We start from the raw sequence: 56,565 nt of genomic DNA, 5'->3' as shown, positions 1-56,565 counted from the left end.
ACTGCTGCGCATCTTCGTCAGCGTGGTGCGCCACCAGGGCTTTGCCAACGCCCAGCGTGATCTGAACCTGTCGACTTCGGCCATCAGCACCTACATGAGCCAGCTGGAGGGCGCCTTGGGTATCGTGCTGTGCCACCGTGGCCGGGGTGGTTTCAGCCTGACCAGCAAGGGCGAGCTGTTCCACCAGGAAACCCTGCGCCTGCTGGCCGAGCTGGACGGTTTCGAGCAGTACGCCGCCGCCCTCAAGGGCGAACTGCGTGGCACCCTCAACCTCGGGGTGATCGACTCCACCGTCGGTGACCGCGCTTTGCCGCTGGCCGAAGCCATCGGCGCCTACAGCCAGGAGCACCCGGCGGTGCACCTGCACCTGTCGGTTTCCAGCCCGTACGAGCTGCAACTGGGTGTGCAGGACAACCGTCTGGACCTGGCCATCGGCGCCTTTTCCTCGCGCATGAGCGGTCTGCTCTACCAGCCGTTGTACCGTGAACAGCACTGGCTGTACTGCAGCAGCCGCCACCCGTTGTATGCCGAGCGCCGCATCCCCGAGCAGGTGGTGACCCAGCAGCGCATGGTCGGGCGCGGCTACTGGAGCCAGGCAGAACTGGCACGGCATGGTTTCAAGCACAGTGCGGCGACGGTAGAGAGCATGGAGGCGCAGTTGATCTTGATCCTTTCCGGCGCTTATATCGGCTACCTGCCCGAGCACTATGCCCAGGCCTGGGTCGACAAGGGCGATTTGCGTGTGCTGTCGCCGTCGACCTTTGGTTACCAAGCCCCGTTCTCGCTGATCATCCGCCGTGGGCGTAGCCGGGAACCCTTGATCCAGACCTTCCGCGACTTGCTGAAAAGCCAGTTGAACGTGAGCTGAAAAGCGACGTGTTCGTGCATTCCGTCGGGAGGCTCTAAATTCCGGCAAAAGCTGACCGCTAACCTGATAGCGCTCTGCTACATATCAACTTGCGCTGATGATTTTCCCTCATTTCATCCTGCAAGGATCGCCCAAGATGCGCATGAATTTGCCCGTCACTGAGCACGAAAGAACCTTCTCCAGCGAACAACGCCTGATCTCCACCACGGACCTCAACAGCCGCATCACCTATTGCAACGACGCCTTCGTGGCCATCAGCGGGTTTACCTACGACGAGCTGGTCGGCCAACCCCACAACCTGGTGCGCCACCCGGATATGCCGCCTGCGGTGTTCGGGCATATGTGGGAGACCATCAAGCAGGGCAAACCGTGGATGGGGGTGGTCAAGAACCGGTCCAAGAACGGCGACTACTATTGGGTAAGCGCCTATGTGACAGCGATTTACGAACAAGGCCGCATCAGTGGTTACGAATCGGTGCGCTCGGTGCCGACGCGTGAGCAGATCCGCCGCGCCGAGGCGCTGTATGCACGCCTGCGGGGCGGTAGAGCGGCTGTGCCTTGGGCGGCTCGGCTGGGGCATGGCTTGGGCCATGGTTGGCCGTTGATTGGCGCAGGCCTGTTGTCGGCGGCCGGTTACCTGTGGTTGCCGCCCTATGCCGCGCTCGGGGTGCTGATGGCCAGTTTGCTGCTGGCCTGGTACCTGGTCGAGCACCGGCAGAACCAGGCCATCCGCCGCACCTTGGCTGAGCATCCCAAGGCTTTCACCAGCCCGTTGGTGGCGCTGACCTACAGCGACAACCCTGGCCTGCAAGGCCAGCTTGACCTGGCCATTCTCAGTGAGGAAGCGCGCTTGCAAACGGCGCTCACCCGCTTGGTCGACGCCGGGGTCGGGGTGAAGTCGCGGGCGGCGCAGTCGTCTGATTTGTCTGACGCCCAAGCGCAGATGCTCGACCGCCAGCGCAGTGAAACCGACCAGTCGGCCACGGCCATTGCGCAGATGGCGGCGACCATCCAGCAGGTCACCCACAACGTGCAAAGCACGGCCCATGCGGCGGGCGATGCCGACCAGCTGGCGCAGCAGGGCAGCGAGCTGGCGCTGCAGAGCCTCAAGGCCATGGGCAGCATGAGCGACGCGGTTAACGATATCGGCCAGGCGGTCAATGCCTTGGCCGAGCAAACCCAATCGATCGGCAGCGTGGTCGATGTGATTACCTCGATTGCCGAGCAGACCAACCTGTTGGCATTGAACGCGGCCATTGAGGCGGCGCGCGCTGGCGAGCAGGGGCGGGGGTTTGCCGTGGTGGCCGATGAAGTGCGTTCGCTGGCCCAGCGTACCCGCGCATCCACCGATGAGATTCACCACATCATCGCCTCGTTGCGCGCGGGGGCAGAGCGGGCGGTGAGCACCGCCAGCCGGGGCGAGCAGATCTCGCGGGACAGCGTGCACAGCGTCGAGGCCGTGCAGGCAGCCTTGAGCGGGATTGCCCAGGCCGTCAGCCGCATCACTGGCATGAGTCAGCAGATGGCGACGGCGTCGGAGCAGCAAAGCCATGTGGCCGAAGATATCAACCAACAGATCGTGAGAATTGCCCAGCTGTGCGATCAGAGTGCCGGGCAAGCCAGGCAAGGGGCGGAAATCAGCCAGGACCTGGAGCGCATGGCGGAGTACCTGCACAGCCTGGCAGAGCGTTTCAATCGTTGAGATCGCTGGGCCCGCAAAGCGGGCCCCGATTCTGTGGCAAACTGTCTCCGCCAAGGAGAACCCCATGCCCAGACCCCGCTGCGAGCGCTGCCAGCGCCCGCTTGACCATTGCCTCTGCCCCCTGATCCCCGCGCTCGACAGCCGCACCCGCGTTATCCTGCTGCAGCACCCCAGTGAAACTGCTCATGCCCTGAACACCGCGCGCTTGGCCGCCCTTGGCCTTGGTAATGCCGAGCTGCGCATAGGTGAGGTATTCGATGACTTGGGCATCTTGCTGGCAACGCCTGGTTACCGGCCGGCGCTGCTATTTCCTGGTGACGACGCGCAAGTGCTCTCGGCGTACAGCGAAACCGAAGACGAACCCTTGCTGCTGATCGTGCCCGACGGCACCTGGCGCAAGGCGCGCAAGCTGCTGTACATGAACCCGTTACTGGAAGCGTTGCCGCGTGTGACGCTGGGGCCAGTCGCACCTTCACGTTATCGGCTGCGCAAGGCGCCGGAAGCGGGGGCGTTGTCGACGATCGAGGCGGTGGTGGGGGCGTTGAATGCGCTGGAACAGCCAGCCTGCTTCGATGCGTTGCTGGCGCCGTTCGAGGCGTTGATCGAGGGGCAGATCAGAGCGATGGGGGTGGAGACGTTCCAGCGTAACCATGGGACCGAGTAAAGGCTGGGGCTGCTTTGCAGCCCATCGCGACACAAGGCCGCTCCTACAGGGGATCGCGTACTCGTGTAGGAGCGGCCTTGTGTCGCGATGGGCCGCAAAGCGGCCCCGGCAATATCAAACGGATCAACGCATCTCGGGCAAACGCGCCTCGGTACGCACCTCGGTAGTGGCCAGCGCCTCTGGCGGCAGCGAAATATGCTGCTTGCTCAGCAATTCACCCATGGTCGCCAGCACGCGGTAGCGCGAGAACTCTTCGGTATAGCGCACTTCGGTGTAGCGGCGGTCGGCGTTGTACAGCTCGTTCTCACTGTCCAGCACGTCCAGCAGGGTACGCTGGCCCAGGCCAAACTGGTCCTGATAGGCGGCACGCACGCGCTTGGTGGTCTCGGCGTATTCACGCGCGGTCGGCAGCTGCTTGCTGGCGTTGTTCATGGCGTTCCACGCCAGGCTCAGGTTCTCGGTCAGCTCACGCAGGGCGTTGTTGCGGATGTCCAGGGCCTGGTTGATCTTGTGCGCGTCGGACTGCAGGCGAGCCTTGTCGCTGCCGCCGCGGAACAGGTTGTAGTTCATCTCCACGCCAGCTTGCCAGTCGTTGTTGTTATGGCCTTTCTCGCCACCCGTGTTGTTGTTGGCACCGGTTGCCAGGATGGCGTCGAAGCGCGGGTAGAAGGTCGACTTGCCGACTTCGTACTGCTGCTCGGCCGCGTTGACGTCAGCCTGGGCAGATTTGATGTAGGGGTTGTTCTGGCGCATGCTGTCGCGCGCGCCGTCGAGGGTATCAGGCACCTCGGCCTTGATGGTCTGCGGGCTTTCCAGCTCGTCCGGCATGCGGCCGATAACGCTGAAGAAGTTGGCCTCGGCATCGGCCAGGTCGACTTCGGCGGTATCCAGGTTGTTTTCTGCCAGGGCACGACGTGCGCGGGACTGGTCAAGGTCAGCGGTGCTGCCGACACCGCGCTCGTTACGCAGGCCGATCTGGTCGTTGACGCGCAGGTGGGCTTGCAGGTTGTTCTTGGCCAGGGTTACCAGCTCACGGCGCTTGAGTACTTCCAGGTACACCTCGGTCGCACGCAGGGCAACATCCTGGGCAACTGCCTGGGTGTAATAGGCGCGGGAGGTGGAAACCGCTTCAGTACGGCCCACTTCATTCGAGGTGTTGAAGCCGTCGAAGATCATCTGCCGCAGGCGCAGCTCGGACTGGGTGTAGTTGAGGGTTTCCTTGTTGTGGTTACCTTCAGCACGGGTGGTGGTGTTGTCCGAGCGTTGGCGGCCATAGCCAGCGACCAGGTCCACGGAAGGGTAGTAGCCACCACGCGCGAACTTCACATCTTCATCGGCCGACAGCTTGCTGTTCCGGTTGGAGCTGACTTGTGGGTGGTAGTCCACGGCGCTCTGGACGGCCTCGGTGATCGACATCGCCTGTACGTTGGCACTCGCCAGGGCCAACAGTAATGCACTGGTGATGGGGTTCAAAACGCGCATGGTACATCTCCCTGATCCTGGAATTGATCCTGCTATTCGCCAAAAAAATGACGATAAAGTTATCGCGTATAGTGTTGCAGGTTTTTAACAACACAGCTAAGTACATTCAACGCGATAGATAAGAAGATTTATTCATATCAAAGTGCCATATAAGACGTATATTGTCTAACAAGGTTGGCAAGAAGCGAGGGTAACGAGTGTGTGCTTAGCCTCGAAAGCCCCTGACTATAGGGCTTTTGTGCGGTTCCAGAATTATTTCAGATAAAGAAATGGCCAGTTAGGCGAAAGTGATATTTGGCGACAAAAAAATGTCACTTGGGCCTGTGCAGTGTCTTCTGTCTGACGATGTACAGGCTGACCAGCACGGCGCTGGTCAACATGAATGCGCGCGCCCAGAACAGCGGGACCAGGTAGCACGATAGACCAATGCTGGCCCACATCAGGCCGATGGCGTAGACCTTGCCCTTGAGGGGGATGCCTTCACCACTGAGGTAGTCGCGGATCCACGGCCCGAGCTTGGGGTGGTGGACCAGCCAGTGGTGGAAGCGCGGCGAGCTGCGGGCAAAGCAGGCTGCCGCCAATAGCAGAAACGGGGTGGTGGGCAATACCGGCAGGAATATCCCCAACACCCCCAGCGCAACGCTGAGCCAGCCGATGGCCAGCAACAGGTAGCGCACAGACGACTTAGTGGTGGCGTGGCTTGAGCAGCGCCGGTTTTTCGTCAGGGGCGTGCAGCAGCAGGAACAGCGCGGTCAGCGCTTCGGGGATCTGTACGATCATGTCGTCCTGCAGGTTGGCGTTGCTGGCGATGTCGGCGAATTCTGGCTGTTCGTCGAACAGGCCCGAACCGACCATGATCGGCAGCAGCATTTCGCTGACTTCTTCTTCGGCGTTCTCGAACCAGGCTTCTTCACGCAGGAACACGCCTTCCATGAAGCCGATGCACCAGCCGCGCAGGTCGGAATCGTCCGGTTCGTCGGTCAGGTCCAGGTCGCACGGCAGCTCGAATTCGTCGTCACTGGCCAGTTGGCGGGCGATGTGCGCCTTCAGTGCTACCAGGGTAGCCTCGATTTCGGTGCGCTGGGCATCGCTGCTGTAGTGCGGCTCTTCGGCGAACAGGGCATCGATCCACTCGCGTTCGGGCACGTCTTCGGCGTTGATCGACAGGGCGGTGAGGTAGCCGTGTGCGGCGACATAGTCCAGCGCTTCTTCGTGCAGCTCGTCGGCGTCGAGGAAGGCTTGCAGGCGGGTCAGTTGCTCGGCGAAGGACATTACAGGGCTACCTTGGGGAATAAACGATAACGAATTCTAGCACCTTGCAGCGGCAGCAGGGTAAAGGGAACGTCTATCGCCATGGTCCACTGCGCAGGGCGGTGCTGCGGTATACTCCGCGGTTTTTCATCCAGGGGCGGGTCTTGCCGGCTGCCTGGCAAAAACCGCTTACGCTTTTGGCGTGTGCGGGGCGGGTTTTTCGTCCAGCCTGTATCCAGGATGGTACGGCGATTTGTGGAGTTGCACATGCTCGAACAGGCTCAGCGCGTTCTCAAGGACATCTTCGGCTACGACAGTTTCCGAGGGCGCCAGGCTGCAATCATCGAATGCGTGGCCAATGGCGGCGATGCCCTGGTGCTGATGCCCACCGGCGGCGGCAAGTCGCTGTGCTTCCAGGTGCCGGGGCTGTTGCGTCCGGGCCTGACGGTGGTGGTCTCGCCATTGATTGCGCTGATGGACGACCAGGTCGCCACACTGGACGAACTGGGCGTGTCGGCCGCCGCGTTGAACTCTACCCTGACGGCAGAGCAGCAGCGTGAACTGGCCGGGCGCCTGCGCCGTGGCGAAGTGAAGATGCTGTACCTGGCGCCGGAGCGCCTGGTGCAGCCGCGCATGCTCGACTTCCTGCGTGACCTGGACATCTCGCTGTTCGCCATCGACGAGGCCCACTGTGTGTCGCAATGGGGGCACGACTTCCGCCCCGAATACCTGCAACTGGGCCAGCTGGCCGAGCTGTTCCCGCATGTGCCTCGCATTGCGCTGACCGCCACCGCCGACATGCGTACCCGCGAAGAGATCGTCCAGCGCCTGCACCTGCAAGGCGCCGAGCGCTTCCTGTCGAGCTTCGACCGGCCCAACATCTTCTACCGCATCGTGCCCAAGGAAGCGCCGCGCAAGCAGCTGATGGCTTTCCTCGGCGAGCGCCGCGGCAACGCCGGCATCGTCTACTGCCTGTCGCGCAAGAAGGTCGATGAAACCGCCGCCTTCCTCTGTGATCAAGGCTTCCCGGCACTGCCGTATCACGCCGGCTTGGCCGCTGAAACGCGTGCATCCAACCAGCACCGCTTCCTCAACGAGGAAGGGCTGATCATGGTCGCCACCATTGCCTTCGGCATGGGTATCGACAAGCCCAACGTGCGCTTTGTTGCCCACCTCGACCTGCCCAAGTCGCTTGAGGCCTATTACCAGGAAACCGGCCGTGCCGGCCGTGACGGCCTGCCCTCCGATGCCTGGATGGCCTACGGGCTGCAGGACATGGTGATGCTCAAGCAGATGCTGCAAAACTCCGAAGGTGACGAGCGCCACAAACGCATCGAGCAGCACAAGCTCGACGCCATGCTGGCGTTGTGCGAAGAAACCCGCTGCCGTCGCCAGTCACTGTTGGCCTATTTCGACGAAACCCTCGAACAGCCGTGCGGGCACTGCGACAACTGTGTCGACAAGATTCAGACCTGGGACGCCACCGAGCCGGCCCGCCAGGCGCTGTCGGCGGTGTTCCGCACAGGCCAGCGCTATGGCGTCGGCCACCTGGTCGATGTGCTGTTGGGCAAGGACAACGAGAAGGTGCGCAATTTCGGCCACGAGAAGCTGTCGGTGTTCGGCGTCGGCAAGGGCCTGGCCGAAGTCGAGTGGCGTTCGCTGTTCCGCCAGCTGGTGGCGCGCGGCCTGGTCGACATCGACCTTGAAGGGTACGGCGGCCTGCGCCTCTCCGACAGCTGTCGGCCGCTGCTGCGCGGCGAGGTGACCTTGCAACTGCGCCGCGACCTCAAGCCACAGACCACGGCCAAGGCTTCGTCTTCCAGCGGTGGCAGCCCGGCCAGCCAGCTGGTGCGAGCCGAGGAGCGCGAGCTGTGGGAAGCGCTGCGTACCCTGCGGCGCAAGCTGGCGGAGGAGCACAGTGTGCCACCGTATGTCATCTTCCCCGACTCGACGCTGCTGGAAATGCTGCGCAGCCAGCCGGTCAGCCTCAGTGACATGGCCCAGGTCAGCGGTGTGGGGGCGCGCAAGCTGGAGCGCTATGGGCAGGCGTTCCTCGAAGTGCTGAACAACAGCGGTGGCACCGAGGAGGCGCCGAAAGTAGTACTCGACCTGCGCCACGAGCTGGTCAGCCTGGCCCGCGCCGGCATGACCCCGGCGCAGATCGCCGGGCAGCTCAACTGCAGCGAGAAGAACGTTTATAGCCTGCTGGCTGAAGCGCTGGGACGCCAGGAGTTGAGCCTGGACCAGGCCCTCGACCTGCCGGAAGACTTGATGATGGAAGTGCAAGACGCCTTCCTCGATGGCGAGGGTGAGCTGCCGCCGGTATCGACCATTGCGCCACTGTTTGGGGCGCGAGTGCCGGAGGGGGTGTTGTATTGCGTGCGTGCGGCGCTGGCAGCCGAGTTCGAGTTGTAATGGTCGACCGGATCGAGGGCAGAACCGCCATCTGCTGATCTTTGTCATCCTTTTTGACGATTATCGAACATTCAAGGGTGCACGAGCCTTGCCTCGTGGGGCGGGCCATGATTAGCTGCCTAATAATTAGATCTATTCAATGAGTTACTTATGCCCCTGACCGACAACCAACACCGTTTCGGCATGCAGCTGGCCCAGATGTCCCGGGGTTGGCGTGCCGAACTGGACCGCCGCCTGGCCGGGCTCAACCTGTCTCAGGCGCGCTGGCTGGTGTTGTTGCACCTGGCCCGCTTCGAAGAGGCCCCGACCCAGCGCGAGCTGGCCCAGAGCGTGGGCGTCGAAGGGCCGACGCTGGCGCGCCTGCTCGACAGCCTCGAGGCGCAGGGGCTGGTGCGTCGGCAGGCGGTGCTGGAAGACCGGCGGGCGAAGAAGATTGTGCTGTGCCCGCCGGCCAAGCCGCTGATCGACCAGATCGAAACCATCGCCAATCAACTGCGGATCGAGCTGTTTACCGGCGTGGATGAGGCAGAATTGCAGGTGTGCATGCGGGTGCATGCCAAGATCCTGGCCAACCTGGAAAAATCCTGAAGGCAATTGGGGCTGCTTTGCAGCCCTTCGCGGGCAAGCCCGCTCCCACAGGTGCAGTGTGACCCTGAAGTCTGCGCAATACCTGTGGGAGCGGGCTTGCCCGCGAAGGGCCGCAAGGCGGCCCCAATGTTCAGAAGGTATGCCCAAGGTTCAGGTACACCGCCTGTTCATGCGCGCTGTTGGTGCCGTAGCTCAGGTTCAGCGGCCCCAACGGCGTCTCCAGCCCCAGGAAGACACTCGCCGCATTGATGTACCCGCTGTCGAATTCATTGTCGTTGTTCCACGCCCGCCCACGCTCCAGCGACCCGCCAATGTACAGCGGGAAGTCCAGCGGCACATAGGCCCGTGGCGTCAGCCGGCGATAGTAGACCATGCGCATCAGGCTCACGTTCTGCCCTGATACCGAGTCCTGGCGGAAGCCCGATAGCTCTCGTGCGCCGCCCATCACAAAGCTCGATGTCACCACTTCGGTATCATCCAGCGTCCGCCCGTAGCGCCCGCCCAGCACGAAGGTGTTCGGCCCGCTGCTGAGGGCCTTGTCCAGGCTGAACAGCCACTGCCGGTAATCCTGGTCCGAATCCAGCGACTTGTCGTACTTGCGCAAGGTCAGGCCGATGTCCTCGCCACGGTGCGGGAAGTACACGTTGTCGAGGGTGTCGAACGAGTACTTCAGCTCGTAGAAACCTTCGTTGAAGCTGACTTTGGGCAGGTCCTGGTCGCCGATGCGCACCTCGGCCTCACCCCAGGCCTTGCCCACGCCCAGGCGTACTTCACCGTTGGTGCCAATCTGCCGCCCCACGTTAAGGCCAAAGCCGTAGCGCTCCAGGCGATACTCGGCGATGGGGTCGTTGTCCAGGGTGGCTTCGATGTTCTGCGAGCCGAAGTCCAGGTACGGTGCGATGAAGTAGCGCGAGCCCACGTCCAGCGGCTGGTAGAACTCGCTGTACAGCTCTTGCTGGTCGCCGATCTGGCCACGCGTCAGCCATTCGGCACCCAGGCTGTTGATGCCGTTGACCCGGTAGCTGGCGCCCAGGTTGAAGGCGCTGTCGCCGCGCAGGTCGTCCGACAGGTTCAGGCCCAGGCGCAGGTAATCGGTGCCGCCGCGTCGACCGCGGGCGTTGATCACCAGGGTGTTGTCGTTGCCCTTGTGTACCACGCGGTACTGGACTCGGTCGAAGTAGTCCAGGCCGTACAGCGTGCCCATATCGGTTTGCAGGCGGTCCAGTTCCAGCGGGGCATCGATCGGCTGGCGAATATACGAACGGATGACGTCGTCGCTGACCTTGGAGTCGTTCTCGATCCGGATTGCGGTAATCACCGGCGTGCGCTGGCGCGGTGAGCGGGCCACAGCCAGGCTGCTGTCCTCGGGCTGGCGCAGGTTGGCCAGGCGCGGGTCGAGCAGCCGGGTGGCGCGGTAGCCGGCGTCGATCATTTCCCGGGCACGCCCGAAGTCGGTTACGCCAAACGCGGTCAGTGACGGCTGGATGAGGATGTCGTCGCGGTGCAGGCTGGCCAGTTGTTCCTCCGAATTACGCCGGGTCATCAAGGTGATCGACTGGTTGAGCACGTCGACCACCGTGGCCAGTTGCTTGCGGTCACGCAGTGGGGTGCCGATGTCGACCACGATGGCCAGGTCCACGCCCATGTCCCGGGCCACGTCGAGCGGGATGTTGTCGACCATGCCGCCGTCCACCAGCAGGCGGCCATCCAGTTCGACCGGGGCGAATACGGCGGGGATCGACATGCTGGCGCGGATCACCTGGGGCAGGTGGCCGCGGCGGAACACCACCTTCTCGCCACTGGCGATATCGGTAGCCACTGCGCGGAAGGGGATGGGCAGCTTGTCGAAGTCACGGGTGTCGGCGGTGTGCGCCAGCTTGCTTTCCAGCAGCAGCGCCAGGTTCTGACCCTGGATCACCCCCAGCGGCAGGCCCAGGCTGCCGTCGTCGCGAAAGCTGAGCTTCTGCTTGACCAGGAAGTCGCGGTCGTCCTGCTTGCGCCGAAACGGCACGTCCTTGCGCGGCGGGGCGTCGGACAGTGCTTGTTGCCAGTCGAGGGTGGTGGCGAGCTTTTCCAGCTCTTCGACACTGTAGCCTGACGCATACAGCCCGCCGACCACAGCGCCCATGCTGGTGCCGGCAATGGCGTCAATGCGCACGCCCTGTTCTTCCAGGGCCTTGAGCACACCGATGTGGGCCAGGCCACGGGCCGCACCGCCAGACAACACCAGGCCGACCTTGGGCCTGGCCGGTTCGGCAGCGACTGCCGACAGGCAGGTAAGGGTGAGCAGAAAGCAGAACAGCAAACGGCGCATCGTGAGTCTCAAACCGTGGGCTAAAGACCGCTAGTATAAGCGGCCCCTTACCTGGAGATGCTTCACCATGGCAGACAGCAAGCCGGAAATCGTCATCACTTATTGCACCCAGTGCCAATGGCTGCTGCGTGCTGCCTGGCTAGCCCAGGAGCTGCTCAGCACCTTCGCCGACGACCTTGGCCGGGTGGCGCTGGAGCCTGGCACCGGCGGTATCTTCCGCATCACCTGCAATGGCGTGCAAATCTGGGAGCGCAAGGCTGACGGTGGCTTCCCCGAGGCCAAGGTGCTGAAGCAGCGGGTACGCGACCAGATCGACCCACAGCGTGACCTTGGCCATAACGATCGTTGATCAGGCACCCTCGGCCAGTGGCTGCTTGGGCGGCTGCTCGGCGGCCAGGCGGCTGGAGAGCACGATGGCGAAGATGATCAGCGCGCCGCCCAGCAGCATGCGCAGGGTGGGCGTTTCGGCAAACACCACCCAGGCCACGGCAATCCCGTAGACCGGCTCCATGCCGAACACCACGGCGGCGGTGCGCGCCTTGATCACCGCCAGGCTGGCCACGAACAGGCTGTGTGCCACACCGGTGCAGAAGATGCCAAGCAGGGCGATCCACAGCCAGTCCATGGCGGCTACGTCGGTAAGGCCCGGGGCTGCGAACGGCAGCAGGCACAGGCCTACCACCAGGTTCTGCCACAGCGCTGCCTGTACCGCAGGCAAGCGCCCGGAGCCGGCGCGATTGGTGAGTGACAGCAGCGAGAACAGCAGCCCCGACAGCAGTGCCCACAGCAGGCCGCCGGTGGCTTCGCTGGCCAGGTCGAAAGCCGGCGTGACCAGCATCAGGCCGATGCTGACCAGCAGTACCAGTACGGCCTCGTTGCGGCGGATGCGTTCGCGGAACAGCAGGCCTTCGAGGATGACGGTGAAGGCCGGGAAGCTGGCGAAACCGAGGGTGGCGATGGCCACGCCGCCGACCTTGACGGCGATGAAGAAACTGACCCAGTGGCCGGCCAGCAATACCCCGCCGAGCAGCAGACGGCGAATGTCCTGACTGCTCAGGCGTTGCCAGCCAGGGCCGGCGAGGCTGGCGAACAAGGCCAGGGCAAGCACCGCGAAGGCGGCGCGGCCGAACACGATGATTGACGGGCTGGCGCTGGCGGCCAGCTTGCCGAAGACGCCGGTCAGGCCGAAGAACAGCGCGCCAATGTGCAGGGCGCCGAGGGCGGTGCGGTGGTTCATGGTGGTCCTTGCTCGAGATCTCTATTGGCTGTGCCCGCGAAAGGGCCGGTACAGGCAAAGTGTATAGGTTCAGGCAAACCCGTTCTGTCGCAAGACTGCTGTCAGTTATCGCCAGGCTCTCGCCGCAGCGCCAACGGCGTACAGCCAAACGCCCGTAACATCGCCGCCGAAAACGCACTCTGCGAGCTGTACCCCACCTGCGCGGCAATCTCACCCATCGGCAACAAGGTCTGCGTCACCAGCCGCCGCGCCTTGAGCAGTCGCCGCTGGCGGATGTAGTCCATCGGTGTCATCCCGCATTCGGCTGTAAAGCGCGCATGCAATCGCGCACTGGACAGCCCGGCGAGGCGTGCCAGGTCTGAGACCTGCAGCGGGTAGGCAGCATGTTGCTCGATGTGCGTATCGAACGCGGCATAGGGCAGGCGCCGGCTGGCGGCAACGCTGGCAGCCGCCGTGGGGTTAAGGCTGGCAAGCAGCAGCGCCGCACCTTGCCGGGCAATCAGAGGGTCTTCCATGGGGCTGGCCGCCAACCAGTCCACAAGCTGCTGCTGGCGGTCGTTCAGGGCCAGGGCGGCTGGGCTGTCGAGCAGGCGGCGGCTGGCATCGGCGTGTTCGCCCAGTTGTTCGTGCAGCCAATGTTCCCCAGGCACATCAAGCACCAGGCAATCACTGCCGGCATTGCTGGCGCAGGTGTGATGAGCACCCGACGGTACGACGATCAGCCCCTGTCGATCGATCCCGGCACCTTGCCCCTGCACTTCAAACTCCAGGCGGCCACGCAGGCCGAACACCAGTTGCGGGTGTTCGTGGCTGTGGGCGATCAGGCTGTCGCGGTAATGGCGCAGCGAGAGGATCGGGCCGGCGGTCATGGGCGGTCCTCGCAGGGCAGAAGCCCATTGTGCCTCATTCCCTGCACGCCATCACTCGTCACCGTTCTGCCATGGCGCTGTCATGCGCGCCTGCCAGTCTCCAGCAAACTGCGCCGGAGCCTGCCCATGACCCATGCCGAACTGTCCCGTCCCTCGCGCAAGCAACGTGTGCGCACGCTGTGGATCTCCGACGTACACCTGGGCACTCGCGACTGTCAGGCCGAACACCTGTCGCAGTTTCTCAAGGGCTACCAGGCCGACCGGGTGTACTTGGTCGGCGACATCATCGATGGCTGGAAGCTGCGCAGCGGCATCTACTGGCCGCAAGCCCACACCAACGTGATCCGCCGGTTGCTGACCATGAGCAAGCGTGGCACAGAGGTGATTTACGTCACCGGCAACCACGACGAATTCCTGCGTCGCTACTCCAAGCTCATCCTGGGGAATATCCAGCTGGTGGACGAGGCCGAACACCTGACCGCTGATGGTCGACGCCTGCTGGTGATCCACGGTGACCAGTTCGACGTGATTACCCGTTACCACCGCTGGCTGGCGTTCCTCGGTGACCGCGCCTACGAGTTCACCCTGGTGCTCAACCGTTGGCTCAATCGCTGGCGTGCGCGGTACGGCTATGGCTACTGGTCATTGTCGGCGTACCTCAAGCACAAGGTGAAAGGCGCGGTGAATTTCATCAGCGACTTCGAGGATGCCATTGCCCACGAGTGCACCCGACGTGGTTTTCACGGTGTCGTGTGTGGGCACATTCACCACGCCGAAATCCGCAAAGTAGGGGAGGTGGAGTACCTCAATTGCGGGGATTGGGTGGAGTCGTGCACGGCACTGATCGAGCATTGGGATGGCACCATCGAGCTGTACCGTTTGGCTGATGCCCAGGCCCGGGAAGCGCAGGTAGCTGCGGCGATGCGAGAGCCGGCATAGAGGGCTGCTTTGCAGCCCCGATGCTTACAGGCTGATCTTGCCCAACAGGATATCCCTGAACATCACGAAATCCCCTATCAGGCTGTACAGTGGGTAGGTAAAGGTCGCCGGCCGGTTCTTTTCGAAAAAGAAATGCCCAACCCAGGCAAAACCGTAGCCAAACAGCGGCACGGCCAGCAACAGCAACCATTTGCCGCTGCCGATGGTATAGGCCAGCAGGGCAATTACCAGGCTGGTGCCGACAAAGTGCAGGCGGCGGCAGGTGGGGTTGCTGTGTTCCCCCAGGTAGTACGGATAGAACTCGGCAAAACTGCGAAACTGCGCTGTGCGGTTCATGGCAGTGCTCCGGGATTAATACTTCTGGACAAGATGCACGGCGTGGAGCCTGATTCGAGTCTAGAGTGACTGACGGGGCCTATCAGTGACAATAGGCGCCAAATGAGTATCCTTGGGGTTCACCGCAGGAGCGGTCGGTAAAAAGAAGCCTGTCATGAGCGAAAGAACCACGTCAGCCAGTTGGGCATCAGGGATTGTGAAGGCACTCGAACTGGAAGGGCTGGACTGCCAGGCCATGTTCAAGCAGCTGGGGCTGGACTTCGCGGCCCTCGACGACCCTGACGCCCGCTTCCCGCAAGACTCGATGACCCGGCTCTGGCAGCTGGCGGTGGAGCTGTCGGGTAACGAGGCCATCGGCTTGAACATGGCACGGGTGGTACGCCCGGCGTCGTTCCATGTGGTGGGCTATGCGTTGATGTCCAGCCGCACGCTGGCTGAGGGTTTCGAGCGCCTGGTGCGTTACCAGCGCATTATCGCCGAAAGCTCGGACTTGAGCTTCAAGCTTTGCCCTGAGGGCTATTCCCTGATCCTGACCGTGCACGGCGACCACCTGCCGCCAACGCGGCACAGTGCCGAGGCCTCGCTGGCCTGCGCGCTGGCGCTGTGCAAATGGCTCAGTGGCCGCCCGGTGCAGCCAAGGCGGGTGCTGGTGCAGGGGCCTCAGCCGAAGAATATCGAACCGTACAAGGTGGCGTTCCACTCGCCACTGGTGTTCGGCGCGCCGCACGATGCGCTGGTGTTCGAACGGGCCGACATGGAGGCGCCGTTGCCGACTGCCAACGAAGCCATGGCCGTGTTGCATGACCGCTTTGCCGGGGAGTATCTGGCCCGCTTTTCCGAAAGCAGGGTCACCCACCGCGTGCGCCAGGTGCTGTGTCGCATCCTGCCGCAGGGCGAGCCCAAGCGCGAGACCCTGGCCCAGGCCCTGCACCTGTCGCAGCGCACCTTGCAGCGGCGGCTGCAGGAGGAGGGCACCAGCTTCCAGACCTTGCTCGACGACACCCGTCGCGAGTTGGCCGAGCAGTACCTGGCCCAGCCGGGCATGACCCTGCTGGAAGCCGCCTACTTGCTGGGCTTTGCCGACCCCAGCAACTTCTACCGGGCATTCCGCCGCTGGTTCGATGCCACGCCCAGTGAGTACCGCGCGCGCCTGGGCGCGGAAGCCGAAGGCGTCAGTGACGCCAGAACGCCGGCATACACAGCACCAGCACCGTAATGATTTCAAGCCGACCCAGCAGCATGCCGGCAGCCAGAATCCACTTGGCTGCGTCCGGCAGCGTGGCATAGTTACCCGATGGGCCAATCACTTCGCCCAGGCCCGGGCCCACACCCGACACCGTGCCGGCGGCACCGGTCAACGCAGTCATCCAGTCCACGCCCAGCAACGACAGCAGCAGGGCCATGACGCAGATGGTGATGGCGAAGAAGAACGAGAACGTCAGGATCGAACGCACGATGTCTTCATCGAGGCGGTGGCCGTTGTATTTCTGCTTGATCACCGCGCGCGGGTGGATCAGCTGGTTAAGGCTGGCCTTGAGCAGGATGTAGGCTACCTGGAAGCGGAAAATCTTGATGCCGCCTGCGGTCGAGCCTGAGCAGCCACCCACGAAGCCCAGGTAGAAGAACAGCATCAGCGAGAAGTTGCCCCACAGGCTGTAGTCGCCCAGGGCGAAGCCGGTGGTGGTGACCACCGAGGTCACGTTCAGCGCCACATGGCGCAGGGCGTCGAGCCAGTGAAGGTTGGTGCTGTACCAGTACCAGGTGCCCAGCACCAGCCAGGTGACCAGCAGCATGCCCAGCAACCCTTGCACCTGCTGGTCACGGATCAGCGCCTTGCGGTTGCCGCGCAGGGTCGCTACATAAAGGGTGAACGGCAGGCTGCCCATGATCATGACGACCACGGCGACCCAGTGCACGGCCGGGATGTCCCATTTCGCCAACGACTGGTCAGAGGTGGAGAAACCGCCGGTGGAGATCGCCGACATGGCGTGGTTGATCGCATCGAACGGGCTCATGCCCGCCCACCAGAAGGCCAGCGAGCCAAGGATCGAGAAGCCGACATACACCCCCACGATCGACTTGGCGACCATGTGCGAGCGCGGCATGACCTTTTCCGAACGATCGGACGATTCGGTCTGGAACAGGCGCATGCCACCGATGCGCAGCAACGGCAGGATCGCCACCGCCATGGCGATGAAGCCGATGCCGCCGAGCCAGTGCAGCATCGAGCGCCACATGAGGATGCCAGGTGACATGGTATCGAGCCCGCTGAGCACGGTGGCTCCGGTCGCAGTGATGCCGGACATGCTTTCGAAGAAGGCATCGGTGTAGCTGATGTGCTGGGTCAGCAGGAACGGCAGGGCGGCGAATACGCACACCACCAGCCAGCTGCTGACCGTCAGCAGGTACATGTCGCGTGGGCGCAGGTGCACATGCTCGGGGCGCCCCTGCACCACCAGGGCCAGGCCGGCAATGAACGTGATCAGGCTCGACCAGAGGAACGACGGCATGTCACTGGTGCGTTCGAAGATTACCAGGGTCGTCATGGGCACGGCCATGCTGACGGCGAGGGTAATCAGGAAGATGCCGATGATGAAACCAATGATCCTTAAGGTCGGCAACGCCATGTGATCTGCTCTGACTCGATTCGGAAGGGCGCCATTCTACCTATGGGTCTGGTGATGTAAACGCTAGAATGCCCGCACATTCAACTGCCAGGAGGGTAGCCGATGGAGGCTCTCGACGCATTGCTCAACCGTGTTTCCGTGCCACGTCTGACCGACCCGGCGCCCAATGCCGCCCAGCGCGAGGCGCTGTTCCAGGCCGCCTTGCGCGCCCCGGACCATGGCCAGCTGCGCCCATGGCGCTTCCTGACCATCGAAGGCCAGGGCCGCGAGAGGCTGGGCGAGCTGTTCGCTGAAGCCGTGCAGAGCAAGGGCGATGCCAGCCAGGCAGCGCTGGACAAGGCCCGCGCCATGCCGTTGCGGGCACCGTTGCTGATTGTAGTGGTGGCCAAGCTGCAGGATCACTTCAAGGTGCCCAAGTCCGAACAGCGCCTGGCGGCGGGCTGTGCGGCGCATGGCATCCTGATTGCCGCGCATGCGCAGGGTATCGGCGCGGTGTGGCGTACCGGGGACATGGCCTTCGATGCCCATGTGCACAAGGGGCTGGGGTTGACCGAGAACGAGGAGTTGATCGGGTACCTGTATGTCGGTACGCCGCTGACCGAGCCGCGTACGGCGCCGATTCTGGAAACTGCTGAGTTTGTCACTGCCTGGGGCGAATAAACTGTTTTCAGGCTGATTGATCTATCAAGGCATCCGGCCTCTTCGCGGGTGAACCCGCTCCCACAGGGATGTTGCAAGCTTCGAAACTTGCGCCGTACCTGTGGGAGCGGGCTTGCCCGCGAATGGGCCAGTGGCCTTTACATCACCTCAACTGCCAGTAGCCTCAGCCACAGGCAACTCCAGCCGAGCTACAAATCCACCCTGTGGATGATTGTCCAGCACCAGGCTCCCGCCATGGCGCTCCGCCGCCTTGCGTGCAATCGCCAGTCCCAGCCCATGTCCCGGCGCTTCCTGCCCCGGTGCACGGAAGAACGGTTCCCCCAGTTGCACCAGATGTTCTGCTGCCGCCCCCGGTCCATGGTCACGCACGCTTATCACTATGCGGTCCTGCTCACGCAATGCACTCACTTCTACTGGCTGCCCGACCGGGTTGAAGCGCAAGGCATTGCGCAGCAGGTTGTCCACGGCACGTTCGATCAGCGTTGGCCAACCCTGCAAGGTCAGCCCTGGCTGTGCTTCCAGGCGCACATCCTGGTCGGGCGCGCTGAGTAGGGCATCCTTGCGCACGCTGCCCAGCAGGACGTTGAGGTCGACCGGTTCCGCATGGGCCTGTTCGGCATCCACCCGGGCCAGGGCGAGGATTTCGCTGATCAGGTCTTCCAGGCGGTCGCACTCGCGGGTCAGGCGTGGCCACAGCGTCTCGCGTTGTTCGGGCCCGGCACGCTCGGCCAGGGCGAGGGCGATACGCAGCCGGGCCAGTGGGGAGCGCAATTCATGGGACACATCGCGCAGCAACTGGCGCTGGCTGCCGATGGTGCTTTGCAGGCGTGCGCCCATCTTGTTGAAGTCCTTGGCCAGCACGCCAAACTCGTCGCGCCGCGCAGCCAGCCGCGCCAGGCTGTTCTGCTGGTAGGTGGTCTGGCCCAGGTCATGCACCGCGCTGCGCAGGCGGCTTAGCGGCCGGGTAATGGACAGCGTCACCAGCAGGCTGAACAGGGTCAGCACCACCAGCGCAATCCCCAAGGCACTGAGCGGCCACATCAGGCTTTCGCGGTGCCAGGCATCCAGCGCCGGGTGCGGTATGCGGTAGATCAGCAGGTAGGTTTCGCCAGTGTTGGGGCTGGTGTACTCCTCGGTCAGCCTGCGCCACGGCAGGCGCCGTTGATCATTGTGCTGGCGCGCCTCGAACGCCGCCGCACGGCGCGGGAAGGTGCCGGGTACGACCGCCTCGCCACTGTCGTCGAGCACCTGCACGTCGATCTTGTAGCGGTCTTTGCGCCGTTCCAGGAAGTGCTGTGCCGAATCCAGGCCTTCCTGCTCGTAATGCGTTGTCCACTTGCTGGCGAGGGTGTTCAGGCCGGGGTGGCGGCTAAGGATCCAGGCGTCCTGGTTGAGCATGTGGCCCAGCAGGATCGACAGGCCTGCGACCAGGGTGATGGCCAGCCAGAAACTGGCCAGGATGCGCCAGAACAATGAACGCAAGTGCACCTCCTAAACGGGAAAAGCCCGGCACGCAGTGATGCGGGCCGGGCATTGGGCGGACAGCTTACTGGGCCTTGTTGCCTTTTTCAGCTTTCCAGGCCTGGAACTCCTGCCATTCGGCTTTCTTGGCCGCACGTTCCTTTTGCAACTCGTCGAACTTCTTCTGCTGCTCAGGCTTGAGCAGGTTGCGCACCGCGCTGTCGGTCTTGTCGCGGCTGGCTTTCAGCTCGTCCTTCATGGCCTTCTGGTCGGCGGCCGGCAGCTTGGACAGGTAGCGCTCGGTGATGTCGCGGCGCTGCTGCATCTGCTCGCCCATCAGCTTGCCGATCTGCTGGCGCTGGTCGCGGCTCAGGTCCAGTTGGTGGAAAGGCGCATCACCGCGATGATGCGGGCCGTCGTGACGCTGGCCGCCTTCAGGCATGGCCATGGCCACGGTCGGCAGGGCGGCGGCGAACATCAGGGCGATAAGGGTCTTGCGCATGGTGTCTCTCCTTTCATAGGCCGGTGGTTACCGGATGAGCACAGTCTAGGGAGATCACCGTCAAGCGCAGTCAGGGGATGGTAAAGGCTCGGTAAAGATGAATCGGGGCGCGAAGCGGCCCCGGCGATGTCACAGGCAGTAGTAATAGCCACGGCTGCGCAATGCCACAATGCGTGGCCGGCCATCAGCATGCGGGCCAATTTTCTTGCGCAGGTTGCTGACATGCATGTCCAGGCTGCGGTCGTACAGGGTCAGTTTGCGGCCCAGGCCGATCTGCGCCAGTTCCTGCTTGTCCAGCGGCTCGCCAGGCTGGCGCAGCAGGGCTTCGAGGATGCGGCTTTCGGACAGGGTCAGGGTCATTTCGCGGCCATCGATACTGGCCACGCCACGCGCAGGGCTGTACACCAGGTCGCCCAGCTCCACCTGGCTGGTGGTCGCGGTGGGGTGGCTGCGGCGCAGTACGGCGCGCAGGCGGGCGGTGAGCTCACGTGGGTCGCAGGGTTTGGCCAGGTAGTCGTCGGCACCCAGCTCTAGGCCGAGGATGCGGTCCAGCGGCTCGCCACGGGCGGAGAGCATCAATACCGGCAGTTCGGTATGTTCGCTGCGCAACTGCTTGAGCAGTTCCAGGCCGCTGCCGTCGGGCAGCATCACGTCCAGCACCACGGCTGCCGGGGCGTGTTCGGCAAGGGCTTGACGCGCGCTCTGGCCATCGTGACAGGCACGCACGGTGAACCCTTCCTGGGTCAGCCAGCTGCCGAGCAGCTCGCACAGCTCCTGGTCATCATCAATCAGTAACAGCTCGCTCATGACTCACTCAATTCAACCATTGACGGCGGCTATTCGGCCCGCCAGTGGCAAAGATACCGCAGACTGATGGCAACTGTGTAACTGCCTCTACCGTGTCGCCTTCTTCGCGGGCTTGCCCGCGAAGAAGGCGACACGGTCTCAGGTCATGGCAGTACTTGCTTGAACGGCTTGACCACGACCTTGTCGTACACACCCGCAGCAATATACGGGTCGGCATCGGCCCAGGACTGTGCCGCCGCCAGGGAGTCGAACTCGGCAACGATCAGGCTACCGCTGAAGCCTGCTTCGCCCGGGTCGTTGCTGTCGATGGCCGGGTGTGGGCCGGCCAGCACCACGCGGCCTTCGGCCTTGAGCTGCTGCAGGCGTTCGATATGTGCCGGGCGGGCAGCCAGGCGCTTTTCCAGGGAGTTCGCGACGTCGCTGGCGATGATGGCGTAGAGCATGTCAATCCTTGGGTTTGGAGGTAGAGGGGTCGTCGTGCAGGTGGCGCGACAGGTACACGCCTTGCGCCACCAGGAAGATCACGGTCATGCCCAGGCTGCCGAACACCTTGAAGTCCACCCAGAAGTCCTGGAAGGTGAAGGCGACGAACAGGTTAGCCGCGCCACAGAACAGGAAGAAGGCGATCCAGGCAATGTTCAGGCGTGCCCAGATGGCATCGGGCAAGGTCAGCGCGTGGCCCATGATGCGCTTGATCAGCACCCGGTCACCGATGAAGTGGCTGCCGGCAAAGCCCAGGGCGAACAGCCAGTTCACCACTGGGGCCTTCCACTTCAGGAAGGTTTCGCTATGGAACGTCAGGGTCAGGCCGCCGAACACCAGGCAGGCCACCAGCGTCAGCCACTGGCCCTTTTCCAGCCTGCGCTGGCGCAGGAACAGCGCGCCATACACCACCAGCGAGCTGATGATCAGCATGGCCGTGGCACTGTAGATGCCGCCGAACTCGAAGCTGTGGCCGGCGACTTCCAGGGGGCGCGGGTCCAGCTTGTAGACGATGAAGAACAGCAGCAGCGGGATGAAATCGATGAATTGTTTCACAATGGCAGCCAGAATCGGGATGTGACGGCATAATAACAAACATCGATTCCAGCGAAAGCGCTCCTCCATGAATGTTGATCTGCACTGTCACAGCACGGCCTCCGACGGCGCCCTGTCGCCTTCGGTACTGGTTGCCCGGGCCCATGAGCACGGGGTGCAAACGCTGGCACTGACCGACCATGACACCATCGAAGGCCTGCCTGAAGCGCGCCAGGCCTGCATCGAGCGGGGCATGCGCTGGGTCAGCGGGGTGGAAATGTCGTGCACCTGGGGTGGCGCGACCATCCATGTACTGGGCTATGACTTCCCGCTCGACGCACCACCTTTGCTGGCGGCAATTGAAGCGCTGCACCGTGGTCGCTGGCTGCGCGCCGAAGAAATCGACAAACGGCTGGCGGCCAAGGGCATGCCGGGCACGCTCGAAGGTGCCCGTGCCGTGCAGCACGAACTGGGCGACAGCGGCAACGCCCCGGCGCGCCCGCATTTTGCCGAGTATCTGGTGCGCGCCGGGCACGTCAAGGACCGTGGCGAGGCGTTTCGCAAGTGGCTGGGTGCCGGCAAGCTGGGCGACGTCAAGCAGCACTGGCCAACCCTCGACGAAACTGTCGCGACCCTGCGCCAGTCCAAAGCGTGGGTGAGCCTGGCGCACCCCATGCATTACGACCTGACCCGCAGCAAGCGCAGAAGGCTGATTGCCGACTATATTCAGGCAGGCGGGCAGGCACTTGAAGTGGTCAACGGGATGATGCCGGCCGAGCAGGTGGGCACGATGTCCATCCTTACGCGTGAGTTCGGCCTGCTGGCAAGCGCTGGCAGTGACTTCCACGGCCCCGGCACCTGGGGCGAGATTGGTGCCTACCGGCCTTTGCCCGAGGACCTGCCACCTCTGTGGCGTCGATTCAGCCATGAACAGCCTTTGGCGCTATGAACAGGACGACTACGTGAGCCAATTTTTCCAGATTCATCCGGAGAACCCACAGGCGCGCCTGATAAAACAGGCCGTCGAGATCATCCGTAAGGGTGGTGTGGTGGTGTATCCGACCGACTCGGCCTATGCGCTGGGTTGCCAGATGGGTGACAAGGGCGCAATCGAGCGTGTGCGCACCTTGCGCAAGCTGGACAAGCAACACAACTTCACCCTGTTGTGCTGCGACCTGTCGCAAATGGGGCTGTTTGCCAAGATCGATACTTCTACGTTCCGCCTGCTCAAGGCGCACGTTCCCGGGCCTTACACCTTCATTCTCAATGCCACCCGCGAAGTACCGCGGCTGCTGATGCACGAGAAGCGGCGGACCATTGGATTGCGCGTGCCATCCAACCCGATCGTGCTGGCGCTGCTAGCAGAGCTGGGCGAGCCGTTGATGAGCGTGAGCCTGATCTTGCCGCCCGAAACAGAGCCGATGACCGACCCCTACGAGATCCGGCAGAGCCTGGAGCACCATGTCGACCTGATCATCGATGGCGGTTATGGCGACCTCAAGGCGTCGACCATCATTGACCTCACAGGCGATGAGCCTGCGCTGATCCGCGAAGGCTGCGGCGACCCGACGCCGTTCCTGGTCAGCGCGTGAGCCAGGTGGAAACGCCCGAGGCGCCGGCTGAACAGGCCGACTCGCCTCGGCAGCTGCAACTGGCCCTGGTCTACGGCGAAGCCCTGACCGAAATGCCGCTGGATCTGTACATCCCCCCGGATGCCCTGGAAGTCATCCTCGAAGCCTTCGAAGGGCCGCTGGACCTGTTGCTGTACCTGATTCGCAAGCAGAACATCGACATCCTCGACATCCCGGTGGCGGAAATCACCCGCCAGTACATGGGCTATGTGGAGCTGATGAAAAGCGTGCGCCTGGAGCTGGCCGCCGAGTACCTGGTGATGGCCGCCATGCTCGCCGAGATCAAGTCGCGCATGCTGCTGCCGCGCTCGGCCGAAGCCGAGGAGGAGGAGGGGGACCCGCGCGCCGAACTGATCCGCCGCCTGCAGGAGTACGAGCGCTTCAAGGCAGCGGCCGAGGGCATCGACGAACTGCCACGGGTGGGGCGCGAGGTTGTGGTGCCACGCCTGGAAGCACCGCAGGCCAAGGTGCGCAAACTGTTGCCGCAGGTCAGCCTGGAAGAGCTGCTGATGTCCATGGCCGAGGTGATGCGCCGTAACGACCTGTTCGAAAGCCACCAGATCACGCGTGAAACACTGTCTACCCGTGAGCGCATGAGTCAGGTGCTGGCGCGCCTCAAGGGCGGCGCGTTCGTGCCGTTCGTCGAGCTGTTTGCCGCCGAAGAGGGCAAGCTGGGCGTGGTAGTGACCTTCATGGCCATTCTCGAACTCGTTAAGGAATCGCTGATCGAACTGGTGCAAAATGAGCCTTTTGCCGCCATTCATGTGCGGCTCCGCCCGGCGCTTGTTGAAGACCCTGATGAACCTGAATGAACCCCGCGACCTGGCGTCGCTGATCGAAGCTTTCTTGCTGGCGTCGGGCAAGCCGCAGTCCCTGGAGCGCCTGTACGAGTTGTTCGAAGAGGCCGAGCGCCCTGAGCCCAAGGTGTTCAAGCAGGCCCTGGACGTGCTCGGCAAGTCGTGCAGTGGCCGAGCGTTCGAGCTCAAGGAAGTGGCCAGCGGCTACCGCCTGCAGATCCGCGAGGACTATGCGCCCTGGGTCGGACGCCTGTGGGAAGAGCGCCCGCAACGCTATTCACGTGCGCTGCTCGAAACGCTGGCGCTGATTGCCTACCGCCAGCCCATCACCCGTGGCGAGATCGAGGACGTGCGGGGCGTGGCGGTGAACAGCAACATCATCAAGACCATGATGGAGCGCGAGTGGATTCGCGTGGTCGGTTACCGCGAAGTGCCCGGGCGGCCGGCGATGTTCGCCACCACCAAGGCGTTTCTTGACCACTTCAACCTCAAGAGCCTGGATGAGCTGCCGGCCTTGGCCGAGTTGCGTGAAATGGAGCCGGAGCCGCTGCTCGACCCGGACGATGCGCCAGTGCCAGCGCACTTGCAGGCGTTGGCAGATGCCAGCCTTGGGGAGGAAGAAGAGGGTGTTGAGCCGAAGGAGGAAACCAGCTTCCGTAGCTTGCTGGTGGAGCTGGATGCCATGGAAGAAGGGTTGAAAACCGACTTTGATGATTTGCGCGAGGAAGAGCCAGAGGCTTCGGTGGAAGAAGAGGGCAAGTTACAGCCCTGATCTGCTGTTGCCTGTACCGGCCTATTCGCGGGTGAACCCGCTCCCACAGGGATATCACAGGATCTGAATGTGGTGCAGTACCTGTGGGAGCGGGTTTACCCGCGAATAGGCCGGCACTGCCACTGGACCACCATTAGGCAGAAACCCCTGCCAAAGCCCACAAAACCCTCTACGCTCCAGTGCGTTCCCCCGCCAAACCGCGTATGATGCGCGGCCTTTTGGCGCGTTCGTCGCCAAGAACCTGTTTTCATTCCTACACCGGGAGGTGCCCAGATGAGTGAGCAAGACCTGCAAGATACCGAAATCACCCCGCCATCCGGCGAAAAGCTGCAGAAAGTGCTGGCGCGCATTGGCGTGGGCTCGCGCCGTGACGTCGAGGCCTGGATCAGCCAGGGCCGCATCAAGGTCAACGGCGTTGCAGCCACCCTCGGTCAGCGCGTCGACCTGCACGACGCCATCGCCGTAGACGGCAAGCTGATCAAGCGCGAAGAGGCCGCCGAGGCCACCCGCCGGGTGATCATGTACAACAAGCCCGATGGCGAAATCTGCACCCGTGACGACCCGGAAGGCCGTCCGACCGTGTTCGACCGCCTGCCACGGCCGAAAGAGGGCCGCTGGATCAACATCGGCCGTCTCGACATCAACACCACTGGCTTGCTGCTGTTCACCACCGACGGTGAACTGGCCAACCGCCTGATGCACCCGTCCTACGAGATGGACCGTGAGTACGCGGTACGTGTACGTGGTGAAGTCGACGACGAGATGATCGAGCGCCTGAAAGCCGGCGTGATGCTGGAAGACGGCCCGGCGAAGTTCACCGATATCCAGAAGGCACCGGGTGGCGAAGGCTTCAACCACTGGTACCACTGCGTGGTGATGGAAGGCCGTAACCGTGAGGTGCGTCGCCTGTGGGAATCCCAGGGCATGGTGGTCAGCCGCCTGAAACGCGTGCGTTTCGGCCCAGTGTTCCTCAACTCCGACCTGCCGATGGGCCGCTGGCGTGAAATGAGTCAGGGCGAAATCGACATCCTGGCCGCCGAAGTGGGCCTGCAGCCATTGGCGCTGCCTGCCATGAAGCTCAAGGCCAAGGACAAGATGGAGCGCCTGCAGCGCAAGTCGACCCGCCCGCTGGGCCGTGGCGAGCGCGTGCGCAACCTGCGTCCGGCTCACGAAGGTGCCGCTACCGGTGAGCGCCCGGCGCGTCAGCCGCGTGAAGAGGCCCCGCGTAAAAACACCCGTGGCAGCACGGTGGCCGAACGCCCAAGCGAAATGCGCAAGCGCCCGAGCAAGCCTGAAGGTGACAAGCCGGCAGGCCGTGGCCGCGGCAAGCCGCGTGGCTGATAAGCCGGTGTGGTAATCAGGAAACCAGCCTTCGGGCTGGTTTTTTTATGGGCGCGAGATTTTGGGGCGCGCAAAACGGCCCCAAGATATTGAACAAAAAGAATTTTTCGGACGACTGGCAAGTTTCTGAACCGGGTTGTAAAGAAATTTATACAAATGTGGGCGGTTTCAGCCCTGATTTCAGATTTTGCCGGATCGTGTAAACAAACCTTGCCGTCGCCGATGTGCCAAACCCGCCATCCCCGCTTCACCCACCCTTGCCCAAACCCCCGTCCCCACGGTGTTATAGCCGCCATTGCCGTGTGCAAGAGCCCGTCCACAGAGCCGTGCTGACAAAACAACAAATGGAGGCGCCATGTACGCCGATCACTCCGCCTTTCAAGGCCCATACCACAGGATCGCTGCGTTTTTTCCCGATGGAAGGACGCAACGCGTTGACGCCTGCGCGCTTGCAGGGGTATACAGTGCGCCGCGTTTTACCTGTGACCCCTTTGCGTACCGCGCACTCTTGATCCCCCCTGGTTGACCCGCCCCGGCGGCACCTGAGGTCAAGAAACCCAAGGTAACCACCTTGCCCATTCCGCTGCGCCACGAGCGCGGTGGGTCCGATTCCGTCACAGATAAAAACAATGCAGGTGACTTCGTTCATGAGTGGACAAAACATGCATTCAGGCGAGCTCAAGCGGGGCCTGAAGAACCGTCACATCCAGTTGATTGCCCTTGGTGGTGCGATTGGTACCGGCCTGTTCCTCGGTTCGGCAGGCGTGATGAAATCCGCCGGCCCGTCGATGATCCTTGGCTACGCCATCTGCGGTTTCATCGCCTTCATGATCATGCGCCAGCTGGGCGAAATGATCGTCGAAGAGCCGGTGGCCGGTTCGTTCAGCCACTTCGCCCACACCTACTGGGGTGGTTTCGCCGGTTTCCTGTCGGGCTGGAACTGCTGGGTGCTGTATATCCTGGTGGGCATGTCGGAGCTTTCGGCGGTCGGCAAGTATGTTCACTACTGGTGGCCGGAGATCCCTACCTGGGTCACGGCAGCGGCATTCTTCGTGCTGATCAACGCCATCAACCTGATGAACGTGAAGTTCTTCGGTGAGGCTGAGTTCTGGTTCGCGATCATCAAGGTCGTGGCCATCGTCAGCATGATCGGCCTGGGCGCCTACCTGCTGACCAGCGGCAGCGGTGGCCCGGACGCCACCATCGCCAACCTGTGGTCGCACGGCGGCTTCTTCCCGAACGGTGTCAGCGGGCTGGTGATGGCCCTGGCGTTCATCATGTTCTCCTTCGGCGGCCTGGAAATGCTCGGCTTCACCGCTGCCGAGGCCGACAAGCCGAAGACCGTGATCCCCAAGGCGATCAACCAGGTCATCTACCGCATCCTGATCTTCTATGTCGGTGCCTTGGTGGTACTGCTGTCGCTGACCCCGTGGGACAACCTGGTCGCCAGCATCGATGCCTCGGGTGGCAGCTACGGCAGCAGCCCGTTCGTGCAGGTGTTCTCGCTGCTGGGCAGTGACGTGGCCGCGCACCTGCTGAACTTCGTGGTACTGACCGCTGCGCTGTCGGTGTACAACAGCGGCACCTACTGCAATGCCCGCATGCTGCTGGGCATGGCAGAGCAGGGCGATGCCCCGGCGTCGCTGGCCAAGGTCGACAAGCGTGGCGTACCCGTGCGTTCGATCCTGGTGTCGGCTGCCGTTACCTTTGTCGCCGTGCTGCTCAACTACCTGATGCCTCAGAATGCCCTGGAGCTGCTGATGTCGCTGGTAGTGGCTACCCTGGTGATCAACTGGGCGATGATCAGCTACTCGCACCTGAAGTTCCGTCAACACCTGAACCGTACCGGCCAGAAACCGCTGTTCAAGGCGCTGTGGTACCCGTACGGCAACTATGTAGTGCTGGCCTTCGTGGTGCTGATCCTCGGCATCATGCTGATGATCCCGGGCATTCAGGTTTCGGTGTATGCGATCCCGGTGTGGCTGTTTGCGATGTTCGTGATCTACATGATCAAAGAGCGGCGCAGTGCTAATGCCGGTGGGGCTGCTGGTACCGTAGCCAAGTAAGTGGTTGCAGTTGGTAGAGAAACCCGAAGCCCGGCGACTGGCTTCGGGTTTTTTGTTGCCTGCTGGCGAGGTCAGATCTGCTTCAGCAACCAACTGCGAAATGCCCGCAGCGATGGCAATGCCTCATTGCGCGGCGGATAGATCAGGTAATAACTGCGCTGGCTGGCAAACGCCACCCCCGGGCTGTACAGCTCACCCTTGGCCAGTTCTTCCTCCACCAGTATGCGTGGCACCAGGCCGATCCCAATCCCGGCCCGAACCGCCTGGATCAGGTGCGAGGTCAGCTCGAAGCTCGGCCCCAGTCGCATCGACCGGTGGGGCAGGCCATGGTGCGAAAACCACTCGCCCCAGGCATGCGGGTTGTTGGCCACGTTCAGCAGCACTTCTTCACTGATTCGCGCCGGGCTCCAGCCTTGGCTCTCTGCACCGGCTTCAGGCGGCAGAATCACTACCAGTTCCTCGGCATGCAGGCGATGGCAGATCAGCCCGGGCAGGTCGTGGCTGGCCACACCGATGGCGGCGTCGATTTCGCTGGTGTCGAAGTTGATGGCTTCGATGCGCGAATGAATGTGCACCAGCATGCCTGGGTGGGCGCTGTAGAACGCATGCAGCCGCGGCAGAAGCCATTTCGAGCCGAACGTTGGCAGGGTAGCCAGTCGCAAAGTGCCCACGCCCGATTGATACGCCAGCGCCTGCAGGGTCGCGCTGCGGATGCGCCCCAGCGCCTCGCTGAGCTCGCGCTGGTACAGGCGGCCGACATCGGTCAGCTGTACCTGGCGCCCCTCGCGGCGGAACAGGGTCAGGCCCAGTTGCTGTTCCAGCGCCTGCACCTGGCGGCTGATCGCACTCTGGGTCAGCGACAGTTCGGCAGCGGCGCGGGTGTAGCTTTCATGCCGGGCAGCGGCCTCGAATGCCAGCAGCAGCGACATGGAGGGTGTCAGGTGACGGTAATTCATTCATAAAAGTCATTGATAGCGGCAGGATTATCCGTTTGCCCCTGAAGCGAAACTACAGGAACATTGGCCCATACGTCACCCCTGCATGCCAACACCTATGCCGGAGCGACAGGAATCCCGTGAATTAGCCAATATCAAGAGGCCATCCTTCGATGATCGCCCAGCTGCCGACCGTTGCACCGAGCGCCAACTACCCTGAATTCCTCGAAGCCCTGCGCAACAGCGGCTTCCGTGGCCAGATCAGTGCTGACTATGGCACCCGTACCGTGCTGGCCACCGACAACTCGATCTACCAGCGCTTGCCCCAGGCGGCCGTGTTCCCGCTGGATGCCGACGATGTGGCGCGGGTTGCCACGCTGATGGGCGAGGCGCGCTTCCAGGATGTCAAGCTGACCCCGCGCGGCGGCGGCACCGGCACCAATGGCCAGTCGCTGACCGACGGCATCGTCGTCGACCTGTCGCGCCATATGAACAAGATCCTCGAAATCAATGTCGAGGAGCGTTGGGTGCGGGTGCAGGCCGGTACAGTCAAGGACCAGCTCAATGCCGCGCTCAAACCGCATGGCCTGTTCTTCGCCCCTGAGCTGTCCACCTCCAACCGTGCCACTGTCGGCGGCATGATCAACACCGATGCCAGTGGCCAGGGCAGTTGCACCTACGGCAAGACCCGCGATCATGTACTGGAACTGCACAGCGTGCTGCTGGGTGGCGAACGCCTGCACAGCCTGCCGATCGACGACGCTGCGCTTGAGCAGGCCTGCGCCGCGCCAGGCCGGGTCGGTGAGGTGTATCGCATGGCCCGCGATATCCAGGAAACCCAGGCCGAGCTGATCGAAACCACCTTCCCCAAGCTGAACCGCTGCCTGACCGGCTATGACCTGGCGCACCTGCGTGACGAACAGGGCCGCTTCAACCTCAACAGCGTGTTGTGCGGTGCCGAAGGTTCGCTGGGCTATGTGGTGGAAGCCAAGCTCAACGTGCTGCCGATCCCCAAATATGCGGTGCTGGTGAACGTGCGCTACACCAGCTTCATGGATGCCCTGCGTGATGCCAATGCGCTGATGGCGCACAAGCCGCTGTCGATCGAGACCGTCGACTCCAAGGTGTTGATGCTGGCGATGAAGGACATCGTCTGGCACAGCGTTGCCGAATACTTCCCGGCCGACCCCGACCGTCCGACCTTGGGTATCAACCTGGTGGAGTTCTGTGGCGATGAGCCGGCTGAGGTCAACGCCCGGGTGCACGCCTTCGTCGAACACTTGCAGGCGGATGCCAGTGTCGAACGCCTGGGGCATACGCTGGCTGAAGGCGCCGAGGCGGTGACCCGTGTCTATGTGATGCGCAAGCGTTCGGTGGGCTTGCTGGGTAACGTCGAGGGCGAGGTGCGCCCGCAACCGTTCGTGGAAGACACGGCGGTACCGCCAGAGCAACTGGCCGACTACATCGCCGACTTCCGCGCCTTGCTGGACGGTTACGGCCTGGCCTACGGCATGTTCGGCCACGTCGATGCGGGTGTACTGCATGTGCGCCCGGCGCTGGACATGAAGGACCCGGCCCAGGCTGCGCTGGTCAAGCCGATTTCCGACGCTGTGGCAGCACTGACCAAAAGCTACGGCGGCCTGCTGTGGGGCGAGCACGGCAAAGGCCTGCGTTCGGAATATGTGCCGGAGTACTTCGGTGCGCTGTACCCGGCGCTGCAGCGCCTGAAAGGCGCCTTCGACCCGCACAACCAGCTCAACCCAGGCAAGATCTGCACACCGCTGGGCAGTGCCGAGGGCTTGACCCCGGTCGATGGCGTAACCCTGCGCGGCGACCTCGATCGCACCATCGATGAGCGCGTGTGGCAGGACTTCCCCAGTGCCGTGCACTGCAACGGCAACGGCGCCTGCTACAACTACGACCCCAACGACGCCATGTGCCCGTCGTGGAAGGCCACCCGTGAACGCCAGCATTCGCCCAAGGGCCGCGCCTCGCTGATGCGCGAGTGGCTGCGCCTGCAAGGCGAAGCGAACATCGACGTGTTGGCCGCAGCCCGCAACAAGGTGTCGTGGCTCAAGGGCTTGCCGGCACGCCTGCGCAACAACCGCGCGCGCAGCCAGGGGCAGGAGGACTTCTCCCACGAAGTGTATGACGCCATGGCCGGCTGCCTGGCCTGCAAGTCGTGCGCCGGGCAGTGCCCGATCAAGGTCAACGTGCCGGACTTCCGCTCGCGCTTCCTTGAGCTGTACCACGGCCGCTACCAGCGCCCGCTGCGTGACTACCTGATCGGCTCGCTGGAGTTCACCATCCCGTACCTGGCGCACGCGCCGGGGCTGTACAACGCGGTGATGGGCTCGAAGTGGGTCAGCAAGCTGCTGGCCGACAACATTGGCATGGTCGACAGCCCGCTGATCAGTCGCTTCAACTTCCAGGCCACGCTGACCCGTTGCCGTGTCGGCGTGGCCAGCGTGCCGGCCCTGCGTGAACTGACCCCGGCCCAGCGCGAGCGCAGCATCGTGTTGGTGCAGGATGCCTTCACCCGCTACTTCGAGACCCCGCTGCTGTCGGCCTTCATCGACCTGGCCCACCGCCTGGGCCACCGGGTCTACTTGGCGCCTTACAGTGCCAACGGCAAGCCCCTGCATGTGCAGGGCTTCCTGGGGGCGTTCGCCAAGGCGGCGATCCGTAACGCTACCCAGCTCAAGGCCCTGGCCGACTGTGGTGTGCCGCTGGTGGGGCTGGACCCGGCGATGACGCTGGTGTACCGCCAGGAATACCAGAAAGTGCCGGGGCTGGAAGGTTGCCCGAAGGTGCTGTTGCCGCAGGAATGGCTGATGGACGTGCTGCCTGAGCAGGCGCCGACCGCGCCGGGCAACTTCCGCTTGATGGCACACTGCACCGAGAAGACCAACGTGCCGGCCAGTACCAGGCAGTGGGAGCAGGTGTTTGCCCGCCTGGGCCTGAAGCTGGTGACCGAGGCGACGGGTTGCTGCGGTATGTCGGGGACCTACGGCCACGAGGCGCGTAACCAGGAGACTTCGCGGACTATCTTCGAGCAAAGCTGGGCGACCAAGCTGGACAAGGAAGGGGAGCCGCTGGCGACCGGTTACTCGTGCCGCAGCCAGGTCAAGCGCATGACCGAGCGCAAGATGCGCCACCCGCTGGAAGTGGTGTTGCAGTACGCCGAGCGTTGATCTGCATGGTCTCGGGGGTGCAAAGCGCCCCCGCTTTTAGTGGCTGCGGCTGTGTCGTACCTGCCTGTACAGGCCCGCGACCACGGCGCTGAAACCGAGGTCGTTATGGACATAACCGGGCAACACGGGCAGCGGGATGCCGATGTTGAGGTAACCGATGAAGGTGAAGAGCACGATTGAGACGACTTGCAGTGTGACCGCAAGGGGGGGGGGCGCTGAGTCGGGCCTGGAGGCCTGTGTGGGTTCTGGACAGTGTGAAAACGTGATGACGGGGGTAGCCCGCAGGTCAGCCGTTTTCACACTGTTGGAGGTTGCGCGATTTATTCCTGGTCAGCGCTGGATTGATCGTCACCATCCTGCTCGACGGCAGCTGCCGGTTCGGCGTGAACGGTCACGGATGGCTCTTCTGGGTTCAGGCTTGGGAAGGGAAGATTCGGGATTTCGTGCATCTCGTCGTTCCTCGCAAGTGTGAGTGAAAAGTCTGCGCCAGGCGCGGTTGAAGCTTCGCAAAGCTGGGGCAGGATACACAAGTCTGGATGACAGTTTGGTTTTTTTACCGCTCGTTTGTCGGTTTTGCGGGCGAACAGCGCACAGGCTTCATAAAAAAACGGGGCCGATTGCGGCCCCGTTTTTCAGTGATCACTTCCGGCCTTCGGCCGTTTCCGCGACCTTGTCAGTGCGTGCGCACATGATGAAGTCATTGCGGTGCAGGCCCTTGATCGAGTGGCTCCACCAGGTGACAGTAACCTTGCCCCACTCAGTCAGCAGGCCCGGGTGGTGGCCTTCGGCTTCGGCGATTTCGCCTACGGCGTTGGTGAACGCCAGGGCGTGCTTGAAGTTCTTGAACAGGAACACGCGTTCCAGCTCCATATGGCCGTCACGTACTTCGATGTTCCAGTCCGGGATTTCGCGAATCAGCTCGGCCAGCTCTTCGTCGGTGACTTTTGGCGCGTCAGCGCGGCAGGCTTCGCAATGGGCTTGGTTCAAGGCATTCATGGGTGTATTCCGGTTCGAGTTGTTATCGGCAAGGTCGCTCAGGCAGCGACCTTGGGTGGAAACTTCGGTGCGTGCAGGCCCAGCTGCATGGCCTTGTGGACCATGCCCATGATGTCTTCGTGGGCCAGGTCGAACAGGCGTTTCATGTTCGGCAGCACGAAATACAGCGGCTGCAGGATGTCGATACGGTACGGGGTACGCATGGCTTCGATCGGGTCGAAGGCCTGGTGCTCAGGCTCGCCAGACAGACTGTAGACGGTCTCTTTCGGTGACGAGAGGATACCGCCGCCATAGATCTTGCGGCCTTGGGCGGTTTCCATCAGGCCAAACTCGATGGTCATCCAGTACAGGCGCGCCAGGTACACGCGTTGTTCCTTGGTTGCCGCCAGGCCGAGCTTGCCGTAGGTGTGGGTGAATTCGGCGAACCACGGGTTGGTCAGCAGTGGGCAGTGGCCAAAGATCTCGTGGAAGATATCGGGCTCTTGCAGGTAGTCCAGCTCTTCCGGGGTGCGGATGAACGTGGCGACCGGGAAGCGTTTGCTGGCCAGCAATTCGAAGAACGTCTGGAAGGGAATCAGCGCGGGAACCCGGGCAACCTGCCAGCCGGTGGTGGCACCCAGCACCTTGTTGACCTCGCCCAGTTGCGGGATACGGTCATGGGGCAGCTTGAGCTGGTCGATGCCGTCCAGGTATTCCTGGCACGCGCGGCCTTCGATCACTTTCAGCTGGCGGGTGATCAGGGTATTCCATACCGCATGCTCTTGCTGCGGGTAATCGATAAAACCATGCGCATCGGGCTCGCGTGCCACGTAGTGCGTCTGTTTCATGAGGCTCTCCTGGTGAGGGCTTTTCTTGTTATGTGCAGGACATGCCTAAGTAATATCCCCACCCGGGTCGGTTTGCACGGTGGATCGCAGGCCTTGTCGCGGGTGATCCTCCTCACTTTCGTAACGATAATTTTACAAAAACGCGCAGGTGTCGGAAAATCCGAGGCGTCTGGCTGATGGTTATGCTGTTTTTGTCAGCTTATCTTTACGACTTTTCCGCGCGGTGTTGAAAAACATTGGCGCTTCGAGACCCCTCATGCGTATCAAAGTGCACTGCCAGAACCGCATTGGCATCCTGCGCGACATCCTCAACCTGCTGGTGGAGTACGGCATCAACGTGCTTCGCGGCGAGGTGGGCGGTGACCATGGCAATGCCATCTACCTGCACTGCCCGAACCTGATCAACCTGCAGTTCCAGGCCTTGCGACCGAAGTTCGAGGCGATCGCCGGGGTGTTTGGCGTCAAGCGTGTGGGCTTGATGCCCAGCGAACGCCGGCACATGGAGCTGAATGCCCTGCTAGGGGCGCTGGACTTCCCGGTGCTGTCGATCGATATGGGTGGCAGCATCGTTGCGGCCAACCGTACGGCGGCGCAGTTGCTGGGGGTGCGCGTGGATGAGGTGCCGGGCATGCCGCTGGCGCGCTATGTGGAAGACTTCGATCTGCCCGAGCTGGTGCGGGCTAACAAGTCACGCATCAATGGCCTGCGCATCAAGGTCAAAGGTGATGTGTTCCTGGCTGATATCGCACCGCTGCAGTCCGAGCACGACGACAGCGAGGCGCTGGCTGGCGCCGTGCTCACCCTGCACCGTGCCGACCGCATTGGTGAGCGTATCTACAACGTGCGTAAGCAGGAACTGCGCGGCTTCGACAGCATCTTCCAAAGCTCGCGGGTAATGGCTGCCGTGGTGCGTGAGGCGCGGCGAATGGCACCACTGGATGCGCCGTTGCTGATCGAGGGTGAGACCGGCACCGGCAAGGAGCTGCTGGCACGCGCCTGCCACCTGGCCAGCCCGCGTGGGCAGTCGCCGCTGATGGCGCTCAACTGCGCGGGGCTGCCCGAGTCGATGGCCGAGACCGAGCTGTTCGGTTACGGCCCCGGGGCATTCGAGGGGGCGCGGGCCGAGGGTAAGCTGGGGCTGCTGGAGCTGACCGCAGGCGGCACGCTGTTCCTTGACGGGGTAGGGGAGATGAGCCCGCGTCTGCAAGTGAAGTTGCTGCGCTTTTTGCAGGACGGCTGCTTCCGCCGGGTAGGCAGCGATGAAGAGGTGTACCTGGATGTGCGGGTGATCTGCGCGACCCAGGTGGATTTGTCCGAGCTGTGCGCGCGCGGCGAGTTTCGTCAGGACCTTTATCACCGCCTGAACGTGTTGTCGCTGCACATTCCGCCTTTGCGCGAATGCATGGATGGCCTGGAAGGGTTGGTACAGCACTTTCTCGACCAGGCTAGCCGGCAGATCGGCTGTGCCCTGCCGCGCCTGGCGCCGGCAGCGATGGACAAACTTGGGCAATACCATTGGCCGGGCAATGTAAGGCAGTTGGAAAACGTATTGTTCCAGGCGGTTTCTTTATGTGAAGGCGGCGTGGTTAAAAGCGAACATATACGTTTGCCGGATTATGGGGCGCGGCAGCCGTTGGGTGAGTTTTCGCTGGAGGGCGATCTTTCGCAGATTGTCGGGCGCTTTGAAAAAGCGGTGCTGGAAAGTTTGATGGGGGAGTTTTCGAGTAGCCGGGCTTTAGGAAAAAGGCTGGGCGTTTCGCATACAACAATCGCCAACAAGTTAAGGGATTATTCGCTTGGCAAGTCTGCTGATTAGTTGGGCTTTGCAAGCGCTGAAAGGGGCCCGCAGGGCCCCTGATTCAGAAGGTATCAGCCGTTAGAGCAGCCGTTCCCCATCACGCGGTATTCGAGAATGTGCTTCTGGCCCTTGGAGTCCTCGTAGGTCATGCGGGCTGGCACGACTTCGCACACATTGGGCACTTCGCTCATGGAGATGACGCGGGCAATGTCCAGGTGCTGCGAGTAACTGTACTGTTCAACCGGAATCTGCTCGGCATCTTTGGCTTCGCTGGCCATCGCCGCGCCGCAAAGACTACCAAGTACCAATACCAGTAAAGCTTTCATTTTCTATTTACCTGTCTAAGGTCGTGAGGGGGTGCGCGGCGCTTATGGCGCCGCGAGTATTGCTAGTTTTAACTATCGGGATTAGAGGGAGATTAACGTTTGCCTTCGTGGGGGCTGTTACCAGTTGTTAATCGCCTTGCCGTTGCTGGCGAGGTGAATTTTAGGGTTGTGGCCACAGCCGAAACAGTGGGTCTTTTGATAAAGTGTTTTGACAGAATCTGTAACAATCCAGTGGCTAGCCCCTTCGTTTTTTCTCTGTCCGGGCTGTAATGCGCGCGCCAGAGCCCTTTGGCGGGACGGTCGTGCCAAATTACTACCAACGTCGAATGGCTTTTGTCGCTCTGGTACAGTTACAAACGGTTCCATACAAAAACAACTATTACACCGAGGTAACACAGATGAGTGCGGCTCCACTGTATCCCGTTCGTCCCGAGGTTGCGGCCACTACCCTGACCGACGAGGCCACCTACAAGGCCATGTACCAGCAATCGGTGATCAACCCGGACGGCTTCTGGCGTGAGCAGGCCCAGCGTATCGACTGGATCAAGCCGTTCACCAAGGTCAAGCAAACCTCCTTCGACGACCACCACGTCGATATCAAATGGTTCGCCGACGGCACTCTGAACGTTTCCTCCAACTGCCTGGACCGCCACCTTGAAGAGCGCGGCGATCAGTTGGCCATCATCTGGGAAGGTGACGACCCTTCCGAACACCGCAACATCACCTACCGTGAACTGCACGAGCAGGTCTGCAAGTTCGCCAACGCCCTGCGTGGTCAGGACGTACATCGGGGTGATGTCGTTACCATCTATATGCCGATGATCCCCGAAGCCGTGGTCGCCATGCTGGCCTGTGCCCGTATCGGTGCGATCCACTCGGTGGTGTTCGGCGGCTTCTCGCCCGAGGCGCTGGCTGGCCGTATCATCGACTGCAAGTCCAAGGTGGTGATCACCGCCGACGAGGGCTTGCGTGGCGGCCGCCGTACCCCGCTCAAGGCCAACGTCGACCTGGCGCTGACCAACCCTGAAACCAACAGCGTGCAGAAGATCATCGTGTGCAAGCGCACAGGTGGCGACATTGCCTGGCACCAGCACCGCGACATCTGGTACGAAGACCTGATGAAAGTGGCCTCCAGCCACTGCGCGCCGAAAGAAATGGGGGCCGAGGAGGCGCTGTTCATCCTTTATACCTCCGGTTCCACTGGTAAGCCGAAAGGTGTGCTGCACACCACCGGCGGCTACCTGGTGTATGCCGCGCTGACCCATGAGCGCGTGTTCGACTACCGCCCGGGAGAGGTGTACTGGTGCACCGCCGACGTGGGCTGGGTTACCGGCCACAGCTACATCGTCTACGGCCCGCTGGCCAACGGCGCCACCACCCTGCTGTTCGAGGGGGTGCCGAACTACCCGGACATCACCCGTGTGTCGAAGATCGTCGACAAGCACAAGGTCAACATTCTCTACACCGCGCCAACCGCCATCCGCGCCATGATGGCCGAAGGGCAGGCCGCAGTTGAGGGTGCCGATGGCTCCAGCCTGCGCCTGCTGGGTTCGGTGGGTGAGCCGATCAATCCTGAAGCCTGGAACTGGTACTACAAGGCCGTGGGCAAAGAGCGTTGCCCGATCGTCGATACCTGGTGGCAGACCGAGACCGGCGGCATCCTGATCAGCCCGCTGCCGGGCGCTACCGGCCTGAAGCCGGGTTCGGCTACCCGTCCGTTCTTCGGCGTGGTGCCGGCGCTGGTGGACAACCTGGGTAACCTGATCGACGGTGCTGCCGAGGGCAACCTGGTGATCCTCGACTCCTGGCCGGGTCAGTCGCGTTCGCTGTACGGCGACCACGATCGCTTCGTCGACACCTACTTCAAGACTTTCCGTGGCATGTACTTCACCGGCGACGGTGCGCGCCGCGACGAGGATGGCTATTACTGGATCACGGGCCGTGTGGATGACGTGCTCAACGTATCCGGGCACCGCATGGGCACTGCCGAGATCGAAAGTGCCATGGTGGCGCACGCGAAGGTGGCCGAGGCAGCAGTGGTTGGCGTGCCGCACGACATCAAGGGCCAGGGCATCTATGTGTATGTCACCCTCAATGCCGGTATCGAGGCCAGCGAGCAACTGCGCCTGGAACTGAAGAACTGGGTGCGCAAGGAAATCGGCCCGATCGCCTCGCCAGACGTGATCCAGTGGGCGCCGGGGCTGCCGAAAACCCGTTCAGGCAAGATCATGCGCCGTATTCTGCGCAAGATCGCCACCGGTGAGTACGATGCGCTGGGCGATATCTCGACCTTGGCCGACCCAAGCGTGGTGCAGCACCTGATCGATACCCATAAGGCCATGAGCCTGGCTTCGGCCTGATAGCGAAGCAGGGCCGCGTGAACAGAAAACCCCGCCCGGGCAACCGGCGGGGTTTTTGCTTTACTGTTACCCGACATTCATCGGTAACTGTTCTGTCACCGGCCTTGCACGGGTTCGGGGCGCGAGGAAACAAAGCTGGCCTGTTTTGGTGCGTTCCCGAAGCCATTTTGCGCAACACGGTACGCTACACTTGCCGTAGTACAAGGCTTTGCCAATAATAGGCCCAGGAATTGCTAGGTCTATTGGTTCTATTTCTTGTGCCTTCGCATATTTTGCGCTGGCCGTCAACATCGCCCGCAGCGGTTTCAGGCGCTTCTGTAAGTAGTTGTCGCTTTGAAGAAATATCGACTACCGGGCTGTCGCTAAAATGCCACTCACTCGCTCGTGGTCTGCGACCTTGGTCGAACCCTGCGCGGCTCGCGTTGTACCCATTCGCATATCGGGCAGCCGTTACCTGCCTTGTATTGCCCCGTACCGATGGAGTTACCTGATGAAGAAGCTCGCACTGCTTGGCGCCCTGGCGCTATCCGTATTTTCCCTGGTGTCGCAGGCCGATGAAAAACCGCTGAAAATCGGCATTGAAGCCGCCTACCCACCCTTCGCATTCAAGCAGCCCGATGGCAGCATCGCCGGTTTCGACTACGACATCGGCAACGCCCTGTGCGAAGAGATGAAAACCAAGTGCACCTGGGTCGAGCAGGAGTTCGACGGGCTGATCCCGGCGCTGAAAGTGCGCAAGATCGACGCCATCCTGTCGTCCATGTCGATCACCGAAGACCGCAAGAAGTCGGTCGACTTCACCAAGCGCTACTACCTCACCCCGGCGCGCCTGGTGATGAAGGAAGGCACCGCTGTCAGCGAAAGCCTGGATGAGCTGAAAGGCAAGAAGATCGGCGTGCAGCGCGGCTCGATCCATGACCGCTTCGCCAAGGAAGTGCTGGGCGCCAAAGGTGCCACCGTGGTGCCTTACGGCACCCAGAACGAAATCTACCTGGACGTGGCCGCCGGCCGCCTGGATGGCACCGTGGCGGACGCTACCCTGCTGGAGGACGGCTTCCTCAAGACCGACGCCGGCAAGGGCTTCGCCTTCGTAGGCCCATCCTTCACCGACGCCAAGTACTTTGGTGACGGCATCGGTATCGCCGTGCGTAAGGGTGACAAGGCCAACGTCGAACGCATCAACGCGGCCATCGACGCCATCCGCGCCAATGGCAAGTACAAAGAAATCGAGAAGAAGTACTTCAACTTCGACATCTACGGTCCAGACTCGAACTAAGACGTCGGGTTTCACCTGTGCAATGGTGCAAACAGCAGAGGCTCTGAGGTTTGCACCATTTTTCATTCTTTAGGTCGAGGACCTCATCATGTTGAAAGGCTACGGGGCAGTCATCCTCGACGGGGCGTGGCTGACGCTTCAGCTCGCCCTGTCGTCGATGGCCCTGGCCATCGTGCTCGGCCTGATCGGTGTGGCGCTGCGCTTGTCGCCAGTGCGCTGGCTGGCCTGGCTGGGCGACCTGTATTCCACGGTGATCCGTGGTATTCCGGACCTGGTCCTGATCCTGCTGATTTTCTACGGCGGGCAAGACATCATCAACCGGGTGGCACCGCTGCTCGGCTATGAAGACTACATCGACCTTAATCCGCTGATTGCCGGTATCGGGACCCTGGGCTTCATCTTTGGCGCCTACCTGTCGGAAACCTTCCGCGGTGCCTTCCTGGGCATTCCCAAGGGGCAGGCCGAGGCGGGCGTTGCATACGGCATGAGCCCGCGTCAGGTGTTTTTCCGCATCCAGGTGCCGCAAATGATTCGCCTGGCGATCCCGGGCTTCACCAATAACTGGTTGGTCCTGACCAAGGCCACCGCGCTGATTTCGGTCGTCGGCCTGCAGGACATGATGTTCAAGGCCAAGCAGGCGGCCGATGCCACCCGCGAGCCTTTCACCTTCTTCCTGGCAGTGGCGGCGCTTTATCTGGTGCTGACCAGCGTCTCGCTGCTGGCCCTGAAGTATCTGGAGCGCCGCTACTCGGTGGGCGTCAAGGTGGCTGAACTATGATCTTCGACTACAACGTCGTCTGGGAGGCGTTGCCGATGTACTTCGGCGGCCTGCTGACCACCCTCAAGCTGCTGGCGATCTCGCTGTTCTTCGGCTTGCTGGCGGCCATCCCGCTGGGGCTGATGCGGGTGTCCAAACAGCCTGCGGTGAATCTGGTGGCATGGCTCTTCACCTATGTGATCCGCGGCACGCCGATGCTGGTGCAGCTGTTCCTGATCTACTACGGCCTGGCCCAGTTCGAGGCAGTGCGCGACAGTATCTTCTGGCCGCTGCTGTCCAGTGCCACCTTCTGCGCCTGCCTGGCGTTCGGCATCAACACCAGCGCCTACACCGCTGAAATCATCGCCGGCAGCCTCAAGGCCACGCCCCATGGCGAGATCGAGGCAGCCAAGGCGATGGGCATGTCACGCATGAAAATGTACCGGCGCATCCTGCTGCCCTCGGCCCTGCGTCGGGCGCTGCCGCAGTACAGCAACGAAGTGATCATGATGCTGCAGACCACCAGCCTGGCGTCGATCGTCACCCTGATCGACATCACCGGTGCCGCACGCACGGTCAACGCCCAGTACTACCTGCCTTTTGAGGCCTACATCACGGCGGGCGTGTTCTACCTGTGCCTGACCTTCATCCTGGTGCGCCTGTTCAAGATGGCCGAACGCCGCTGGCTCGGCTACCTGGCGCCGCGCAAGCACTGACCGCTCTGTGAGAATCGACAGCATGTACAAACTCGAAGTCCAAGACCTGCACAAGCGCTACGGCAGCCACGAAGTGCTCAAGGGCGTGTCGCTGGCGGCCAAGGCCGGCGATGTCATCAGCATCATCGGCTCCAGTGGTTCGGGCAAGTCGACCTTCCTGCGCTGCATCAACCTGCTGGAGCAGCCGCACGCGGGCAAGATCTTGCTCAACAACGAAGAACTCAAGCTGGTGGCCGGCAAGGACGGCGCGCTGAAGGCTGCCGACCCGCGTCAGTTGCAGCGTATGCGCTCGCGCCTGTCGATGGTGTTCCAGCACTTCAACCTGTGGTCGCACATGACGGCGCTGGAAAACATCATCGAAGCGCCGGTGCATGTACTGGGCGTGAGCAAGAAGGAAGCCTTGGAAAAGGCCGAGCATTACCTGGCCAAAGTGGGTGTTGCCCACCGCAAGGATGCTTTCCCTGGGCATATGTCGGGTGGCGAGCAACAGCGTGTGGCAATTGCCCGTGCACTGGCCATGGAGCCGGAGGTTATGCTGTTCGACGAGCCGACCTCTGCGCTGGATCCCGAACTGGTGGGCGATGTGCTCAAGGTGATGCAGGCACTGGCCCAGGAAGGCCGGACCATGGTGGTGGTGACCCACGAAATGGGCTTTGCCCGTGAGGTATCCAACCAGTTGGTGTTCCTGCATAAAGGCCTGGTGGAAGAAACCGGCTGCCCGCGTGAAGTACTGGCCAACCCGCAATCGGAGCGCCTGAAGCAGTTCCTCTCCGGCAGCCTGAAGTAAAAGCTGCATTTTTGCACCAGAATAGGGCATGCTGCGCGGCGAGCGCAGCCTGACCCGGCGCACAGACTCGAACGACCTCAGGTTTCGGACCGCACCCTATGACCACCCAGCGAATCGGTTTTCTCATCTGGCCCAGCACCAGGCCCTTGACCCTGGCGCTGGCCGAGGAAGTGTTGCAGGTGGCGCAGCGGGTGCACCCGGATGTGGTCTACGATCTGGCTTTCCTGCAGGCGGAGCCGGCACAAGAAGGTAGCTGGCGCCTGCCGGGCGAACCGTGGACTGGCCGCCTGGAGGGTTGTCACAAACTGTTTCTGCTTGCTGACGAGCCGCCTGTGGCGGTAGGGGCGGCCTTGTCGGCCGCACTCAAACAGCTCGCACGCAGTGGTTGCATGATCGGCGGCCTGTCTGCCGGGGTTTATCCTCTGGCGATGTTGGGCTTGCTCGACGGTTATCGGGCTGCCGTGCACTGGCGCTGGCAGGACGACTTTGCCGAGCGCTTCCCCAAGGTCATCGCTACCAGCCACCTGTTCGACTGGGATCGCGACCGCCTGACCGCCTGTGGCGGCATGGCCGTGACCGACCTGCTGCTGGCGGTGCTGGCCCGTGATCATGGCGCGGAGTTGGCGGGGGCGGTGTCGGAAGAGCTGGTGGTCGAGCGCATCCGCGAGGGTGGCGAGCGCCAGCGCATTCCGCTGCAGAACCGCCTGGGCTCCAGCCACCCGAAGCTGACCCAGGCGGTGCTGTTGATGGAGGCCAACATCGAAGAACCGCTGACCACCGACGAGATTGCCCAGCATGTGTGCGTGTCGCGCCGGCAGCTGGAGCGCATCTTCAAGCAATACCTCAATCGCGTGCCAAGCCAGTACTATCTGGAGCTGCGGCTGAACAAGGCACGGCAGATGCTGATGCAGACCAGCAAGTCGATCATCCAGATTGGCTTGTCCTGTGGCTTCTCTTCGGGGCCGCATTTCTCCAGTGCCTATCGCAACTTCTTTGACGCCACGCCACGCGAAGACCGCAACCAGCGCCGTAGCAGCAGCCCGTTTGAACTCAGCTCGGCACCTGCCGAAAAAGGCTGATATTCATGCTGCCTGTACTGGCCCTATCGCTGGCAAGCCAGCTCCCACAGATACCCCGCAACCATCAGGGCCTGTGGTGACCCTGTGGGAGCTGGCTTGCCGGCGATAGGGCCAGTACAGGCAACCACTCTTCTATATGTGAACACCCGTTCACCCAGCCCCCTCTCTCCCGTACACTGCGCGATTGCGACAGTGTTTGTCGCATTGCCGAAAACCTTGTCAAAACTGGGTTTTGCGCTGTAACAAGTTGTCGCTTGGCCGCAAGGACAGGCGCGGATCAGTCCTTACAATCCCCCCATCGCTCGCCACTTCCAGGCCAGCGTTCCTCTTCAGGAGACTCAGATGTCCGTTGAGCAAGCCCCGGTGCAACGTGCCGATTTCGACCAGGTCATGGTTCCCAACTATTCTCCGGCGGCGTTCATTCCTGTGCGAGGCGAGGGTTCCCGCGTTTGGGATCAGTCGGGTCGCGAGCTGATCGACTTTGCCGGTGGCATCGCGGTTAATGCCCTGGGCCACTGCCACCCGGCACTGGTCAAGGCCCTGACCGAGCAGGCCAACACCCTCTGGCACGTCTCGAACGTGTTCACCAACGAGCCGGCCCTGCGCCTGGCCCACAAGCTGGTGGATGCCACCTTTGCCGACCGGGCGTTCTTCTGCAACTCCGGCGCGGAGTCCAACGAGGCTGCCTTCAAGCTGGCCCGTCGTGTCGCCCATGACCGCTTCGGCCCGGAAAAGCACGAAATCATCGCCACCGTGAACAGTTTTCATGGTCGCACCCTGTTCACCGTTAGTGTCGGTGGCCAGCCGAAGTACTCCGACGGCTTTGGCCCGAAGATCACCGGCATCAGCCATGTGCCTTACAATGATCTGGAAGCACTGAAGGCACAGATTTCCGACAAGACCTGCGCCGTGGTGATCGAGCCGATCCAGGGCGAAAGCGGCGTGGTGCCGGCCGACCTGGCCTACCTGGAAGGCGCGCGCAAACTGTGTGACGAGCACAACGCTCTGCTGATCTTCGACGAAGTGCAGACCGGCGTGGGCCGTACCGGCTCGCTGTATGCCTACCAGCACTACGGCGTGACGCCAGACATCCTGACCAGCGCCAAGAGCCTGGGCGGCGGCTTCCCGATCGGCGCCATGCTGACCACCGCCGAGCTGGCCAAGCACCTGGCAGTCGGCACCCACGGCACCACCTACGGCGGCAACCCGCTGGGCTGCGCCGTTGCCTGCGCGGTGCTGGATGTGGTCAACACGCCTGAAACCCTGGCCGGCATCAAGGCCAAGCACACACGCTTCAAAACCCGCCTGGAACAAATTGGCCAGAAGTACAACCTGTTCAGCCAGGTACGTGGCGTTGGCCTGCTGCTGGGCTGCGTGCTGACCGAAGCCTGGCAAGGCAAGGCCAAGGACGTGCTCAACGCTGCCGAGAAAGAGGGTGTGATGGTGCTGCAGGCCGGCCCGGACGTGGTCCGCTTTGCGCCAAGCCTGGTCGTTGAAGACGCCGACATCGATGAAGGCCTGGAGCGCTTCGAGCGCGCCGTGGCCACACTGACCAAAGGCTGATCCGCCTGCGGCCTTCTCGCCGGCCCCAGCCATGGCTGAACCGGGCCGGCGATACCCGATTCCAGTGCAGATGCCCGTGCATCTGCCGTTTTTCCGTGCCGCCGTGAGCGGTCCGTATTCCAAAGGAGTGACACCATGCTGGTGATGCGCCCCGCGCAAATGGCTGATCTGAACGAAGTGCAGCGCATGGCTGCAGACAGCCCCATTGGTGTCACCTCGCTGCCGGACGACGCTGCTCGCCTGGGCGACAAGATCGCCGCTTCCGAGACTTCTTTCGCCGCCGAGGTCAGCTTCAACGGCGAGGAAAGCTACTTCTTCGTGCTCGAAGACAGCAGAACCGGCAAGTTGGCCGGCTGCTCGGCCATTGTCGCGTCGGCAGGCTACTCCGAGCCGTTCTACAGTTTTCGTAACGAAACCTTCGTACATGCCTCGCGCGAGCTGAAGATCCACAACAAGATCCATGTGCTGTCGCTGTGTCATGACTTGACCGGTAACAGCCTGCTGACCAGCTTCTATGTATTGCCGGAACTGGTGAACAGTGGCTGGGCCGAACTCAATTCGCGCGGTCGCCTGCTGTTCATGGCGGCGCATCCGGAGCGTTTCGCCGACTCGGTCGTGACCGAGATCGTCGGCTACAGCGACGAGAATGGCGAGTCGCCGTTCTGGGATGCCATTGGCCGTAATTTCTTCGACCTCAACTATTCCGACGCCGAGCGCCTGTGTGGCCTGAAGAGCCGTACGTTCCTCGCCGAGCTGATGCCGCACTACCCGATCTATGTGCCGCTGCTGCCCGATGAGGCGCAGGAGGCCATGGGCCAGGTGCACCCGCGTGCACAGATCACTTTCGACATCCTCATGCGCGAGGGCTTCGAAACCGAGCATTACATCGACATCTTCGACGGTGGCCCGACCCTGCATGCGCGTACCTCGGGCATTCGCTCGATCGCCCAGAGCCGGGTGGTGCCGGTAAAGATCGAGGAAGCCCAAGCCAAGGGCGGGCGCCCGTACCTGGTGTGCAACGGCCAGTTGCAGGATTACCGCGCGGTGCTGCTGGATCTCGACTGGGTGCCCGGCAAGCCGGTCAGCTTGAGCGTGGCGGCGGCCGACGCGCTGGGTGTGGGTGAGGGTGCCAGCGTTCGCCTGGTCGCGGTCTGAGGTCTGGCAACAGACGTTTCGGGATTGATGCGTTAGAAGAGTTTCGCGCCGGCCGACGCCGCCGCACAAGGAGATAGCATGATCGTTCGTCCTGTACGCAGCAGCGATTTGCCTGCGTTGATCGAATTGGCACGCAGCACCGGCACCACCGGGCTGACCACGCTGCCGGCCAACGAAGAGCGCCTGGGGCAACGCGTTGGCTGGGCGGAAAAGAGCTTCCGCGGCGAGGCCGAGCGTGGTGACACCGACTACCTGTTCGTGCTGGAAAATGACGAAGGCCTGGTGGTCGGCATCAGTGCCATCGCCGGTGCCGTCGGCCTGCGCGAGCCTTGGTACAACTACCGGGTCGGCCTGACCGTCAGCGCCTCGCAGGAGCTGAAGATCTACCGCGAAATCCCCACGCTGTTCCTGGCCAACGACCTGACCGGCAACTCCGAGCTGTGCTCGCTGTTCTTGCGCAGTGACTACCGTTCTGGCCTCAATGGCCGCCTGCTGTCGCGCGCGCGCATGCTGTTCATTGCCGAGTTCCCGGAGCTGTTCGGCAAGAAGATCATTGCCGAAATGCGTGGCATGTCTGACGAGCAGGGGCGTTCGCCGTTCTGGGAAAGCCTGGGCCGGCACTTCTTCAAGATGGAGTTCAGCCAGGCCGACTACCTCACTGGCGTGGGCAACAAGTCGTTCATCGCCGAGCTGATGCCCAAATTCCCGCTTTACACCTGCTTCCTGTCCGAGGCGGCGCGCGACGTGATCGGCCGCGTGCATAAAGACACCGAGCCGGCGCTGGCCATGCTCAAGCAGGAAGGCTTCAACTATCAGGGCTACGTCGACATCTTCGACGCCGGCCCCGCCATCGAATGCGACACCGCCAAGATCCGCGCCGTGCGCGAGAGCCAGACCCTGGTGCTGGCCGTGGGCACGCCGGGCGATGACGCCACCCCGTACATCATCCACAACCGCAAGCGCGACGACTGCCGCATTACCGCTGCACCTGCGCGGCTGGCCGCCGGTACCCTGGTGGTCGACCCGTTGACCGCCAAGCGCCTGCGCATGGGCGCCGGCGACAATGTGCGTGCGGTGCCGCTGTCGGCTAGCCGGGAGGCCCAATAAATGACCACGCATTTCATCGCAGGCAGTTGGCAGACCGGCCAGGGCGAAACCCTGCAATCGCTGAACCCGGTGACCCAGGCCGTGATCTGGCAAGGGCAGGGTGCCGACGCCAGCCAGGTGGACGCTGCCGTGCAGGCCGCGCGCCGGGCTTTCCCGGCCTGGGCGCAATTGAGCCTGGATGCGCGCATCGATGTGCTGGAGAAGTTCGCTGCGCAGTTGAAAGCGCATGCCGAAGCCATGGCCCAGTGCATTGGCGAGGAAACCGGCAAGCCGCTGTGGGAATCGGCGACCGAAGTCACCAGCATGATCAACAAGGTGGCGATTTCGGTGCAAAGCTACCGCGAGCGCACTGGTGAAAAGAGCGGCCCGCTGGCCGATGCCACGGCCGTGTTGCGGCACAAGCCCCACGGTGTGGTGGCGGTGTTCGGCCCTTACAACTTCCCAGGCCACCTGCCTAACGGCCACATTGTGCCAGCGCTGTTGGCGGGTAATTGCGTGGTGTTCAAGCCCAGCGAGCTGACCCCCAAGGTGGCCGAGCTGACCGTCAATTGCTGGATCGCCGCTGGCTTGCCGGCGGGTGTGCTGAACCTGGTGCAAGGCGCACGCGAAACCGGTGTGGCGCTGGCCGCCAACCCGGGTATCGATGGCTTGTTTTTCACCGGTTCCAGCCGCACCGGCAACCTGCTGCACCAGCAATTCGCCGGCCGCCCGGACAAGATTCTGGCCTTGGAAATGGGGGGCAACAACCCGCTGGTGGTGGACGAGGTCAAGGACATCGACGCGGCGGTGTACACCATTATCCAGTCGGCGTTCATTTCGGCCGGCCAGCGCTGCACCTGTGCACGGCGACTGTTGGTGCCGCAAGGCGCCTGGGGTGATGCGCTGATCGCGCGCCTGGTCGAGGTGTGCAAAACCATCACGGTGGGTGCGTTCGATGAGCAACCGGCGCCGTTCATGGGCTCGGTGATTTCGCTGCAGGCAGCACGGGCGCTGATGGCGGCGCAGGCCGAGCTGGTCGGCAAAGGTGGCGTGAAGCTGCTGGAAATGACCCAGCCGCAGGCCGATGCCGCGCTGCTGACCCCGGGCATCGTCGATGTCACCGGCGTGGCCGGGCGCCCGGACGAAGAGTTCTTCGGCCCGCTGCTACAAGTCATCCGTTACACCGATTTCGATGCGGCCATCGAGGAAGCCAACAACACCCAGTACGGCTTGGCCGCCGGGTTGTTGTCCGATTCCCGCGCCCGCTACCAGTACTTCTGGCTGCGCAGCCGTGCCGGTATCGTCAACTGGAACAAGCAGCTGACCGGTGCTGCCAGCAGCGCGCCGTTCGGTGGCGTGGGTGCCAGTGGCAACCATCGCGCCAGTGCCTATTACGCGGCTGACTATTGCGCTTACCCCGTGGCTTCGCTGGAGACCGCCAGCCTTGCCTTGCCGGCGACGTTGACGCCGGGCGTCACCCTATAACAACAGGTCACGGAGCCTAGCCGATGAAATCCTACGAAGTGAATTTTGATGGCCTGGTGGGGCCTACCCACAACTATGGCGGCCTGTCCTACGGCAACGTGGCTTCGCAGAGCAACAGCCAGCAGGGTTCCAACCCACGTGAAGCCGCGCGCCAGGGCCTGGCAAAAATGAAGGCGCTGGCCGACCTGGGCTTCAAGCAAGGTGTGCTGGCGCCGCAGGAGCGCCCGGATGTGGCCGCGCTGCGCCGCCTGGGCTTCAGCGGCAGTGATGCCGAGGTGATCCAGCGTGCGGCCAAAGAAGCGATGCCGCTGTTGGTGGCCAGTTGCTCGGCGTCGAGCATGTGGGTGGCCAACGCCGCCACGGTCAGCCCCAGTGCCGACACGGCGGATGGCCGCGTGCATTTCACCGCGGCCAACCTGAACTGCAAGTACCACCGCAGCATCGAGCATCCGACTACCAGTCGCGTGCTGGGTGCCATGTTCAACAACGAGAAACACTTTGCCCATCACGCGGCGTTGCCTGCCGTGGCACAGTTCGGTGACGAGGGCGCGGCCAACCACACGCGCTTCTGCCGAGCCTATGGCGAGGCTGGTGTGGAGTTCTTCGTTTATGGCCGCAGTGCCTTCGACAGTCGTTACCCTGCGCCGCAGAAGTACCCGGCCCGGCAAACGCTGGAGGCCTCGCAGGCGGTCGCACGGCTGCATGGGCTGAGCGATGACGGTGTGGTCTACGCTCAACAGAACCCGGCGGTGATCGACCAGGGTGTGTTCCACAATGATGTGATTTCGGTGGGCAACGGCGAGGTGCTGTTCTATCACGAGGACGCCTTCCTCGAGACTGACGCAGTGCTTGGCCAGCTGCGAGCTAAACTGGCCAGCAAGGGTGGCAACTTCCAGGCCATCTGTGTGCCACGGGCGGCGGTGGCGGTGGAGGACGCGGTGCGTTCCTACCTGTTCAACAGCCAGCTACTCAGCCGCGACGACGGTTCCATGCTGCTGGTGGTGCCGGAAGAGTGCCGCAACAACGAGCGGGTCTGGGCCTACCTGAGTCAGCTGATCAGCCACGGTGGCCCGGTGAAGGAGGTCAAGGTGTTTGACCTCAAGCAGAGTATGCAGAACGGTGGTGGCCCAGCTTGCCTGCGTCTGCGTGTGGCGTTGAAGGAATCGGAACTGGCAGCGGTCAACCAAGGCGTTATCATGACCGCCCCGCTGTACGACACCCTGGTGCAGTGGGTCGACAAGCATTACCGCGATCGCCTGAGCGATGCGGACCTGGTCGACCCGCAACTGCTGGTGGAATGCCGTACGGCACTGGACGAATTGACCCAGATCCTGAAGTTGGGCTCGGTGTATCCGTTCCAACGACAACCTTGAAGAGAGACTTTGCAATGACCGACGCCCTGCGCCTGATCCTCGAAGATGAAGACGGCACCCAGCTGGAAACCTCCTGCACCCGTTTTGCCGTGGTTTGGCAAGGCAAGGAAGTATGGATTCAGCAGGACGGCCGTGGCCAGCTGCTGATCGGTGTGGATGTCGAGGAAGACGACACCGAGTACGCCAACCTGCTGCTGCGCCCGATGGCCACCAACCTGGTCAGCCTTCAGCTGGAAATGGAGCCGGCCGAGGTTGGCGAAGACGACGATCACGTCCATGGCCCTGACTGCGGCCACCACCACTAAGGAAGCCCCTATGCTCGCCCTTGGCAAATTGCTTGAGCTGACCCTCACCGATCACGAACCGGCCGAGAAGACCCAAGTGACACCCAAGGGCGCGCGTTTGCGCTGGCTGGGGGAGGGCGCGCTTGAAGTACGCCCTGCCGAGAACGAGGATTGCGGGCTGGACTTGCTGTTGTCCGCCGGCATCCATGGCAACGAAACAGCACCCATCGAATTGCTTGAGCGGCTGCTGCACGGCGTGGCCAACGGCAAGATCAAGCCAAAGGCGCGGCTGCTGTTCCTGTTCGGCAACCCGGCGGCCATCCGCAAGGGTGAGCGCTTCATCGAGCAGGACATCAACCGCCTGTTCAATGGTCGCCATGAGCTGTCCAGCGGCTTTGAGGCGTTGCGTGCTGCAGAGCTGGAGCAGTTCGCCCGAGTGTTCTTCAGCAAGCCGGGGCGCAGCCGCCTGCATTACGACCTGCATACCGCCATCCGCGGTTCGAAGATCGAGCAATTCGCCTTGTACCCCTATAAAGAGGGGCGCAAGCATTCCCGCCGTGAACTGGCGCGCCTGGCGGCGGCCGGCATGGAGGCGGTGCTGCTGCAAAGCAAATCTTCCATCACCTTCAGCGCCTTCACCTACGAGCAACTGGATGCCGAAGCCTTTACGCTGGAGTTGGGCAAGGCCCGCCCGTTCGGCCAGAACGAGCAGGTCAACCTCGACAAGCTGGAAGAGCGGCTGATCCGCATCATCGAGGCGACCGAGCCAGAGGGCGAGGGTTCGCTGGATGGCCTGCAGCTGTTCAGTGTGTCCCGCGAAATCATCAAGCACAGCGACAGCTTCCACCTGCACCTGCCTGCGGACATCGAGAACTTCTCCGAGCTGAGCAAGGGCTACCTGCTGGCCGAAGACCTGGCCGAGACGCGCTGGGTGGTCGAGGAGGAGGGGGCGCGGATCATCTTCCCCAATCCCAAGGTCAAGAATGGCTTGCGGGCTGGCATTTTGATCGTGCCGGATTCCGGGCAGCGCCTGGGCTGAGACCGCGGCGCCTGCTTCGCGGGTAAACCCGCTCCCACCGGTTATGTGCAATGCCTGAACGTGTTGAAGTACCTCTGGGAGCGGGTTTACCCGCGAGGAAGGCGACTCGGTTTCGGATCCCATCCATGATGAAAACCTTTTAATTCACCGCCTGTTCCATTTTCCCTCCCCATCAGCGGTAATTGGCTTGCCAGTGGCGAAAGGCAGGATTTAGCATCCGGTCATGTCATTTTCGTTTGCATAGCCCGAAAAACCGTTCAAACGACGGTTTCTATCGTATAAACACACTGCATCGAGATTGCAGGACCGATATAATGCGGCCCTTTGCCGTCGTTTCGTCGACGTGTTTGCCCAAGTGGGCCGCCGTTTCCGTGGAAGAACCTATGAAAAGCGCAGAAATCCGTGAAGCCTTCCTTCGCTTCTTCGAAGAGCAGGGACATACCCGAGTCGCCTCCAGTTCGCTGATTCCGAACAACGACCCGACCCTGCTGTTCACCAATGCCGGCATGAACCAGTTCAAGGACTGCTTCCTCGGTGCGGAGAAGCGCGCCTACACCCGTGCTGTCAGCAGCCAGAAGTGCGTGCGCGCCGGCGGTAAGCACAACGACCTGGAAAACGTCGGTTACACCGCGCGTCACCACACCTTCTTCGAAATGCTGGGCAACTTCAGCTTCGGCGACTATTTCAAGCGCGATGCCATCACCTTCGCCTGGACCTTCCTGACCTCGGACAAATGGCTGAACCTGCCCAAGGAAAAGCTCTGGGTCACCGTCTACGCCACTGACGACGAAGCCTACGACATCTGGACCAAGGAAGTCGGCGTGCCGGAAGAGCGCATGGTGCGCATCGGCGACAACAAAGGCGCCCCGTACGCCTCCGACAACTTCTGGACCATGGGTGACACTGGCCCGTGCGGCCCGTGCACCGAGATCTTCTACGACCACGGCGCGGACATCTGGGGCGGCCCACCCGGCTCGCCAGAAGAAGACGGCGACCGCTACATCGAGATCTGGAACAACGTGTTCATGCAGTTCAACCGCACCGCCGACGGCGTGCTGCACCCGCTGCCAGCGCCGTCGGTCGACACCGGCATGGGCCTGGAGCGTGTCAGTGCCGTGCTGCAGCATGTGCACTCGAACTACGAGATCGACCTGTTCCAGAACCTGCTGGCAGCCGCTGCCAAGGCCATCGGTTGCAGCAACGACGGCCAGGCTTCGCTGAAAGTGGTAGCCGACCACATCCGCTCGTGCGGTTTCCTGATCGCCGACGGTGTGCTGCCGTCCAATGAAGGCCGTGGCTATGTGCTGCGCCGCATCATTCGTCGCGCCTGCCGCCACGGCAACAAGCTGGGTGCCAAGGGCAGCTTCTTCTACCAGATCGTTGCCGCACTGGCCGCCGAAATGGGCGAAGCCTTCCCGGAGCTGAAGAGCCAGCAAGCGCACATCGAGCGCGTGCTCAAGGCTGAAGAAGAGCAGTTCGCCAAGACCCTGGAGCAGGGCCTGCGCATCCTCGAGCAGGACCTGGCCCAACTGAAAGGCGACGTGGTACCGGGTGACGTGGTGTTCAAACTGTACGACACCTACGGCTTCCCGATGGACCTGACCGCCGACATCGCCCGTGAGCGCGAGCTGACCATCGACGAAGCCGGCTTCGAGCGCGAGATGGACGCCCAGCGTGAGCGTGCGCGTTCCGCGAGCGCCTTCGGCATGGACTACAACAGTGTGGTCAAGGTCGACAGCGCCACCGAATTCCTCGGCTACGACGCCACCGAAGGCCAGGGCAAGATCATCGCCCTGTACAAAGACGGCCAGGCCGTCGACCAGTTGGGTGAAGGCGAGCAGGGCGTGGTCGTGCTCGACCGCACGCCGTTCTACGCCGAATCGGGTGGCCAGGTGGGTGACACCGGCTTCCTGCAGGCCGGCGCAGCGCGCTTCGACGTGCGCGACACCACCAAGACTGGCGGTGCCTTCCTGCACCACGGCGTGGTCGCCAGCGGCGCGCTGGTGATCGGTTCGCCGGTCGAGGCCAAGGTCGATGCCGATGTGCAGCACGCCACCTCGCTGAACCACTCCGCCACCCACCTGCTGCACGAAGCGCTGCGCCAGGTACTGGGTGAGCATGTACAGCAGAAGGGCTCTTTGGTCGACAGCCAGCGCCTGCGTTTCGACTTCAGCCACTTCGAGGCGCTGAAGCCAGAGCAGATCAAGCAACTGGAAGACATCGTCAACCGCGAAGTGCGCAAGAACACTGCCGTGGAAACCGAACTGACCGACATCGAAACCGCCAAGGCCAAAGGTGCCATGGCGCTGTTCGGTGAGAAGTATGGCGACACCGTGCGTGTGTTGAGCATGGGCGGTGATTTCTCGGTGGAACTGTGCGGCGGTATCCACGCCAAGCGCACCGGTGACATCAGCCTGTTCAAGATCATCAGCGAAGGCGGCGTGGCCTCTGGCGTGCGCCGTATCGAAGCGGTTACCGGCGCGGCTGCGCTGGCCTACCTGAACGCTGCCGAAGAGCAGGTCAAGGAGGCCGCGCAACTGGTCAAGGGTAACCGCGACAACCTGATCGACAAGCTGTCGGCTGTGCTTGAGCGCAACCGCCAGCTGGAGAAGCAGCTGGAACAGCTGCAGGCCAAGGCCGCCAGCGCCGCCGGGGACGATCTCTCCAACGCGGCCGTTGAGGTCAAGGGTGCCAAGGTACTTGCCGCTCGCCTGGATGGGCAGGACGGCAAGGCCCTGTTGGCCCTGGTCGATCAGCTGAAGAACAAGCTCGGCCACGCAGTGATCCTGCTGGGCAGCGAGCATGAGGGCAAGGTCGTGCTGGTGGCCGGCGTGACCAAGGACCTCTCCAGCCAACTCAAGGCTGGCGATCTGATGAAACAAGCCGCTGCGGCGGTGGGTGGCAAGGGCGGTGGCCGTCCGGACATGGCCCAAGGTGGTGGCGTCGACGTCGCTGCACTGGACCAGGCCCTGGCGCTGGCCGTGCCATTCGCAGAGCAGGGACTTTGAGATGAAGGGGTGGATGGTCTAGTCGTCCACCCCTTCATGTTGGATTGTTTTTTGGGGCCCTGTATGGGCTGAGGCACCATTGAAATGGCGTTGATCGTACAGAAATTTGGCGGCACCTCTGTCGGTTCCATCGAGCGGATCGAGCAGGTAGCCGAAAAGGTCAAGAAGCACCGTGAGGCGGGCGACGACCTGGTGGTTGTGTTGTCGGCCATGAGCGGTGAAACCAATCGCCTGATCGACCTGGCCAAGCAGATCACCGATCAGCCGGTTCCGCGTGAACTGGATGTGATCGTGTCGACCGGTGAGCAGGTCACCATCGCCCTGCTGACCATGGCCTTGATCAAGCGTGGTGTGCCAGCGGTGTCCTACACCGGCAACCAGGTGCGCATCCTCACCGACAGCTCGCACAACAAGGCGCGTATCCTGCAGATCGACGACCAGAAGATTCGCGCCGACCTCAAGGAAGGCCGTGTGGTCGTGGTTGCCGGCTTCCAGGGTGTGGACGAGCACGGCAGCATCACTACCTTGGGCCGTGGCGGCTCCGACACCACCGGTGTGGCCCTGGCGGCGGCGCTGAAGGCTGACGAGTGCCAGATCTACACCGACGTCGATGGCGTCTACACCACCGACCCACGCGTCGTGCCGCAGGCTCAGCGCCTGGAGAAGATCACCTTCGAAGAGATGCTGGAAATGGCCAGCCTCGGTTCCAAGGTGCTGCAGATCCGTTCGGTGGAGTTCGCCGGCAAGTACAACGTTCCGCTGCGCGTGCTGCACAGCTTCAAAGAGGGTCCGGGTACCCTCATTACCATTGATGAAGAGGAATCCATGGAACAGCCGATCATTTCCGGTATCGCCTTCAACCGTGATGAAGCCAAGCTGACCATTCGCGGCGTGCCGGACACCCCGGGCGTGGCCTTCAAGATCCTCGGCCCGATCAGCGCTTCGAACATCGAAGTGGACATGATCGTGCAGAACGTTGCGCACGATAACACCACCGACTTCACCTTCACCGTACACCGCAACGAGTACGAGAAGGCGCAAAGCGTGCTGGAAAACACCGCCCGCGAAATCGGTGCCCGTGAAGTGATCGGCGACACCAAGATCGCCAAGGTCTCGATCGTTGGCGTCGGCATGCGTTCGCACGCCGGTGTTGCCAGCCGCATGTTCGAAGCCCTGGCCAAGGAGAGCATCAACATCCAGATGATCTCCACGTCCGAGATCAAGGTCTCGGTGGTGATTGAAGAGAAGTACCTGGAGCTGGCCGTACGCGCGCTGCACACCGCGTTCGAGCTCGACGCTCCTGCCCGACAGGGCGAGTAAGGCGCTGCCTGGAAGGGCGCGGCTGGTGCCGCGCCCTTCGCGTTTCTGCTCGCCACGCAGGCCCTGTCCTGCCCTGTGTGGCGCGCAACCCGGGCCAGGTCGTCGTCCACGACCGGCCCTGACACCCAAGACTGTTACCCCTGAATGTTTTGCGTAAGGAGAAAGCTATGTTGATTCTGACTCGTCGGTGCGCCGAGAGCCTGATCATTGGAGACGGCGAGATCACCGTGACGGTGCTTGGCGTCAAAGGCAACCAGGTGCGTATTGGCGTCAGCGCCCCGAAAGAAGTGGCTGTTCACCGCGAGGAAATCTACCTGCGGATCAAGAAGGAGAAGGATGAAGAGCCAAGCCTTTAATTTTTTTGAAGTTTTTTTCAAAAAAAGGGTTGCAAAGGTGAAAGAGGTTCTTTAATATTCGCCTCGTGTTGCGGTGAGGTGGCCGAGTGGCCGAAGGCGCTCCCCTGCTAAGGGAGTATACCTCATAAGGGTATCGGGGGTTCGAATCCCCCCTTCACCGCCATTATTTGCGTAGGGCGCTGTAAGCGGTAAGAACGCTAAGTAGTTGATTTTAAACGAAAACGTTCTTGCAAAAATGTTTCAGCGACCTATAATGCGCGGCAAGACACGGACTCATAGCTCAGCTGGATAGAGTACTCGGCTACGAACCGAGCGGTCGCAGGTTCGAATCCTGCTGAGTCCGCCACTTTTGAAGTGGCTTTGTTTGCAAGGCTGCTTCAATCAACCAGCGGTATCTGGTCTAAAACTGCCAATCGCGGACTCATAGCTCAGCTGGATAGAGTACTCGGCTACGAACCGAGCGGTCGCAGGTTCGAATCCTGCTGAGTCCGCCACTTTC

51 protein-coding genes, 3 tRNA genes and 1 pseudogene (1 of these 55 only partly in view) are annotated in these 56,565 nt (G+C 62.4%); 36 read left to right on the top strand and 19 right to left on the bottom strand.

The annotated features are described in order from the left end of the window. The 3 genes from QQL85_RS13585 to QQL85_RS13575 form a co-directional block, all read left to right on the top strand. Nucleotides 1-868, top strand: the 3' portion of a protein-coding gene (locus tag QQL85_RS13585) for a LysR family transcriptional regulator (protein ID WP_284354077.1). The gene continues 26 nt to the left of window position 1, outside the view; 868 of the gene's 894 nt are visible here — the last part of the coding sequence; its start codon lies off the left edge, out of view; the stop codon is at nt 866-868. A gap of 136 nt (nt 869-1,004) precedes the next feature. Beyond that, complete coding sequence (locus QQL85_RS13580; RefSeq protein ID WP_284354076.1) at nt 1,005-2,570, top strand: methyl-accepting chemotaxis protein; 1,566 nt, start codon at nt 1,005-1,007, stop codon at nt 2,568-2,570. A gap of 64 nt (nt 2,571-2,634) precedes the next feature. Then, complete coding sequence (locus tag QQL85_RS13575; RefSeq protein WP_284354075.1) at nt 2,635-3,234, top strand: tRNA-uridine aminocarboxypropyltransferase; 600 nt, start codon at nt 2,635-2,637, stop codon at nt 3,232-3,234. Nucleotides 3,235-3,357: 123 nt separating this feature from the next. Here the strand turns inward: QQL85_RS13575 and QQL85_RS13570 are convergent, their stop codons facing one another. The 3 genes from QQL85_RS13570 to QQL85_RS13560 all read right to left on the bottom strand — a co-directional run bounded on the left by QQL85_RS13570 (nt 3,358) and on the right by QQL85_RS13560 (nt 5,988). Next, nucleotides 3,358-4,716, bottom strand: a complete 1,359-nt coding sequence (locus QQL85_RS13570) for a TolC family outer membrane protein (RefSeq protein ID WP_284354074.1) — start codon at nt 4,714-4,716, stop codon at nt 3,358-3,360. Nucleotides 4,717-5,027: 311 nt separating this feature from the next. Next, the gene (locus QQL85_RS13565; RefSeq protein WP_284354242.1) at nt 5,028-5,441 is read right to left on the bottom strand and encodes a YbaN family protein; all 414 of its coding nucleotides are present in this window, start codon (nt 5,439-5,441) and stop codon (nt 5,028-5,030) included. Next, on the bottom strand, nt 5,401-5,988 hold the full coding sequence (locus QQL85_RS13560) for a YecA family protein (RefSeq protein WP_105946034.1): 588 nt from the start codon (nt 5,986-5,988) through the stop codon (nt 5,401-5,403). The genes QQL85_RS13565 and QQL85_RS13560 overlap by 41 nt, the downstream gene beginning before the upstream one ends. A 246-nt stretch (nt 5,989-6,234) precedes the next feature. On the opposite strand from QQL85_RS13560, the gene recQ reads away from it, so the two are divergent. After that, the gene (gene recQ, locus QQL85_RS13555; protein ID WP_284354073.1) at nt 6,235-8,382 is read left to right on the top strand and encodes a DNA helicase RecQ; all 2,148 of its coding nucleotides are present in this window, start codon (nt 6,235-6,237) and stop codon (nt 8,380-8,382) included. Between the two features lie 150 nt (nt 8,383-8,532). Further along, nucleotides 8,533-8,970: a MarR family transcriptional regulator gene (locus QQL85_RS13550; protein ID WP_110741623.1), complete on the top strand. Its 438-nt coding sequence runs from the start codon at nt 8,533-8,535 to the stop codon at nt 8,968-8,970. Between the two features lie 130 nt (nt 8,971-9,100). On the opposite strand, the gene QQL85_RS13545 is transcribed toward QQL85_RS13550, so the two are convergent. Next, the gene (locus QQL85_RS13545) at nt 9,101-11,284 is read right to left on the bottom strand and encodes a patatin-like phospholipase family protein (protein ID WP_284354072.1); all 2,184 of its coding nucleotides are present in this window, start codon (nt 11,282-11,284) and stop codon (nt 9,101-9,103) included. A gap of 67 nt (nt 11,285-11,351) precedes the next feature. On the opposite strand from QQL85_RS13545, the gene QQL85_RS13540 reads away from it, so the two are divergent. Then, complete coding sequence (locus QQL85_RS13540) at nt 11,352-11,633, top strand: SelT/SelW/SelH family protein (protein ID WP_003259082.1); 282 nt, start codon at nt 11,352-11,354, stop codon at nt 11,631-11,633. Here QQL85_RS13540 and QQL85_RS13535 read toward each other — a convergent pair whose 3' ends face one another. Continuing rightward, a complete protein-coding gene (locus QQL85_RS13535) occupies nt 11,634-12,521 on the bottom strand; it encodes a DMT family transporter (protein ID WP_284354071.1) in 888 nt (295 codons plus the stop codon). It lies immediately after the preceding gene. A gap of 101 nt (nt 12,522-12,622) precedes the next feature. Then, the gene (locus QQL85_RS13530; RefSeq protein WP_284354070.1) at nt 12,623-13,390 is read right to left on the bottom strand and encodes a helix-turn-helix transcriptional regulator; all 768 of its coding nucleotides are present in this window, start codon (nt 13,388-13,390) and stop codon (nt 12,623-12,625) included. A gap of 126 nt (nt 13,391-13,516) precedes the next feature. On the opposite strand from QQL85_RS13530, the gene QQL85_RS13525 reads away from it, so the two are divergent. Then, nucleotides 13,517-14,329: a UDP-2,3-diacylglucosamine diphosphatase gene (locus QQL85_RS13525; protein ID WP_284354069.1), complete on the top strand. Its 813-nt coding sequence runs from the start codon at nt 13,517-13,519 to the stop codon at nt 14,327-14,329. 24 nt (nt 14,330-14,353) lie between these two features. Here the strand turns inward: QQL85_RS13525 and QQL85_RS13520 are convergent, their stop codons facing one another. Further along, complete coding sequence (locus QQL85_RS13520; protein ID WP_016711872.1) at nt 14,354-14,665, bottom strand: DUF962 domain-containing protein; 312 nt, start codon at nt 14,663-14,665, stop codon at nt 14,354-14,356. Between the two features lie 154 nt (nt 14,666-14,819). Between QQL85_RS13520 and QQL85_RS13515 the strand changes: the two genes are divergently transcribed. Beyond that, nucleotides 14,820-15,881 (top strand): AraC family transcriptional regulator, encoded by a 1,062-nt coding sequence (locus tag QQL85_RS13515; protein WP_284354068.1) that lies wholly within the window; start codon nt 14,820-14,822, stop codon nt 15,879-15,881. Here QQL85_RS13515 and QQL85_RS13510 read toward each other — a convergent pair. Continuing rightward, nucleotides 15,838-17,292 (bottom strand): TrkH family potassium uptake protein, encoded by a 1,455-nt coding sequence (locus QQL85_RS13510; protein ID WP_284354067.1) that lies wholly within the window; start codon nt 17,290-17,292, stop codon nt 15,838-15,840. The genes QQL85_RS13515 and QQL85_RS13510 overlap by 44 nt on opposite strands. A 102-nt stretch (nt 17,293-17,394) precedes the next feature. Between QQL85_RS13510 and QQL85_RS13505 the strand changes: the two genes are divergently transcribed. After that, a complete protein-coding gene (locus tag QQL85_RS13505; protein ID WP_284354066.1) occupies nt 17,395-17,952 on the top strand; it encodes an NAD(P)H nitroreductase in 558 nt (185 codons plus the stop codon). A 147-nt stretch (nt 17,953-18,099) separates the two neighbouring features. Here the strand turns inward: QQL85_RS13505 and QQL85_RS13500 are convergent, their stop codons facing one another. From QQL85_RS13500 to QQL85_RS13480, 5 genes are all read right to left on the bottom strand, one after another. Beyond that, a complete protein-coding gene (locus QQL85_RS13500; RefSeq protein ID WP_284354065.1) occupies nt 18,100-19,440 on the bottom strand; it encodes a sensor histidine kinase in 1,341 nt (446 codons plus the stop codon). A gap of 58 nt (nt 19,441-19,498) precedes the next feature. Then, nucleotides 19,499-19,915 carry a Spy/CpxP family protein refolding chaperone gene (locus QQL85_RS13495; RefSeq protein WP_284354064.1) on the bottom strand — a complete coding sequence of 139 codons (417 nt, stop codon included), beginning with the start codon at nt 19,913-19,915 and terminating at the stop codon, nt 19,499-19,501. A 129-nt stretch (nt 19,916-20,044) separates the two neighbouring features. Further along, nucleotides 20,045-20,722 (bottom strand): response regulator transcription factor, encoded by a 678-nt coding sequence (locus tag QQL85_RS13490; RefSeq protein WP_060497458.1) that lies wholly within the window; start codon nt 20,720-20,722, stop codon nt 20,045-20,047. Between the two features lie 143 nt (nt 20,723-20,865). After that, nucleotides 20,866-21,165, bottom strand: coding sequence for a YciI family protein (locus tag QQL85_RS13485; protein ID WP_284354063.1), 300 nt, complete (start codon nt 21,163-21,165; stop codon nt 20,866-20,868). A gap of 1 nt (nt 21,166) precedes the next feature. Continuing rightward, the gene (locus tag QQL85_RS13480; protein WP_284354062.1) at nt 21,167-21,760 is read right to left on the bottom strand and encodes a septation protein A; all 594 of its coding nucleotides are present in this window, start codon (nt 21,758-21,760) and stop codon (nt 21,167-21,169) included. Between the two features lie 67 nt (nt 21,761-21,827). Between QQL85_RS13480 and QQL85_RS13475 the strand changes: the two genes are divergently transcribed. The 6 genes from QQL85_RS13475 (at nt 21,828) to QQL85_RS13450 (ending at nt 28,346) form a co-directional block, all read left to right on the top strand. Continuing rightward, nucleotides 21,828-22,688, top strand: a complete 861-nt coding sequence (locus QQL85_RS13475; RefSeq protein ID WP_284354061.1) for a PHP domain-containing protein — start codon at nt 21,828-21,830, stop codon at nt 22,686-22,688. Nucleotides 22,689-22,701: 13 nt separating this feature from the next. Then, on the top strand, nt 22,702-23,331 hold the full coding sequence (locus QQL85_RS13470) for an L-threonylcarbamoyladenylate synthase (protein ID WP_033740616.1): 630 nt from the start codon (nt 22,702-22,704) through the stop codon (nt 23,329-23,331). 125 nt (nt 23,332-23,456) lie between these two features. Then, complete coding sequence (locus tag QQL85_RS13465; RefSeq protein WP_284354241.1) at nt 23,457-24,182, top strand: segregation and condensation protein A; 726 nt, start codon at nt 23,457-23,459, stop codon at nt 24,180-24,182. Continuing rightward, nucleotides 24,169-24,939 carry an SMC-Scp complex subunit ScpB gene (gene scpB / locus QQL85_RS13460; RefSeq protein ID WP_284354060.1) on the top strand — a complete coding sequence of 257 codons (771 nt, stop codon included), beginning with the start codon at nt 24,169-24,171 and terminating at the stop codon, nt 24,937-24,939. The genes QQL85_RS13465 and scpB overlap by 14 nt, the downstream gene beginning before the upstream one ends. Nucleotides 24,940-25,212: 273 nt before the next feature. Then, the gene (rluB, locus tag QQL85_RS13455) at nt 25,213-26,280 is read left to right on the top strand and encodes a 23S rRNA pseudouridine(2605) synthase RluB (RefSeq protein ID WP_284354059.1); all 1,068 of its coding nucleotides are present in this window, start codon (nt 25,213-25,215) and stop codon (nt 26,278-26,280) included. Nucleotides 26,281-26,927: 647 nt separating this feature from the next. Beyond that, nucleotides 26,928-28,346, top strand: a complete 1,419-nt coding sequence (locus tag QQL85_RS13450; protein ID WP_284354058.1) for an amino acid permease — start codon at nt 26,928-26,930, stop codon at nt 28,344-28,346. Nucleotides 28,347-28,417: 71 nt separating this feature from the next. Here the strand turns inward: QQL85_RS13450 and QQL85_RS13445 are convergent, their stop codons facing one another. Further along, nucleotides 28,418-29,302, bottom strand: a complete 885-nt coding sequence (locus tag QQL85_RS13445; protein ID WP_284354057.1) for a LysR substrate-binding domain-containing protein — start codon at nt 29,300-29,302, stop codon at nt 28,418-28,420. Nucleotides 29,303-29,454: 152 nt separating this feature from the next. Between QQL85_RS13445 and ydiJ the strand changes: the two genes are divergently transcribed. Continuing rightward, complete coding sequence (ydiJ, locus tag QQL85_RS13440; protein ID WP_284354056.1) at nt 29,455-32,475, top strand: D-2-hydroxyglutarate dehydrogenase YdiJ; 3,021 nt, start codon at nt 29,455-29,457, stop codon at nt 32,473-32,475. 69 nt (nt 32,476-32,544) lie between these two features. Here the strand turns inward: ydiJ and QQL85_RS26775 are convergent. The 4 genes and pseudogenes from QQL85_RS26775 to phhA all read right to left on the bottom strand — a co-directional run. Next, nucleotides 32,545-32,667 (bottom strand): annotated as a pseudogene (locus QQL85_RS26775) (MFS transporter); the annotation flags it as partial. 128 nt (nt 32,668-32,795) lie between these two features. Then, nucleotides 32,796-32,924, bottom strand: coding sequence for a hypothetical protein (locus QQL85_RS13430; protein WP_016488505.1), 129 nt, complete (start codon nt 32,922-32,924; stop codon nt 32,796-32,798). Between the two features lie 190 nt (nt 32,925-33,114). Then, the gene (locus QQL85_RS13425; protein ID WP_003254532.1) at nt 33,115-33,471 is read right to left on the bottom strand and encodes a 4a-hydroxytetrahydrobiopterin dehydratase; all 357 of its coding nucleotides are present in this window, start codon (nt 33,469-33,471) and stop codon (nt 33,115-33,117) included. Nucleotides 33,472-33,509: 38 nt separating this feature from the next. Next, nucleotides 33,510-34,298 carry a phenylalanine 4-monooxygenase gene (gene phhA, locus QQL85_RS13420; RefSeq protein WP_284354055.1) on the bottom strand — a complete coding sequence of 263 codons (789 nt, stop codon included), beginning with the start codon at nt 34,296-34,298 and terminating at the stop codon, nt 33,510-33,512. A gap of 256 nt (nt 34,299-34,554) precedes the next feature. Between phhA and QQL85_RS13415 the strand changes: the two genes are divergently transcribed. Further along, entirely contained in the window at nt 34,555-36,114 is a 1,560-nt protein-coding gene (locus QQL85_RS13415; RefSeq protein ID WP_284354054.1) for a sigma-54-dependent transcriptional regulator, read from the top strand. Between the two features lie 53 nt (nt 36,115-36,167). Here the strand turns inward: QQL85_RS13415 and QQL85_RS13410 are convergent, their stop codons facing one another. Next, entirely contained in the window at nt 36,168-36,422 is a 255-nt protein-coding gene (locus tag QQL85_RS13410; protein WP_284354053.1) for a DUF2790 domain-containing protein, read from the bottom strand. Between the two features lie 398 nt (nt 36,423-36,820). On the opposite strand from QQL85_RS13410, the gene acs reads away from it, so the two are divergent. The 19 genes from acs (at nt 36,821) to QQL85_RS13315 (ending at nt 56,560) form a co-directional block, all read left to right on the top strand. Continuing rightward, a complete protein-coding gene (gene acs, locus QQL85_RS13405) occupies nt 36,821-38,782 on the top strand; it encodes an acetate--CoA ligase (protein ID WP_284354052.1) in 1,962 nt (653 codons plus the stop codon). Nucleotides 38,783-39,272: 490 nt separating this feature from the next. Beyond that, nucleotides 39,273-40,058, top strand: a complete 786-nt coding sequence (locus tag QQL85_RS13400) for an ABC transporter substrate-binding protein (RefSeq protein ID WP_284354051.1) — start codon at nt 39,273-39,275, stop codon at nt 40,056-40,058. An 88-nt stretch (nt 40,059-40,146) separates the two neighbouring features. Beyond that, nucleotides 40,147-40,836, top strand: coding sequence for an ABC transporter permease (locus tag QQL85_RS13395; RefSeq protein ID WP_003254523.1), 690 nt, complete (start codon nt 40,147-40,149; stop codon nt 40,834-40,836). Next, nucleotides 40,833-41,531 carry an ABC transporter permease gene (locus QQL85_RS13390; RefSeq protein ID WP_284354050.1) on the top strand — a complete coding sequence of 233 codons (699 nt, stop codon included), beginning with the start codon at nt 40,833-40,835 and terminating at the stop codon, nt 41,529-41,531. Before QQL85_RS13395 ends, QQL85_RS13390 begins: the two co-directional genes overlap by 4 nt. Nucleotides 41,532-41,553: 22 nt before the next feature. After that, nucleotides 41,554-42,318, top strand: coding sequence for an arginine/ornithine transport ATP-binding protein AotP (aotP, locus tag QQL85_RS13385; RefSeq protein WP_284354049.1), 765 nt, complete (start codon nt 41,554-41,556; stop codon nt 42,316-42,318). A gap of 98 nt (nt 42,319-42,416) precedes the next feature. Beyond that, entirely contained in the window at nt 42,417-43,397 is a 981-nt protein-coding gene (gene argR, locus QQL85_RS13380) for a transcriptional regulator ArgR (protein WP_284354048.1), read from the top strand. A gap of 342 nt (nt 43,398-43,739) precedes the next feature. Next, on the top strand, nt 43,740-44,960 hold the full coding sequence (locus QQL85_RS13375) for an aspartate aminotransferase family protein (RefSeq protein ID WP_284354047.1): 1,221 nt from the start codon (nt 43,740-43,742) through the stop codon (nt 44,958-44,960). 135 nt (nt 44,961-45,095) lie between these two features. After that, entirely contained in the window at nt 45,096-46,115 is a 1,020-nt protein-coding gene (aruF, locus tag QQL85_RS13370) for an arginine/ornithine succinyltransferase subunit alpha (RefSeq protein WP_284354046.1), read from the top strand. Nucleotides 46,116-46,193: 78 nt separating this feature from the next. Continuing rightward, nucleotides 46,194-47,222 (top strand): arginine N-succinyltransferase, encoded by a 1,029-nt coding sequence (gene astA / locus QQL85_RS13365; RefSeq protein ID WP_284354045.1) that lies wholly within the window; start codon nt 46,194-46,196, stop codon nt 47,220-47,222. After that, nucleotides 47,223-48,686, top strand: coding sequence for a succinylglutamate-semialdehyde dehydrogenase (gene astD, locus QQL85_RS13360; RefSeq protein ID WP_284354044.1), 1,464 nt, complete (start codon nt 47,223-47,225; stop codon nt 48,684-48,686). Between the two features lie 23 nt (nt 48,687-48,709). After that, the gene (astB, locus tag QQL85_RS13355; RefSeq protein ID WP_284354043.1) at nt 48,710-50,059 is read left to right on the top strand and encodes an N-succinylarginine dihydrolase; all 1,350 of its coding nucleotides are present in this window, start codon (nt 48,710-48,712) and stop codon (nt 50,057-50,059) included. Between the two features lie 14 nt (nt 50,060-50,073). Further along, complete coding sequence (locus QQL85_RS13350; protein WP_003256592.1) at nt 50,074-50,364, top strand: topoisomerase II; 291 nt, start codon at nt 50,074-50,076, stop codon at nt 50,362-50,364. A 10-nt stretch (nt 50,365-50,374) separates the two neighbouring features. Next, nucleotides 50,375-51,382: a succinylglutamate desuccinylase gene (gene astE, locus QQL85_RS13345; protein WP_119369188.1), complete on the top strand. Its 1,008-nt coding sequence runs from the start codon at nt 50,375-50,377 to the stop codon at nt 51,380-51,382. Between the two features lie 383 nt (nt 51,383-51,765). Beyond that, nucleotides 51,766-54,390: an alanine--tRNA ligase gene (gene alaS, locus QQL85_RS13340; protein ID WP_284354042.1), complete on the top strand. Its 2,625-nt coding sequence runs from the start codon at nt 51,766-51,768 to the stop codon at nt 54,388-54,390. Nucleotides 54,391-54,474: 84 nt separating this feature from the next. Beyond that, the gene (locus tag QQL85_RS13335; RefSeq protein ID WP_284354041.1) at nt 54,475-55,710 is read left to right on the top strand and encodes an aspartate kinase; all 1,236 of its coding nucleotides are present in this window, start codon (nt 54,475-54,477) and stop codon (nt 55,708-55,710) included. Nucleotides 55,711-55,877: 167 nt separating this feature from the next. Beyond that, nucleotides 55,878-56,066 (top strand): carbon storage regulator CsrA, encoded by a 189-nt coding sequence (gene csrA, locus QQL85_RS13330; protein ID WP_003254503.1) that lies wholly within the window; start codon nt 55,878-55,880, stop codon nt 56,064-56,066. A gap of 72 nt (nt 56,067-56,138) precedes the next feature. Beyond that, nucleotides 56,139-56,229, top strand: a tRNA-Ser gene (locus QQL85_RS13325). A gap of 106 nt (nt 56,230-56,335) precedes the next feature. Beyond that, nucleotides 56,336-56,412: transfer RNA gene (locus tag QQL85_RS13320), tRNA-Arg, on the top strand. 71 nt (nt 56,413-56,483) lie between these two features. After that, nucleotides 56,484-56,560 (top strand) — tRNA-Arg (locus tag QQL85_RS13315). Nucleotides 56,561-56,565 lie beyond the last annotated feature (5 nt).

Source organism: Pseudomonas putida (assembly GCF_030159595.1).
Classification (GTDB): Bacteria; Pseudomonadota; Gammaproteobacteria; order Pseudomonadales; family Pseudomonadaceae; genus Aquipseudomonas; species Aquipseudomonas putida_AC.
This window is presented reverse-complemented; position numbering and strand designations above follow the sequence as displayed.

What these genes read in the sequence shown, in the direction of transcription:
- QQL85_RS13540 (WP_003259082.1), top strand. Translation starts at nt 11,352, where the DNA reads ATGGCAGACAGCAAGCCGGAAATCGTCATCACTTATTGCACCCAGTGC.
- QQL85_RS13550 (WP_110741623.1), top strand. Translation starts at nt 8,533, where the DNA reads ATGCCCCTGACCGACAACCAACACCGTTTCGGCATGCAGCTGGCCCAG.
- astD (WP_284354044.1), top strand. Translation starts at nt 47,223, where the DNA reads ATGACCACGCATTTCATCGCAGGCAGTTGGCAGACCGGCCAGGGCGAA.
- QQL85_RS13580 (WP_284354076.1), top strand. Translation starts at nt 1,005, where the DNA reads ATGCGCATGAATTTGCCCGTCACTGAGCACGAAAGAACCTTCTCCAGC.
- alaS (WP_284354042.1), top strand. Translation starts at nt 51,766, where the DNA reads ATGAAAAGCGCAGAAATCCGTGAAGCCTTCCTTCGCTTCTTCGAAGAG.
- QQL85_RS13375 (WP_284354047.1), top strand. Translation starts at nt 43,740, where the DNA reads ATGTCCGTTGAGCAAGCCCCGGTGCAACGTGCCGATTTCGACCAGGTC.
- astB (WP_284354043.1), top strand. Translation starts at nt 48,710, where the DNA reads ATGAAATCCTACGAAGTGAATTTTGATGGCCTGGTGGGGCCTACCCAC.
- QQL85_RS13515 (WP_284354068.1), top strand. Translation starts at nt 14,820, where the DNA reads ATGAGCGAAAGAACCACGTCAGCCAGTTGGGCATCAGGGATTGTGAAG.
- astE (WP_119369188.1), top strand. Translation starts at nt 50,375, where the DNA reads ATGCTCGCCCTTGGCAAATTGCTTGAGCTGACCCTCACCGATCACGAA.
- QQL85_RS13490 (WP_060497458.1), bottom strand. Translation starts at nt 20,722, where the DNA reads ATGAGCGAGCTGTTACTGATTGATGATGACCAGGAGCTGTGCGAGCTG.
- QQL85_RS13430 (WP_016488505.1), bottom strand. Translation starts at nt 32,924, where the DNA reads ATGCACGAAATCCCGAATCTTCCCTTCCCAAGCCTGAACCCAGAAGAG.
- acs (WP_284354052.1), top strand. Translation starts at nt 36,821, where the DNA reads ATGAGTGCGGCTCCACTGTATCCCGTTCGTCCCGAGGTTGCGGCCACT.
- QQL85_RS13570 (WP_284354074.1), bottom strand. Translation starts at nt 4,716, where the DNA reads ATGCGCGTTTTGAACCCCATCACCAGTGCATTACTGTTGGCCCTGGCG.
- argR (WP_284354048.1), top strand. Translation starts at nt 42,417, where the DNA reads ATGACCACCCAGCGAATCGGTTTTCTCATCTGGCCCAGCACCAGGCCC.
- QQL85_RS13335 (WP_284354041.1), top strand. Translation starts at nt 54,475, where the DNA reads ATGGCGTTGATCGTACAGAAATTTGGCGGCACCTCTGTCGGTTCCATC.
- QQL85_RS13505 (WP_284354066.1), top strand. Translation starts at nt 17,395, where the DNA reads ATGGAGGCTCTCGACGCATTGCTCAACCGTGTTTCCGTGCCACGTCTG.
- QQL85_RS13400 (WP_284354051.1), top strand. Translation starts at nt 39,273, where the DNA reads ATGAAGAAGCTCGCACTGCTTGGCGCCCTGGCGCTATCCGTATTTTCC.
- QQL85_RS13485 (WP_284354063.1), bottom strand. Translation starts at nt 21,165, where the DNA reads ATGCTCTACGCCATCATCGCCAGCGACGTCGCGAACTCCCTGGAAAAG.
- QQL85_RS13415 (WP_284354054.1), top strand. Translation starts at nt 34,555, where the DNA reads ATGCGTATCAAAGTGCACTGCCAGAACCGCATTGGCATCCTGCGCGAC.
- phhA (WP_284354055.1), bottom strand. Translation starts at nt 34,298, where the DNA reads ATGAAACAGACGCACTACGTGGCACGCGAGCCCGATGCGCATGGTTTT.
- QQL85_RS13535 (WP_284354071.1), bottom strand. Translation starts at nt 12,521, where the DNA reads ATGAACCACCGCACCGCCCTCGGCGCCCTGCACATTGGCGCGCTGTTC.
- scpB (WP_284354060.1), top strand. Translation starts at nt 24,169, where the DNA reads ATGAACCTGAATGAACCCCGCGACCTGGCGTCGCTGATCGAAGCTTTC.
- QQL85_RS13390 (WP_284354050.1), top strand. Translation starts at nt 40,833, where the DNA reads ATGATCTTCGACTACAACGTCGTCTGGGAGGCGTTGCCGATGTACTTC.
- QQL85_RS13525 (WP_284354069.1), top strand. Translation starts at nt 13,517, where the DNA reads ATGACCCATGCCGAACTGTCCCGTCCCTCGCGCAAGCAACGTGTGCGC.
- QQL85_RS13395 (WP_003254523.1), top strand. Translation starts at nt 40,147, where the DNA reads ATGTTGAAAGGCTACGGGGCAGTCATCCTCGACGGGGCGTGGCTGACG.
- QQL85_RS13410 (WP_284354053.1), bottom strand. Translation starts at nt 36,422, where the DNA reads ATGAAAGCTTTACTGGTATTGGTACTTGGTAGTCTTTGCGGCGCGGCG.
- QQL85_RS13425 (WP_003254532.1), bottom strand. Translation starts at nt 33,471, where the DNA reads ATGAATGCCTTGAACCAAGCCCATTGCGAAGCCTGCCGCGCTGACGCG.
- csrA (WP_003254503.1), top strand. Translation starts at nt 55,878, where the DNA reads ATGTTGATTCTGACTCGTCGGTGCGCCGAGAGCCTGATCATTGGAGAC.
- QQL85_RS13450 (WP_284354058.1), top strand. Translation starts at nt 26,928, where the DNA reads ATGAGTGGACAAAACATGCATTCAGGCGAGCTCAAGCGGGGCCTGAAG.
- astA (WP_284354045.1), top strand. Translation starts at nt 46,194, where the DNA reads ATGATCGTTCGTCCTGTACGCAGCAGCGATTTGCCTGCGTTGATCGAA.
- rluB (WP_284354059.1), top strand. Translation starts at nt 25,213, where the DNA reads ATGAGTGAGCAAGACCTGCAAGATACCGAAATCACCCCGCCATCCGGC.
- ydiJ (WP_284354056.1), top strand. Translation starts at nt 29,455, where the DNA reads ATGATCGCCCAGCTGCCGACCGTTGCACCGAGCGCCAACTACCCTGAA.
- QQL85_RS13445 (WP_284354057.1), bottom strand. Translation starts at nt 29,302, where the DNA reads ATGAATTACCGTCACCTGACACCCTCCATGTCGCTGCTGCTGGCATTC.
- QQL85_RS13560 (WP_105946034.1), bottom strand. Translation starts at nt 5,988, where the DNA reads ATGTCCTTCGCCGAGCAACTGACCCGCCTGCAAGCCTTCCTCGACGCC.
- QQL85_RS13575 (WP_284354075.1), top strand. Translation starts at nt 2,635, where the DNA reads ATGCCCAGACCCCGCTGCGAGCGCTGCCAGCGCCCGCTTGACCATTGC.
- QQL85_RS13545 (WP_284354072.1), bottom strand. Translation starts at nt 11,284, where the DNA reads ATGCGCCGTTTGCTGTTCTGCTTTCTGCTCACCCTTACCTGCCTGTCG.
- QQL85_RS13520 (WP_016711872.1), bottom strand. Translation starts at nt 14,665, where the DNA reads ATGAACCGCACAGCGCAGTTTCGCAGTTTTGCCGAGTTCTATCCGTAC.
- aotP (WP_284354049.1), top strand. Translation starts at nt 41,554, where the DNA reads ATGTACAAACTCGAAGTCCAAGACCTGCACAAGCGCTACGGCAGCCAC.
- aruF (WP_284354046.1), top strand. Translation starts at nt 45,096, where the DNA reads ATGCTGGTGATGCGCCCCGCGCAAATGGCTGATCTGAACGAAGTGCAG.
- QQL85_RS13510 (WP_284354067.1), bottom strand. Translation starts at nt 17,292, where the DNA reads ATGGCGTTGCCGACCTTAAGGATCATTGGTTTCATCATCGGCATCTTC.
- recQ (WP_284354073.1), top strand. Translation starts at nt 6,235, where the DNA reads ATGCTCGAACAGGCTCAGCGCGTTCTCAAGGACATCTTCGGCTACGAC.
- QQL85_RS13475 (WP_284354061.1), top strand. Translation starts at nt 21,828, where the DNA reads ATGAATGTTGATCTGCACTGTCACAGCACGGCCTCCGACGGCGCCCTG.
- QQL85_RS13350 (WP_003256592.1), top strand. Translation starts at nt 50,074, where the DNA reads ATGACCGACGCCCTGCGCCTGATCCTCGAAGATGAAGACGGCACCCAG.
- QQL85_RS13530 (WP_284354070.1), bottom strand. Translation starts at nt 13,390, where the DNA reads ATGACCGCCGGCCCGATCCTCTCGCTGCGCCATTACCGCGACAGCCTG.
- QQL85_RS13495 (WP_284354064.1), bottom strand. Translation starts at nt 19,915, where the DNA reads ATGCGCAAGACCCTTATCGCCCTGATGTTCGCCGCCGCCCTGCCGACC.